General features: G+C 70.6%; 50 protein-coding genes, 1 tRNA gene, 1 pseudogene and 1 riboswitch (1 of these 53 running past the window's edge). Of the genes and pseudogenes, 30 read left to right on the top strand and 22 right to left on the bottom strand.

Annotated elements, in window-relative coordinates:
* Both gatA and gatB read left to right on the top strand, forming a co-directional pair.
* Positions 1–369, top strand: partial view of an Asp-tRNA(Asn)/Glu-tRNA(Gln) amidotransferase subunit GatA gene (gene gatA, locus AB0K28_RS29660; protein ID WP_345389279.1) — the 3' portion only. The gene continues 1,125 nt to the left of window position 1, outside the view; 369 of the gene's 1,494 nt are visible here — the last part of the coding sequence; its start codon lies beyond the left edge, outside the window; it ends in the stop codon at positions 367–369.
* Between the two features lie 31 nt (positions 370–400).
* Entirely contained in the window at positions 401–1,906 is a 1,506-nt protein-coding gene (gatB, locus tag AB0K28_RS29655; RefSeq protein ID WP_364376499.1) for an Asp-tRNA(Asn)/Glu-tRNA(Gln) amidotransferase subunit GatB, read from the top strand.
* A gap of 135 nt (positions 1,907–2,041) precedes the next feature.
* Here gatB and AB0K28_RS29650 read toward each other — a convergent pair whose 3' ends face one another.
* Genes AB0K28_RS29650 through AB0K28_RS29640 form a run of 3 tightly spaced genes read right to left on the bottom strand, consistent with a single transcriptional unit; the run spans position 2,042 to position 4,999 of the window.
* A complete protein-coding gene (locus tag AB0K28_RS29650; protein ID WP_364376496.1) occupies positions 2,042–3,541 on the bottom strand; it encodes a tripartite tricarboxylate transporter permease in 1,500 nt (499 codons plus the stop codon).
* 1 nt (position 3,542) lies between these two features.
* Positions 3,543–4,028 carry a tripartite tricarboxylate transporter TctB family protein gene (locus AB0K28_RS29645; protein ID WP_364376493.1) on the bottom strand — a complete coding sequence of 162 codons (486 nt, stop codon included), beginning with the start codon at positions 4,026–4,028 and terminating at the stop codon, positions 3,543–3,545.
* A complete protein-coding gene (locus tag AB0K28_RS29640) occupies positions 4,028–4,999 on the bottom strand; it encodes a tripartite tricarboxylate transporter substrate binding protein (RefSeq protein ID WP_364376490.1) in 972 nt (323 codons plus the stop codon). Before AB0K28_RS29640 ends, AB0K28_RS29645 begins: the two co-directional genes overlap by 1 nt.
* A gap of 137 nt (positions 5,000–5,136) precedes the next feature.
* Here AB0K28_RS29640 and AB0K28_RS29635 point away from each other — a divergent pair, with 137 nt between their 5' ends.
* The 3 genes from AB0K28_RS29635 (at position 5,137) to AB0K28_RS29625 (ending at position 9,549) form a co-directional block, all read left to right on the top strand.
* Positions 5,137–6,711: a sensor histidine kinase gene (locus AB0K28_RS29635; RefSeq protein WP_364376487.1), complete on the top strand. Its 1,575-nt coding sequence runs from the start codon at positions 5,137–5,139 to the stop codon at positions 6,709–6,711.
* 88 nt (positions 6,712–6,799) lie between these two features.
* Positions 6,800–7,468 (top strand): response regulator, encoded by a 669-nt coding sequence (locus AB0K28_RS29630; RefSeq protein ID WP_345389273.1) that lies wholly within the window; start codon positions 6,800–6,802, stop codon positions 7,466–7,468.
* 92 nt (positions 7,469–7,560) lie between these two features.
* Positions 7,561–9,549 carry a VanW family protein gene (locus AB0K28_RS29625; protein WP_364376484.1) on the top strand — a complete coding sequence of 663 codons (1,989 nt, stop codon included), beginning with the start codon at positions 7,561–7,563 and terminating at the stop codon, positions 9,547–9,549.
* A gap of 444 nt (positions 9,550–9,993) precedes the next feature.
* On the opposite strand, the gene AB0K28_RS29620 is transcribed toward AB0K28_RS29625, so the two are convergent.
* Complete coding sequence (locus AB0K28_RS29620; protein ID WP_364376481.1) at positions 9,994–11,043, bottom strand: PQQ-dependent sugar dehydrogenase; 1,050 nt, start codon at positions 11,041–11,043, stop codon at positions 9,994–9,996.
* Between the two features lie 128 nt (positions 11,044–11,171).
* Between AB0K28_RS29620 and AB0K28_RS29615 the strand changes: the two genes are divergently transcribed.
* The 10 genes and pseudogenes from AB0K28_RS29615 to AB0K28_RS29570 all read left to right on the top strand — a co-directional run bounded on the left by AB0K28_RS29615 (position 11,172) and on the right by AB0K28_RS29570 (position 22,114).
* Positions 11,172–11,990 carry a 2-hydroxyacid dehydrogenase gene (locus AB0K28_RS29615; RefSeq protein ID WP_355414478.1) on the top strand — a complete coding sequence of 273 codons (819 nt, stop codon included), beginning with the start codon at positions 11,172–11,174 and terminating at the stop codon, positions 11,988–11,990.
* 237 nt (positions 11,991–12,227) lie between these two features.
* Positions 12,228–14,846, top strand: coding sequence for a GGDEF domain-containing protein (locus tag AB0K28_RS29610; RefSeq protein ID WP_364376478.1), 2,619 nt, complete (start codon positions 12,228–12,230; stop codon positions 14,844–14,846).
* 199 nt (positions 14,847–15,045) lie between these two features.
* A pseudogene (locus AB0K28_RS29605) lies at positions 15,046–16,791 on the top strand (acetolactate synthase large subunit); the annotation flags it as partial.
* Positions 16,792–16,839: 48 nt separating this feature from the next.
* Positions 16,840–17,364: an acetolactate synthase small subunit gene (gene ilvN / locus AB0K28_RS29600; RefSeq protein WP_345389261.1), complete on the top strand. Its 525-nt coding sequence runs from the start codon at positions 16,840–16,842 to the stop codon at positions 17,362–17,364.
* A 22-nt stretch (positions 17,365–17,386) separates the two neighbouring features.
* Entirely contained in the window at positions 17,387–18,370 is a 984-nt protein-coding gene (gene ilvC / locus AB0K28_RS29595) for a ketol-acid reductoisomerase (RefSeq protein ID WP_364376834.1), read from the top strand.
* Positions 18,371–18,513: 143 nt separating this feature from the next.
* Positions 18,514–19,488, top strand: a complete 975-nt coding sequence (locus tag AB0K28_RS29590; protein WP_364376475.1) for an NAD(P)-dependent alcohol dehydrogenase — start codon at positions 18,514–18,516, stop codon at positions 19,486–19,488.
* 44 nt (positions 19,489–19,532) lie between these two features.
* Positions 19,533–20,060, top strand: coding sequence for a PadR family transcriptional regulator (locus AB0K28_RS29585; protein ID WP_364376472.1), 528 nt, complete (start codon positions 19,533–19,535; stop codon positions 20,058–20,060).
* Entirely contained in the window at positions 20,057–20,773 is a 717-nt protein-coding gene (locus AB0K28_RS29580) for a siderophore-interacting protein (RefSeq protein ID WP_364376470.1), read from the top strand. The genes AB0K28_RS29585 and AB0K28_RS29580 overlap by 4 nt, the downstream gene beginning before the upstream one ends.
* 82 nt (positions 20,774–20,855) lie before the next feature.
* Positions 20,856–21,623 (top strand): type I methionyl aminopeptidase, encoded by a 768-nt coding sequence (gene map / locus AB0K28_RS29575; RefSeq protein ID WP_364376467.1) that lies wholly within the window; start codon positions 20,856–20,858, stop codon positions 21,621–21,623.
* A gap of 245 nt (positions 21,624–21,868) precedes the next feature.
* A complete protein-coding gene (locus AB0K28_RS29570; RefSeq protein ID WP_345389249.1) occupies positions 21,869–22,114 on the top strand; it encodes a hypothetical protein in 246 nt (81 codons plus the stop codon).
* A 64-nt stretch (positions 22,115–22,178) separates the two neighbouring features.
* Here the strand turns inward: AB0K28_RS29570 and AB0K28_RS29565 are convergent, their stop codons facing one another.
* A complete protein-coding gene (locus AB0K28_RS29565) occupies positions 22,179–23,105 on the bottom strand; it encodes an adenosine deaminase (RefSeq protein ID WP_364376464.1) in 927 nt (308 codons plus the stop codon).
* Positions 23,106–23,192: 87 nt separating this feature from the next.
* On the opposite strand from AB0K28_RS29565, the gene AB0K28_RS29560 reads away from it, so the two are divergent.
* A complete protein-coding gene (locus AB0K28_RS29560) occupies positions 23,193–24,350 on the top strand; it encodes a helix-turn-helix domain-containing protein (protein ID WP_364376461.1) in 1,158 nt (385 codons plus the stop codon).
* Here AB0K28_RS29560 and AB0K28_RS29555 read toward each other — a convergent pair.
* Positions 24,312–25,502: an amidohydrolase family protein gene (locus tag AB0K28_RS29555; protein WP_364376458.1), complete on the bottom strand. Its 1,191-nt coding sequence runs from the start codon at positions 25,500–25,502 to the stop codon at positions 24,312–24,314. The genes AB0K28_RS29560 and AB0K28_RS29555 overlap by 39 nt on opposite strands.
* A 217-nt stretch (positions 25,503–25,719) precedes the next feature.
* On the opposite strand from AB0K28_RS29555, the gene AB0K28_RS29550 reads away from it, so the two are divergent.
* Genes AB0K28_RS29550 through AB0K28_RS29535 form a run of 4 tightly spaced genes read left to right on the top strand, consistent with a single transcriptional unit; the run spans position 25,720 to position 29,052 of the window.
* Entirely contained in the window at positions 25,720–26,775 is a 1,056-nt protein-coding gene (locus AB0K28_RS29550; RefSeq protein WP_364376455.1) for an ABC transporter substrate-binding protein, read from the top strand.
* Positions 26,772–27,524, top strand: coding sequence for an ABC transporter ATP-binding protein (locus AB0K28_RS29545; RefSeq protein WP_364376452.1), 753 nt, complete (start codon positions 26,772–26,774; stop codon positions 27,522–27,524). The genes AB0K28_RS29550 and AB0K28_RS29545 overlap by 4 nt, the downstream gene beginning before the upstream one ends.
* Positions 27,521–28,273 (top strand): ABC transporter permease subunit, encoded by a 753-nt coding sequence (locus AB0K28_RS29540; RefSeq protein ID WP_345389237.1) that lies wholly within the window; start codon positions 27,521–27,523, stop codon positions 28,271–28,273. Before AB0K28_RS29545 ends, AB0K28_RS29540 begins: the two co-directional genes overlap by 4 nt.
* Positions 28,270–29,052, top strand: coding sequence for an ABC transporter permease subunit (locus AB0K28_RS29535; protein WP_364376449.1), 783 nt, complete (start codon positions 28,270–28,272; stop codon positions 29,050–29,052). The genes AB0K28_RS29540 and AB0K28_RS29535 overlap by 4 nt, the downstream gene beginning before the upstream one ends.
* Before the next feature lie 336 nt (positions 29,053–29,388).
* Here the strand turns inward: AB0K28_RS29535 and dacB are convergent, their stop codons facing one another.
* Entirely contained in the window at positions 29,389–30,933 is a 1,545-nt protein-coding gene (gene dacB, locus AB0K28_RS29530; protein ID WP_364376446.1) for a D-alanyl-D-alanine carboxypeptidase/D-alanyl-D-alanine-endopeptidase, read from the bottom strand.
* Positions 30,934–31,219: 286 nt separating this feature from the next.
* Positions 31,220–31,768: a DUF1707 and FHA domain-containing protein gene (locus AB0K28_RS29525; RefSeq protein ID WP_345389231.1), complete on the bottom strand. Its 549-nt coding sequence runs from the start codon at positions 31,766–31,768 to the stop codon at positions 31,220–31,222.
* Positions 31,769–31,856: 88 nt separating this feature from the next.
* Here AB0K28_RS29525 and AB0K28_RS29520 point away from each other — a divergent pair, with 88 nt between their 5' ends.
* The gene (locus AB0K28_RS29520) at positions 31,857–32,363 is read left to right on the top strand and encodes a PadR family transcriptional regulator (protein ID WP_364376443.1); all 507 of its coding nucleotides are present in this window, start codon (positions 31,857–31,859) and stop codon (positions 32,361–32,363) included.
* A gap of 6 nt (positions 32,364–32,369) precedes the next feature.
* On the opposite strand, the gene AB0K28_RS29515 is transcribed toward AB0K28_RS29520, so the two are convergent.
* Positions 32,370–33,731: an MFS transporter gene (locus AB0K28_RS29515; RefSeq protein WP_364376441.1), complete on the bottom strand. Its 1,362-nt coding sequence runs from the start codon at positions 33,729–33,731 to the stop codon at positions 32,370–32,372.
* 63 nt (positions 33,732–33,794) lie between these two features.
* A complete protein-coding gene (locus AB0K28_RS29510) occupies positions 33,795–34,649 on the bottom strand; it encodes a hypothetical protein (protein WP_364376439.1) in 855 nt (284 codons plus the stop codon).
* Positions 34,650–34,890: 241 nt separating this feature from the next.
* Between AB0K28_RS29510 and serA the strand changes: the two genes are divergently transcribed.
* Positions 34,891–36,480, top strand: a complete 1,590-nt coding sequence (serA, locus tag AB0K28_RS29505; RefSeq protein ID WP_364376437.1) for a phosphoglycerate dehydrogenase — start codon at positions 34,891–34,893, stop codon at positions 36,478–36,480.
* 491 nt (positions 36,481–36,971) lie between these two features.
* On the opposite strand, the gene AB0K28_RS29500 is transcribed toward serA, so the two are convergent.
* Positions 36,972–37,673, bottom strand: a complete 702-nt coding sequence (locus AB0K28_RS29500; RefSeq protein ID WP_364376434.1) for an NlpC/P60 family protein — start codon at positions 37,671–37,673, stop codon at positions 36,972–36,974.
* A 51-nt stretch (positions 37,674–37,724) separates the two neighbouring features.
* A riboswitch (cyclic di-AMP (ydaO/yuaA leader) is annotated at positions 37,725–37,866 on the bottom strand.
* 99 nt (positions 37,867–37,965) lie between these two features.
* Between AB0K28_RS29500 and AB0K28_RS29495 the strand changes: the two genes are divergently transcribed.
* Positions 37,966–39,012, top strand: a complete 1,047-nt coding sequence (locus tag AB0K28_RS29495; protein ID WP_345389221.1) for a 3-isopropylmalate dehydrogenase — start codon at positions 37,966–37,968, stop codon at positions 39,010–39,012.
* Positions 39,013–39,256: 244 nt separating this feature from the next.
* Complete coding sequence (locus AB0K28_RS29490) at positions 39,257–40,354, top strand: branched-chain amino acid aminotransferase (protein WP_364376431.1); 1,098 nt, start codon at positions 39,257–39,259, stop codon at positions 40,352–40,354.
* 57 nt (positions 40,355–40,411) lie between these two features.
* Here AB0K28_RS29490 and AB0K28_RS29485 read toward each other — a convergent pair whose 3' ends face one another.
* Positions 40,412–41,395, bottom strand: a complete 984-nt coding sequence (locus AB0K28_RS29485) for an aldo/keto reductase (protein WP_364376428.1) — start codon at positions 41,393–41,395, stop codon at positions 40,412–40,414.
* Positions 41,396–41,518: 123 nt separating this feature from the next.
* Here AB0K28_RS29485 and AB0K28_RS29480 point away from each other — a divergent pair, with 123 nt between their 5' ends.
* Together AB0K28_RS29480 and cimA are read left to right on the top strand one after the other, a co-directional pair.
* The gene (locus tag AB0K28_RS29480) at positions 41,519–42,163 is read left to right on the top strand and encodes a thioredoxin domain-containing protein (protein ID WP_345389219.1); all 645 of its coding nucleotides are present in this window, start codon (positions 41,519–41,521) and stop codon (positions 42,161–42,163) included.
* Positions 42,164–42,398: 235 nt separating this feature from the next.
* Entirely contained in the window at positions 42,399–43,973 is a 1,575-nt protein-coding gene (gene cimA, locus AB0K28_RS29475; RefSeq protein WP_364376425.1) for a citramalate synthase, read from the top strand.
* Positions 43,974–44,008: 35 nt separating this feature from the next.
* On the opposite strand, the gene AB0K28_RS29470 is transcribed toward cimA, so the two are convergent.
* Positions 44,009–45,601: a heparinase II/III family protein gene (locus AB0K28_RS29470; protein ID WP_364376422.1), complete on the bottom strand. Its 1,593-nt coding sequence runs from the start codon at positions 45,599–45,601 to the stop codon at positions 44,009–44,011.
* A gap of 161 nt (positions 45,602–45,762) precedes the next feature.
* Between AB0K28_RS29470 and AB0K28_RS29465 the strand changes: the two genes are divergently transcribed.
* The gene (locus AB0K28_RS29465) at positions 45,763–46,422 is read left to right on the top strand and encodes an HD domain-containing protein (protein WP_364376419.1); all 660 of its coding nucleotides are present in this window, start codon (positions 45,763–45,765) and stop codon (positions 46,420–46,422) included.
* Positions 46,423–46,487: 65 nt separating this feature from the next.
* Here AB0K28_RS29465 and AB0K28_RS29460 read toward each other — a convergent pair whose 3' ends face one another.
* Genes AB0K28_RS29460 through AB0K28_RS29430 form a run of 7 tightly spaced genes read right to left on the bottom strand, consistent with a single transcriptional unit; the run spans position 46,488 to position 49,813 of the window.
* Positions 46,488–46,883 carry an antibiotic biosynthesis monooxygenase gene (locus AB0K28_RS29460; protein WP_345389203.1) on the bottom strand — a complete coding sequence of 132 codons (396 nt, stop codon included), beginning with the start codon at positions 46,881–46,883 and terminating at the stop codon, positions 46,488–46,490.
* Positions 46,884–46,899: 16 nt separating this feature from the next.
* On the bottom strand, positions 46,900–47,487 hold the full coding sequence (locus AB0K28_RS29455; protein ID WP_345389201.1) for a hypothetical protein: 588 nt from the start codon (positions 47,485–47,487) through the stop codon (positions 46,900–46,902).
* Positions 47,484–48,182 (bottom strand): DUF6286 domain-containing protein, encoded by a 699-nt coding sequence (locus AB0K28_RS29450; RefSeq protein ID WP_364376414.1) that lies wholly within the window; start codon positions 48,180–48,182, stop codon positions 47,484–47,486. Before AB0K28_RS29450 ends, AB0K28_RS29455 begins: the two co-directional genes overlap by 4 nt.
* Positions 48,179–48,541 (bottom strand): Asp23/Gls24 family envelope stress response protein, encoded by a 363-nt coding sequence (locus AB0K28_RS29445; protein WP_345389197.1) that lies wholly within the window; start codon positions 48,539–48,541, stop codon positions 48,179–48,181. The genes AB0K28_RS29450 and AB0K28_RS29445 overlap by 4 nt, the downstream gene beginning before the upstream one ends.
* A complete protein-coding gene (locus AB0K28_RS29440; RefSeq protein ID WP_364376411.1) occupies positions 48,538–48,726 on the bottom strand; it encodes a hypothetical protein in 189 nt (62 codons plus the stop codon). Before AB0K28_RS29440 ends, AB0K28_RS29445 begins: the two co-directional genes overlap by 4 nt.
* Positions 48,723–49,292, bottom strand: coding sequence for a hypothetical protein (locus tag AB0K28_RS29435; RefSeq protein ID WP_364376408.1), 570 nt, complete (start codon positions 49,290–49,292; stop codon positions 48,723–48,725). Before AB0K28_RS29435 ends, AB0K28_RS29440 begins: the two co-directional genes overlap by 4 nt.
* Positions 49,289–49,813, bottom strand: coding sequence for an Asp23/Gls24 family envelope stress response protein (locus AB0K28_RS29430; RefSeq protein ID WP_364376405.1), 525 nt, complete (start codon positions 49,811–49,813; stop codon positions 49,289–49,291). Before AB0K28_RS29430 ends, AB0K28_RS29435 begins: the two co-directional genes overlap by 4 nt.
* Positions 49,814–49,988: 175 nt before the next feature.
* Here AB0K28_RS29430 and AB0K28_RS29425 point away from each other — a divergent pair, with 175 nt between their 5' ends.
* A complete protein-coding gene (locus tag AB0K28_RS29425) occupies positions 49,989–50,765 on the top strand; it encodes a fumarylacetoacetate hydrolase family protein (protein WP_355428339.1) in 777 nt (258 codons plus the stop codon).
* On the top strand, positions 50,758–52,131 hold the full coding sequence (gltX, locus tag AB0K28_RS29420; RefSeq protein ID WP_364376402.1) for a glutamate--tRNA ligase: 1,374 nt from the start codon (positions 50,758–50,760) through the stop codon (positions 52,129–52,131). The genes AB0K28_RS29425 and gltX overlap by 8 nt, the downstream gene beginning before the upstream one ends.
* A 132-nt stretch (positions 52,132–52,263) precedes the next feature.
* Here gltX and AB0K28_RS29415 read toward each other — a convergent pair whose 3' ends face one another.
* A complete protein-coding gene (locus AB0K28_RS29415) occupies positions 52,264–54,234 on the bottom strand; it encodes a M3 family metallopeptidase (protein ID WP_345389191.1) in 1,971 nt (656 codons plus the stop codon).
* Positions 54,235–54,400: 166 nt separating this feature from the next.
* Between AB0K28_RS29415 and AB0K28_RS29410 the strand changes: the two genes are divergently transcribed.
* Positions 54,401–54,472 (top strand) — tRNA-Gln (locus AB0K28_RS29410).
* Positions 54,473–54,512: 40 nt separating this feature from the next.
* Here AB0K28_RS29410 and AB0K28_RS29405 read toward each other — a convergent pair.
* Positions 54,513–55,436, bottom strand: coding sequence for an alpha/beta hydrolase (locus AB0K28_RS29405; RefSeq protein ID WP_364376399.1), 924 nt, complete (start codon positions 55,434–55,436; stop codon positions 54,513–54,515).
* Positions 55,437–55,670 lie beyond the last annotated feature (234 nt).

Genomic DNA, 55,670 nt, shown 5'->3' with positions numbered 1-55,670 from the left:
GCCTACTACGGCCAGGCCCAAAAGGTGCGCACGGTCATCGCGCGCGAGTTCGAGGCCGCCTACCAGCAGGTCGACGTCCTGGTCTCGCCCACCACGCCGACCACGGCCTTCCCGATCGGCGAGCGCGCCGACGACCCGATGGCGATGTACCTCGCCGACCTGTGCACCATCCCGTCCAACCTGGCGGGCAACGCGGCCATGTCCGTGCCGGTCGGCCTGGCCGACGAGGACGACCTGCCGGTGGGCCTGCAGATCATGGCGCCGGTCCTGGCCGACGACCGCTGCTACCGCGTCGGCGCGGCCGTGGAGCAGGCCCTGGAGAGCCGCTGGGGCGGCGGCCTGCTGGCGAAGGCGCCGGAGCTGGCGTGACACGCGACGATCTGAAACTGAGGACCTCACCATGACTGCCGGTACGCTCATGCCGTACGACGAAGCGCTCGAGCGCTTCGAGCCGGTGCTCGGCCTTGAGACGCATGTCGAGCTGGGCACCAGGTCGAAGATGTTCTGCGGCTGCAAGACGACCTTCGGCGCTCCGCCCAACACGCAGGTCTGCCCCACCTGCCTGGCGCTCCCCGGGGCGCTGCCGGTGGCCAACGCGCAGGCCATCGAGTCGACGATCCGCATCGGCCTGGCGCTGAACTGCTCGATCGCCGAGTGGTGCCGCTTCGCCCGGAAGAACTACTTCTATCCGGACATGCCGAAGAACTACCAGATCTCCCAGTACGACGAGCCGCTCTGCTTCGACGGCTACCTCGACGTCGAGGTCGACGGCCAGACGATCAGGATCGGCATCGAGCGGGTGCACCTGGAGGAGGACACCGGCAAGTCCACCCACGTGGGCGGTGCCACCGGACGCATCCACGGGGCCGACTACTCGATCGTCGACTACAACCGCGCCGGCATCCCGCTGGTCGAGATCGTCACCAAGCCCATCCCCGGCACCGACCGGCTCGCGCCCGAGGTCGCCAAGGCGTACGTCACCGAGCTGCGCGAGATCATGCGCTCGCTGGGCGTCTCCGACGTGCGCATGGAGGAGGGCTCGCTGCGCTGCGACGTCAACGTCTCGCTGATGCCGCGCGGTTCGTCCGAGTGGGGCACCCGTACGGAGACCAAGAACGTCAACTCGCTGCGCAGCGTCGAGCGGGCCGTGCGGAGTGAGATCGAGCGTCAGGCGGCCGTGCTGGCCGACGGCGGGACGATCATTCAGGAGACCCGCCACTTCCACGAGGACACCGGCACCACCACGTCCGGCCGGTCCAAGGAAGAGGCGCAGGACTACCGCTACTTCCCCGAGCCCGACCTGGTGCCGATCGCGCCCGACACGGCGTGGGTGGCCGAGCTCAAGGCCGCGCTGCCCGAGCTGCCGTCGGTCAAGCGCAAGCGGTTGCAGACCGAGTGGGGCCTGTCCGACCTCGACATGCAGGCCATGCACAACGCCGACGCGATCGAGCTGGTCGAGGCCACGGTCGCGGCCGGCGCGCCGGCGGCCGACGCGCGCAAGTGGTGGATGGGCGAGCTGGCGCGGCGGGCCAACGAGAACGCCGTCGCGCTCGCCGACCTGCCGATCACGCCCGAGCAGATCGCCCGGGTGACCGAGCTGGTCGCCTCCGGGGCGCTCAACGACAAGCTGGCGCGTGAGGTGCTCGAAGGCGTCATGGCCGGCGAGGGCGGGCCCGACGAGGTCGTCGAGCGGCGCGGGCTGCGCATCGTCAACGACGAGGGCGAGCTGTCCGCGATCATCGACCAGGTGATCGCCGACAACGCCGACGCGGCCGACAAGGTCCGCTCCGGGAAGGTCGCCGCCGCCGGTGCGCTGGTCGGTGGCGTCATGAAGGCCAGCAGGGGCAAGGCCGACGCGGCCAGGGCCCGGCAGCTCATCCTGGAGAAGCTCGGCGTCCAGGAGTGACCCCTGACAGGAAGGCGCCGCCACGTCGGCGGCGCCTTCCTGTCGTTCACGGTTTCCCGCCGTTTGTGGCTTGGCGCGCCTGGGTGGCGCGGGTGGCCGGGCCGGCATGGCCGCCGGCGGCGGCGCAGCCTTCCGTCAGGGGCGGTTGGTGCGGCGGGTGTACCAGGTTCTGAACAGTGGGGTCAGTAGGGCGAGTACGGATAGAAGCAGCAGGGCGACGGCGACCGGGCTGCGGATCAGGACGGTGACGTCGCCGGCGCCGATGGCCAGGGCGCGGCGGAGCTGGATCTCGGCCATCGGGCCCAGGATCATCCCGATCACCGCGGGCGCGACCGGCAGGCCGAAGCGGCGCATGGCGTAGCCGAGCAGGCCCAGGACGTACAGGACGAAGAGGTCCACGATCGTGGCGTTCAGGGCGTAGACGCCCAGCGCGGCGAACAGCACGATCCCGGCGTACAGGTACGGCCGAGGGATTCGCAGGATGCGCGCCCACAGCGGCGCCAGTGGCAGGTTGAGCACCAGCAGCATCACGTTGCCGACGAACAGCGACGCGATCATGCCCCACACCAGCGCCGGGTTGTGGTCGAAGAGCTGCGGTCCGGGCTGGAGGCCGTACTGCTGGAAGGCGGCCAGCATGATCGCGGCCGTGGCGGACGTCGGCAGGCCCAGCGTGAGCAGCGGGACCAGGGTGCCGGCCGCGGAGGCGTTGTTGGCCGCCTCGGGCCCGGCGACCCCCTCGATCGCGCCCTTGCCGTACTCCTCCTTGGCGACGCCCTTGGCCAGGCGCTTCTCTGCCGCGTACGACAGGAAGGTCGGGATCTCGGCACCACCGCCGGGCAGCGCGCCGAACGGGAAGCCCAGCGCGGTGCCGCGCAGCCACGGCAGCCACGAGCGCCGCCAGTCGGAGCGTCCCATCCAGGCCCGGCCGACCGGCACCACCTCGGGAGGGGCGTGCCGCAGGCGGGAGGCGACGTACAGGGCCTCGCCCAGGGCGAACAGGCCGACCGCGACGATCACCACGTCGATGCCGTCGAGCAGCTGCGGGATGCCGAGCGTGAGCCGCGCCTGCCCGGTCTGCTGGTCGATGCCGATCAGCCCGATCACCAGGCCGAGGCCGAGCGAGGCGAGGCCGCGCACGATCGAGCGGGACAGTACGGAGGACACGGCCGTGAAGGCGAGGATCGCCAGCGCGAAGTAGTCCTCGGGCCCGAAGGAGATCGCGAAGGCCACCACCGCGGGCGCCGCCACGACGAGCAGCGCCGTGGCGATCGTCCCCGCCACGAAGGAGCCGATGGCCGCGGTGGCGAGGGCCTGCGCCGCCCGCCCGCGCCTGGCCATCTTGTTGCCCTCCAGCGCCGTGATCATCGAGGAGGACTCGCCCGGCGTGTTGAGCAGGATGGAAGTGGTCGAGCCGCCGTACATGCCGCCGTAGTAGATGCCGGCGAACATGATGAACGCGCTGGTCGGCGGCACCGTGAAGGTGATCGGAAGCAGCAGCGCCACGGTCATCGCGGGCCCGATGCCGGGCAGCACGCCGACGAGGGTGCCGAGGGTGACGCCGATGAGCGCGTACAGGAGGTTGACGGGGGTGAGGGCGGCGGCGAAGCCGTCGAGCAGGAGCTGGAACGAGGTCACCTCAGATCAGCCCCTCCAGCGGCCCGCCCGGCAGCGACACGCCGAGCCCCTTGACGAACAGCAGGTACGTCGCCACCCCCATGACCACCGCGATCCCGGCCGCGCGCAGCTTGTGCTCGGCGCCGAGCGCCACGGACAGGCCGAAGAACAGCAGGCTCGCGCCGATGATCCAGCCGAGCACGTTCAGCAGTGCGGCGAAGGCCAGGAAGATGCCGCTGACCAGGCCGAGGCTGCGCCAGTCGGTGGGCGCGTCGGCGTCCACGTCCTCGCTCTCCTCGGGGTCGGCGCGGCCGCCGCGCAGCACGTCGGCCACGTAGAACAGGCCGATGAGCACCATCGCGCCGCCCACCAGCATGGGGAAGAAACGCGGCCCGATGCCGAGCTGGGAGGCCGCGGCCGACACGTCGAGCGTGCCGACCACGACGAGCACGCCCAGCACCAGCACCACGACCGCCAGCCCGAGCTCGGGCCGCCACCGGCGAGCCATCAGGAGACGAGCCCCATCTCGGCGATGATGGCCTTGACCCGGGTCTGCTCGGCGGCGAGGTAGTCGGCGAACTGCTGCCCGGTCTGGAAGGAGTCGATCCAGCCGTTCTTGGCCACCGCGTCCTTCCACGGTTGCGCGTCGTGCATCTTGGTGACCAGGTCGGTCAGGGCCTGCTTGTCGGCGTCGGAGAGCCCGGCGGGGGCCACGAAGCCGCGCCAGTTGGACAGCTCGACGTCCAGGCCGGCCTCCTTCAGCGTGGGGGCGTCCAGGTCGGGCAGCCGCTCGCCCGCGGTGACGCCCAGCGCCCGGAGCTTGCCGGACTTCACGTGCTCGGCGAACTCGCCCACGCCCGAGATGCCGGCGCTGACCTTGTTGCCGAGCAGCTCGTTCAGCGCCTCGCCGCCGCCGGAGTGCGCGATGTAGTTGACCTGCTTGGGATCGACGCCGGCGGCCTTGGCCATCAGGCCGGCCACGATGTGGTCGGTGCCGCCCGCCGAACCGCCCGAGATCGACACCTTCGCCGGGTCGGCCTTCCAGGCCGCGACCATGTCGGCCAGCGACTTGAACGGGGACTCGGCCGGGACGACGACGATCTCGTACTCCTCGGTCAGCTTGGCGATGGGCGTGGTCTCGGCCAGCGAGACCTTCGACTTGTTCTGCTCGATGGCGCCCACCATGACCAGGCCCATCGTCATCAGCAGGTTGCCGTTGCCCTTCTCACCGGCGAGCTGGGCCAGGCCGATCGTGCCGCCGGCGCCCGGCACGTTGTACACCTCGATCTTGCGCTGCGGGTCGGCGGCCTTGAGCGCCTGCTCGGCCACGCGGGAGGTCTGGTCCCAGCCTCCGCCCGGCGCGGCGGGGGCCATGATGCGCAGCGTGGCGTTCGCGGACGTGCCGCCGCCCGTGTCGCCGCAGGCCGTCAGCGCGCCGAGGGAGAGTGCCGCGAGGGCGGCGAATACGCGCAAGCGCATGATCACTCCAAGGGGGATCTCACAGTCGTCAGGACTGGCATGGTGAGGTCCGTTCCCCGTCCCCGTCGAGCCTTTGCGTGGTTGCCGTCGTAGTGGTCGTATTGGTCGCGACCCGGACGTGACCTCCGTTTGTTTCCATGTGCAGGGTGAGACGGGTTCGTGACGCCTCCCTCGGGACCCAGCTGTTCGCGCTCCAGATGGTGATCGTGCTGCTCGCCGTCGGGGGCACGGCAGGCGTGTGGGCGGAGCACACCCGCGACCAGCTCGACGCGCTGCACGAGCAGCGCGCCCTGGCGATCGCGCAGTCGGTGGCCGCGCTGCCGCAGGTACGCGAGGCGTTCGAGCTGGAGCACCCCGAGAGCGTGCTGCAGCCGCTGGCGATGAGCGTGCAGCAGGAGACCGGCGCCGACTACGTGGTGATCGCCAACACCGCCCAGCGGCGCTACGCCCATCCCAACGCCTCGCTGATCGGCAAGCGGTTGTCGACCGACGGCAGCACGGTCCTGCGTACCGGCAGGAGCTGGGTCGGCACCGAGACGGGCACGATCGGCACCACGGTCAGGGGCAAGACACCCATCAGGGACGAGTACGGCGAGATCATCGGCCTGGTCTCCGTCGGCGTGCTGGAGACCACGGTCCTCAGCCAGCTCTCCGACGCCCTGCCGCCGCTCATCTGGACCGCGCTGGCGGTGCTGCTCGCGGGGCTGGCGCTGGCGGCGTTCATCACGGCGCGGGTGCGCAGGCAGACGTTCGGGCTGGAGCCGCGCGAGATCGGCGCGCTGCTCGAGCAGCGCGAGGGCGTGCTGCACGGCGTCAAGGAGGGCGTGCTCGCCCTCGACATGGACGGGCGCGTCACGCTGGTCAACGACGCCGCCCGCGAGCTGCTCGGCGACGTCGGAGAGGACCTCACCAGGATGGCCGTCTCGGACCGCATGCGGGACGTGCTCGGCGGCGCCGACCCCGGCGCGGACCGTGTCGTGCTGCACGGCGAGCGGGTGCTCGTGCTCAACCGCACTCCCGTCTGGGTACGCGGCCGCCAGCTCGGCTGGGTGGTCACCCTGCGCGACCGTACGGAGCTGGTCCGCCTGGCCCGCGAGCTGGACGACACCAGCAGCGCCACGGAAGCGCTGCGGGCGCAGGCGCACGAGTTCGCCAACCGCATGCACACCGTGGTCGGCCTCCTCGAACTCGGCGAGCACGAGGCCGCAGTCGGTTTCATCACCCGCAGCACTCACCACACCAACGCCATCGACCTGCGCGAACGCGTCCAGGACCCGACGCTCGCGGCCCTGCTCATGGCCAAGTCGGCCGAGGCGGCCGAGCGCGGGGCCAGGCTCGTGCTCTCCGACGACTCCTCGGTGCCCGAGGGCGTGCTCGGCGACCCGCGCGACGCGGTCCTGGTGGTCGGCAACCTGGTCGCCAACGCCATCGACGCGCTCGACGGCGCGGAGGGCACGATCGAGGTCTCGGTGCGGGCCGAGGCGGACGGCTTGCACGTGCGGGTCGGCGACTCGGGGCCGGGCATCGCGCCCGAGCTGGTGGGGGAGGTCTTCAGGGAGGGCTTCACCACCAAGGCCGCCCACTCGGGGCCGCGCGGGCTGGGGCTGGCGCTCACCAGGCAGGCCTGCCTGCGCAGGGGCGGATGGGTGCGGGTACGCAACAGCGGCGGCGCGGTCTTCACCGCCCTGCTCCCTGCGAGGGCCGCCTCGTGAGCGGCTGCACGGGCGAGGGCCGCCTCGTGAGCGGCTGCACGCTGGTCACGGCGAGGGCCGCCGCGCTGCTTCCTGAGAGGGCCGTCTCATGACCGGCCGGGACCTCCGCGTCCTCGTGGTGGACGACGACTTCATGGTGGCCCGCATCCACAGCGGCTACGTGCGCCGGGTGCCCGGCTTCGACGTGGTCTCGGTCGCCCACAGCGGCGCCGACGCGCTCGCCGCCGCGAAGGAGCTGCGGCCCGACCTGGTGCTGCTCGACATCTACCTGCCCGACATGTCGGGCCTGGAGGTGCTCAAGGCGCTGCACGACGTGGACGTCCTCATGATCAGCGCGGCCCGTGACGTGCCGACGGTCAGGGAGGCCATGCGGGGCGGGGCGGTCAACTACCTCATCAAGCCGTTCACCGCCGCCGCACTGACCGAGCGCCTGCGTCAGTACGCCGCCACCCGCGAACGCCTGACCGCCATCGGCCCCGAGGCCCGCCAGGACGACGTGGACCGGCTCTTCGGCGTCCTGCCGTCCGCCGCCCCCATGCCGAAGGGGCTGTCGCCGGCCACTTGCGCGCTGGTCGCCGACACGCTGCGGGAGGCCGGCGGTGATCTGTCCGCGGCCGAGGCCGCCGAGCTCACGGGCCTGTCGCGGGTCAGCGCCCGGCGCTATCTGGAGCACCTGTGCGGGGTCGGCCAGGCCGAGTTGCGGCCCCGTTACGGCACCGCTGGACGGCCCGAACATCGCTACCGGTGGCTAGGTTGACACACTTCCGTAGCCATTTCCCGTGACATATGCGGATCTGCGTGCCTTACTGTTGCCTGAGACTTGGCTGCGGACCGGGAGGAGATTGAGGCGTGCGAAACGCCGGACCGATCGAATCACCGACCGACCCGTTCGCCTCGGTGCCCTTACCCACGTCGGGCGTCTCCAGGAAGCCGCGGATCGAAGGGCTGCCCCCCGGGGTCTCCCGCGACATCTTCGGCCCGCAGGAGCGTCAGGAGTCCCGACCGGCCCAAGGCCCGAGCGCCGCGGGCGGTACGCCGGGCAAGGGCGGGCTGCCACCGGCCGCTCCGCCGGCCCAGCCCTGGCCCATGGCCTCCGAGAAGGAGCCCGCGCAGCCCGCGCCAGTCTTCGGGACGCCGCAGCGCCCGTCGTCGTACGAGCCCGAGCCGCCCCGCCGCCGCCGGCTGCTGCCCGCGATCATCTCGCTGGTCGTGATCCTGGCCGCGCTCGCTTATGTGGTGCCGGCCGTGCTCATGTCCGGCTCCGTGCTGCGCGGCACCCGGGTGGCCGGGGTCGACATCGGCGGGCTGACGGTGACCAAGGCCGCCGACAAGCTGCGTGCCGAGCTGGCCAGCAAGCTCAGCAAACCCGTCATCGCCGACATCGGCGGGCAGAAGGAGACGATCCAGCCCGACGAGGCAGGGCTCGAACTCGACGTCGTCGGCACCATCGGGCAGGCGCCCAGCGGGTTCCCCACGCCTGAGGAGGTCTGGCGGGGGCTCACCGGCACCACCGACCTCCCGCCGAAGATCACCCTGGACGCCGCCCAGCTCACGCGGACCGTCGAAGGGCTCGCCGGGTCCGTCGACAAGCCCGCTCGCGAGGGGCGCATCACGTACTCGGGGCTGGAGCCCCAGGCGCGGACGCCGGCGAACGGGGTGCTGCTCGACCGCGAGGACGCCGTACGCAGGATCGGCGCCGCCTTCCTCAGCGGCGGCGGGTCCGTCGTGCTCACCGTCCGGCCGGCCAAGCCCGTCACCAGCTCGGGGGCCGTCGAAGAGGCGCTGACCAAGGCCAGGGCCGCCGTCGCGGCGCCGCTGACGCTCACGCTCGGGCCCAAGCAGGTGCAGATCCCGCCGGCCATGATCGCCGCCAACCTCACGTACGGCGTGGACGGCGAAGGGCGGCTCGTGCCCCGGTTCAACGCCAAGGCCGTGCTCGAACAGGTCGAGGGCAACCTGGTGGACGCGGCGCAGCAGCCGCGTGACGCCACGTACGAGATCGTCAACGGCAGGCCCGTCCTCGTGCCGTCGCGGCCCGGGCGGGGCGTCAACGACAAGCTGCTCGCCAGGGACGCGGAGAAGGTCTTCGACCAGGGCGGCAGCCGGGTCGTCGCGGTCCGGCTCGGCACCGTCGCGCCGACCGTCGAGACCTCCCGCATCGAAGGGCTCGGCATCAAGGAGATCGCGGCGTCGTTCACCACGACGTTCGACTGCTGCCAGCCGCGCGTCACGAACATCCAGCGCATGGCGCAGAAGCTCGACGGGTACGTGGTCAGGCCGGGCGAGACGTTCTCGCTCAACGACGCGCTCGGGGAGCGGACCGTCGAGGACGGGTACGTCCAGGCCGGGCAGGTCGTCGGCGGGCGCACGGTCAACGTCGTCGGCGGGGGCGGGGCGCAGTTCGCCACCACCATGTACAACGCGGCGTACTTCGCCGGGTTCGACGACGTCGAGCACCAGCCCCTGGACTACTTCTCCTCGCGCTTCCCCGCCGGCCGCGACGCGACCCTGCTCTACCCGGAGCCCGACCTGAAGTGGCGCAACGACTCGGAGAACGGGGTCCTCATCAAGACCGCGTCCACGCCGACGTCGGTGACCATCACGCTGTGGGGCGTCAAGCGCTACGACAAGATCGAGGCCGTGGAGTCGGAACAGCGTGCCTTCACCCCGTTCCGCCGCGAGGTGAGCTCCGCCCCGGACTGCGTCCCGACGACCGGCGAACAGGGCTTCACCATCGACGTGACCCGCGTCTTCCACAAGGACGGCAAAATCCTCAAGAAGGACAAGAAGGTCACCACCAAGTACCGCCCCCGCCCTCAAACCGTCTGCACCCGCTGACGGCGTGCGGGAGGACCTCAGCTCTCAAGGGGCTGAGGTCCTTCCGGCATGCGGGTGGGCTGCGGCACCCCTCGGTTCGCCGGCCCGTGGCGCGGGCTGAGCTCCTCTTGGGGTGGGATGCGCAGCACCTGGGCCAGCGGGCCATGACAGGGACCTGGGGTTCTCCGCGCGGAATCGGCCCTGCGCGGAGGTGGTGTGCGGCCGCTTGGGTGGAGGATTGCAACCCGCCTCGCGCTTGAAGACCTGGTGCCACGCCCATCAAAGGGACCTCGGCCCGCACATTGGTCCACACCTGACCTGTGAAGGACCTCGGCCCTTGCGATGGGGAGACAAGGATGGTCCCCCAGTGCGTGAAATGGGGGGATTGGCGGGTTCAGGGGGTGTTTGTGGGGGAAGGGGCGGGGACCGGCCGTTCCAAGGGTGTGGAGGTTAGGGGTGCTCGGGTCAGGTGGGGGGCAGGGTCATGAGCCGGTCGTCGCCGGGGTTCGGGGAGCCGCGGCCGTCCTTGTTGCTGGTGCCTATCCACAGGGTGCCGTCCGGGGCGGACGCTACCGCGCGGAGGCGGCCATAACGGTCGGTGAAGTGGGCGGTCGGGGTGCCGGCGGAGCCGTCCTGGCTCAAGGGGATCTGCCACAGACGCGCGCCGCGCAGGGCGCCGACCCACAGCGAGCCGTTCGCGTAGGCCATGCCAGAGGGGGAGGCGTCCGAGGTGGGCCAGGTCAGGATCGGGTTGATGTAGCGCTGGTCGGAGCCGCGGCCCTCGACCTCGGGCCAGCCGTAGTTGCCGCCTGGCCTGATCAGATTGACCTCGTCCCACGTGTTCGCGCCGAACTCCGAGGCGTAGAGCCGCCCGGACGGGTCCCAGGCGAGGCCCTGGACGTTGCGGTGGCCGTAGCTGTAGACGAGGGTGCCGAACGGGTTGCCGGGCGCGGGAGCCCCGTCCACGGTCATGCGCAGGATCTTGCCCCCGAGCGAGTCGCGCTGCTGCGCGAGGTCGTCGTCCCCGACCTCGCCGGTGGTGGCGTACAGGTGGCCGTCGGGTCCGAAGGCGAGCCGGCCGCCGTTGTGGATGCCGCCCTTCGGGATGTCGCGGACGAGCAGGTGCTCGTCGGTGAGCGCGTCGCCGGCGAGGCGGTAGCGCACGATGCGGTTGTCGGTCTCGGCGGTGTAGTACAGGAAGACCTGGTCGTCCTTGACGGCGACGCCCATCAGCCCGCCCTCGCCGTCGGGCCGCGCCTCCCGGACGGTGGCCAGCTCGGTGACCCGGCCGGCGGGCGTGACACGGAGCAGCCGGGCGGTGTCGCGCTCGGTGACGAGCGCGTCGCCACCCGGCAGGTACGCGATCCCCCACGGCACGGACAGCCCGGTCGCGACGTCCTTCGGCTCGCCGGGGGCGGCGGCAGCGGACACCGCGGCCGTGGGCAGCACCTCCCCGTCACCCGCGGAGCACGCGGTCAGGACGGCCAGCAGCATGATCGTCCAGAGCTTCCTCATGTGTTCCATCCTGCCCCCGGAGTCGTAAGGTTCTCGGCATGAAGACCTGGGTTCCGTCCGATTCGGTGGCAACTGCGCTTTCCGACCTTCCCGGCGTCGAATGCGCCGTTTATAACAGCAAAGTCCCGATGCCGGATGGCGTGGAGGACGTCGAGGTGTGGGTGCCGCCCCTGGTGACCGTGCCCGACGTGCCGGGGACGCTGGCGAGGATGACGTCGTTGCGGCTGGTGCAGACGGTGACGGCGGGCGTGGAGCCGTACCGTCCGCACATGCCGGAGGGCGCGGTGCTGTGCAACGCGCGCGGCGTGCACGACGCGGGCACCGCCGAGTGGGCGGTGGGCGCGATGATCGCGGTGCTCAGGGAGTTTCCCGGTTTCGTGGACGCGCAGCGCAGGGGCGAGTGGACTTATCACCACACCGGCGTGCTGGCCGACTCGCGCGTGCTGATCGTCGGCTACGGCTCGATCGGGTCGGCGCTGGAGCGGCGACTGGAGGGGTTCGAGGTGGAGGTCGTCAGGGTGGCGAGGAGGGCGCGCGACGGCGTGCACGCCATGGACGAGCTGCCCGCCCTGCTGCCCGAGGCGGACGTGGTGGTGCTGCTGGTGCCGGCCACCCCCGACACCGCCGGCATGGTCGACTCCTCGTTCCTCGCACGCATGAAGGACGGCGCAGTGCTGGTCAACGCGGCCAGGGGCGGGATCGTCGACACCGACGCCCTCCTCGCGGAGCTGAAGACGGGCCGGCTGCGCGCCGCGCTCGACGTGACCGCGCCCGAGCCGCTGCCCGAGGGTCACCCCCTCTGGAGCGCGCCCGGCGTGTTGATCACGCCGCACGTCGCGGGCAGCACCCCCGCGTCCGAGCGGCGGACACTGCGTCTCATCCGGGCTCAGCTGGAGCGCTACCTCGCCGGCGAAGACCTGGTCAACGTCATAACCGACGCGTACTGAGAGGATCCCGGAACGTGGCTGGTCCGTGACCTTCGGTGCGTACGGTTACGTTTGCAGGGAGTTCCTGACTCACTGTCAAGGAACTCTTGGCGGCAATTGGTCTGTCTGGTTATCAGATCGGTGACGACATCGGCGTTGTCACCACCCGCGCACCTTCGACCGCACACACTGGCAAAGGTGATCGGCCGGGCTTCGGCGGTCGCGGGTGCAGAGTTCGAGACGGGATGGGCAACGACTGTGATCCGCTGGCGTGATCCACGGGTGCCGCCGGCCGCCGCGGCGGTGGCAGGCGCGGTGGCGTTCGCCGCCGTCCTCCTGGCGCAGACCCCTGCCACGATCACCGGCGCGATCGCCGGTGGGCTCGCGGCGCTGATCGCCGCCGCCTCCCTGCTGATCGCCTCGGTACGACAGGCCGCCACGCACCGCCCCTCGGCGGCGGGCGCCCGCTGGATGGGCGGCGGCGCGGTCATCTGGGCCGCGGGCGTCATCCTGCGGCCGTTCACCGACGGCTTCGTCGTCAACTTCGCGGACCTGTTCGTCCTGCTCGGCACCGTGATCACGGCCGGTGGCGCGCTGATCGCCGCCGACCGCAGGTTCCCGGCCAGGACGGCTTTACGGCAGCTCACGGACTCCTACCTGTGCGCCGTCGCGCTCTTCCTCATCGGCTGGGTGATGGCGCTGCGGCACGTCTACGCCGACTCCGCCGACCCCGTCGGGTTCACCCTGGCCCTGCTGCCCCCGATGATCGCGCTGCTGGTGACCTGCTCCATGATCCCGTCGGTGGTCACCAGCAAGTCGCCGTCCTGGCTGCTCGGCCTGGCGGGGCTGGGCGTGCTGGCCACCATGACGGTGGCGGGGGTGGGCTCCGCCGTGGGCCGGCTGCTCGAAGGCGAGCCGCAACTGTGGAGCGTCATGCTCGCGCCGGTCGCGTTCCTGCTGCTCGCCGCGGTGCCGTGGGGCCCGAAGGGCAGGGCGGCGACCCGGCCGGCCATCGGCCACGCGGTCAGCCTGGCGCCGCTCGCGCTGGTCGCGGTGGCGGTCTTCACGATGCTGATCCACCAGATGGGCAGCCGTCCGGAGCCGCCGGTCGCGGGCGTCGCGGCGCTTGAGGCGTCGGTCGTGCTGCTCCTGCTGGTCCGCCTGTTCGTGCTCGCGGCCACCAACGTACGCCTGCGCGGCCAGGTCAAGCTGGGCCGCCGCCAGCTCATGGACCTCGCGGAGAGCACCGGCGACGTGGTGTTCACCTGCGACTACGAGGGCGTCGTCCGCGAGATCGGCGCCGGCGTCGAGGTGACGTACGGCTACGCGCCCGCCGACGTCGTGGGCGGCTCGATCTTCGACTACATCCACCCGGAGGACGTGCCGGGCATCCAGGTCGCCATGCGCGCCCTGACCCTCGACGACGAGCCGGCGGCGCCGGGCGCCTGCCTGATCGCCTGCCGTGTCCGCGCGGCCGACGGCACCTGGCGGCCCACCGAGTCGGTGGCCACCCGTCAGGTCGGCGGCGACGACCTGCTGCTGGTCACCACGCGCGACGTGAGCGACGAGGAGGCGCTGCGCAACCAGGTGGCCCACCTGACCTTCCACGACGGCGTGACGGGGCTGCCCAACCGCGCCTACTTCGAGGAGCGCACCAGAGAGGTGCTGTCGGGGCGCACGTCGGGCAACGTCGCGGTGATCTTCCTCGATCTCGACGGGTTCACCTCGGTCAACGACTCGGTCGGGCACGCCAGCGGCGACTACCTGCTCGGCCAGGCGGCCAGGCGGCTGCGCGGCGCCGTACGCGCGGACGACACGCTGGCCCGGTGGGGCGGCGACGAGTTCGCGGTGCTGGTGGAGACCGGGGGAGACGCGCAGGTGGCGGTCGATCTGGCCGAGCGGCTGGTCGGGGCGGTCTCGCAGGAGCCGTTCCGCGTCGCCGACCGCGACGTGGCGCTGACGGCGAGCGTCGGGGTGGCCTTCACCGAGGACGGCATGCCGGCCGGCGACCTGATGCGCAACGCGGATGTGGCCATGGCGCGCTCCAAAGAGCTGGGCGGTCGCCGGGTCGAGGTGTTCGCCGCGCAGATGCACGCCGACGTCGTACGCCGCCTCGAGCTGGCGGCCGACCTGCAGCGGGCGCTGATCGAGCAGCAGTTCGCCATCGAGTACCAGCCGGTGGTCGATCTGGCCACGTCGCGGGTGACCGCGGTGGAGGCCCTGGTGCGGTGGTGGCGCGGCTCGGTGTTCGTGCCGCCGGAGCAGTTCCTGGGCCCGGCCGAGGACACCGGGCTGATCGTGCCGCTGAGCGAGTGGATCCTGCGCGAGTCGTGCAGGGAGGTGGCGGCCTGGCGGGCCTCGTCGTGGGACATCGGGCTGTCGCTGAACCTGTCGGCCCGGCAGATCATGGCGCCCAGGTTCGTCGAGACGGTGGAGGAGGCGCTGCGCGAGAGCGGGCTGCCCGCCTCGTCGCTCACGCTCGAAGTCATCGAGGAGATGCTGGTCGAGGACGCCGAGGAGACGATCAAGCGATTGTCGGAGCTGCGCTCGCTGGGCGTGCGGCTGGCCATCGACGACTTCGGCACCGGCTACGCCTCGCTGGCCTTCCTGCGCCAGCTCCCCGTCGACATGATCAAGATCGACCCGTCGTTCGTGTCGGGGCTCGGCAAGGACGACACGCTGACGCTGCTCACCCGCACGATCGTGCGGCTGGGGCACGACCTGGGGCTTATCGTGGTGGCCGAGGGGATCGAGCGTCCTGAGCAGCTCGAGCTGCTGAAGCAGATGGGCTGCACGCGGGGACAGGGCTTCCTGGTGGCCCGGCCGATGGCGGCGCGCGGGGTCGACTCGCTGATGCGGACGAGTCTCACGGTTTGAGACATGTGTCCACCAAGTTGACACTGGGGCGTTCGGAGCGGCTATGGTGTAAGCCATGCTTCGCAGTGAGATTCTCGTAGTACTTCGCCGGCGCGCAGGCCGATAGCGAAGCACGACGACCTGCGCGCCGCCCCAGACCCGCCGTTCCGGCGGAGAGGGGCATTTTTTATGTCCTTAAGCGAGTAGCCACGCAAGGAACGAGCCGATGACCGAACGGATGACAGGTGCACAGGCCCTGGTCAGGGCGCTGGAGCACGTCGGAGTCGACACAGTGTTCGGGATCCCGGGCGGTGCCATTCTTCCGGCCTACGATCCTCTCTACGACTCGACCAAGGTCCGGCACGTGCTCGTACGCCACGAGCAGGGTGCGGGTCATGCGGCCGAGGGCTACGCGCAGGCCACCGGCAGGGTCGGGGTGTGCATGGCGACCAGCGGTCCTGGCGCAACGAACCTGGTGACACCGATCGCCGACGCGTTCATGGACTCGGTGCCGATCGTGGCGATCACCGGACAGGTGGCCGCGCCGATGATCGGCACCGACGCCTTTCAGGAAGCCGACATCTCCGGCATCACCATGCCGATCACGAAGCACAACTTCCTGATCACCGATCCCGCGGACATCGCCCGTACGATCATGGAGGCCTTCCACATCGCCTCGACGGGGCGGCCCGGCCCGGTGCTGGTGGACATCTCGAAGGACGCGCTGCAGGCCGAGACCACGTTCAGCTGGCCGCCCACCATGCAGCTGCCCGGCTACCGCCCGGTCACCAGGCCCCACTCCAAGCAGATCCGCGAGGCCGCCAAGCTCATCGCGGAGGCCCGCAGGCCCGTCCTGTACGTCGGCGGCGGCGTCCACAAGGCCGGCGCGGCGGCCGAGCTGCGTCAGCTCGCCGAGCTGACGCACATCCCGGTCATCACCACCCTGATGGCCCGCGGCACGTTCCCCGACAGCCACCCGCAGCACATGGGCATGCCCGGCATGCACGGCAGCGTCGCGGCGGTCGGCGCGCTGCAGAAGTCCGACCTGATCATCGGCCTGGGCGTGCGGTTCGACGACCGGGTCACCGGCAACCTGTCGTCGTTCGCGCCGCACGCGAAGGTCGTGCACGCCGACATCGACCCGGCGGAGATCTCGAAGAACCGCCACGCCGACGTGCCGATCGTGGGCGACTGCAAGGAGGTCATCAGCGACCTCGTCTCGGTGATCCAGGCGTCCGGCCAGCAGGGCGACTACGACGAGTGGTGGACGCTGCTCAACGGCTACAAGGAGACCTACCCGCTGGGTTACGAGCAGTTCGAGGACGGCTCGCTGGCCCCGCAGTACGTCATGGAGCGCCTGAGCGCCATCGCGGGCCCCGACACCTACTACATCGCCGGCGTCGGCCAGCACCAGATGTGGGCCTCGCAGTTCATCCACTACGAGAACCCCGGCACGTTCATCAACTCCGGCGGCCTCGGCACGATGGGCTTCGCCGTCCCGGCGGCGATGGGCGCGAAGATGGGCCGCCCCGACGCCACGGTGTGGGCCATCGACGGCGACGGCTGCTTCCAGATGACGAACCAGGAGCTGGCCACCTGCGCCCTGGAGGGTGTGCCGATCAAGATCGCGGTCATCAACAACGGTAATCTCGGCATGGTTCGTCAGTGGCAGACCCTGTTCTACGACGAGCGCTACTCCAACACCGACCTGCAGACGGTCCGGCGGATCCCGGACTTCGTCAAGCTGGCCGAGGCCTATGGCTGTGTGGGCCTGCGATGCGAGCGTCCCGAAGACGTGGACGCCGTGATCAAGAAGGCCATGGAGATCAACGACGTGCCCGTCGTGGTCGACTTCGTCGTCCACCAGGACGCCATGGTCTGGCCCATGGTGGCCGCGGGCACGAGCAACGACGACATCAAGATCGCCCGTGACATGGCGCCGAAGTGGGAGAACGAGGATGACTAGGAGCGCGACGCGGTGCCCGCGCGGCGCACGAAGGAGAGGGAGCGAGCGATGAGCCGTCACACGCTGTCCGTGCTGGTCGAGAACCGGCCGGGTGTCCTCGCGCGCGTCTCCGCGCTGTTCAGCCGCAGGGGGTTCAACATCGACTCCCTCGCCGTCGGGCCGACCGAGCACGACGACATCTCCCGCATCACGATCGTGGTGAGCGTCGAGGAGCTGCCCCTTGAGCAGGTCACGAAGCAGCTCAACAAGCTGGTGAACGTGCTCAAGATCGTCGAGCTGGATCCGTCGCAGTCCGTGCAGCGCGAGCTGATGCTGATCAAGGTCAAGGCCGACGCGGAGAACCGCTCCCACGTGCTGGAGCTCGTCCAGCTCTTCAGGGCCCGCTGCGTGGACGTGGCGGCCGACGCCGTGACCATCGAGGTCACCGGCACCCCCGACAAGCTCGAGGCGTTCGTGAAGGTCCTCGAGCCGTTCGGGATCAAAGAACTCGTCCAATCGGGCATGGTGGCCATCGGCCGCGGCGCCCGCTCCATCACCGACCGGTCCCTCAGGGCACTGGACCGTACCGCCTGAAAGGTTTTAGCAAGTGACCGAGATCTACTACGACGACCAGGCCGACCTCTCGATCATCCAGGGACGTCACGTGGCCGTGCTGGGGTACGGCAGCCAGGGCCACGCCCACGCGCTCTCCCTGCGTGACTCGGGTGTCGACGTGCGCGTCGGCCTGCCCGAGGGCTCCAAGAGCCGCGAGAAGGCGGAGAACGACGGCCTGCGGGTGCTCACCCCGTCCGAGGCGGTCGAAGAGGCCAACCTCACGATGATCCTCGCGCCCGACCACATCCAGCGCGACCTCTACACCCAGCACGTCGCCCCCAACCTGGTGGAGGGCGACGCGCTGTTCTTCGGCCACGGCCTGAACATCCGCTACGGCCTCATCGAGGCGCCCGAGGGCGTCGACGTCTGCATGGTGGCCCCCAAGGGCCCCGGTCACCTCGTGCGCCGCCAGTTCGAGGCCGGGCGCGGTGTCCCGGTGCTCGTGGCCGTCGAGAAGGACGCCTCGGGCAAGGCGCTCGACCTCGCGCTGTCGTACGCCAAGGGCATCGGCGGCACCCGCGCCGGCGCGCTGCGCACGACGTTCAAGGAGGAGACCGAGACCGACCTGTTCGGCGAGCAGGCCGTGCTGTGCGGCGGCGTCTCCGAGCTGATCAAGGCCGGCTTCGACACCCTCATCGAGGCGGGCTACCAGCCCGAGGTCGCCTACTTCGAGTGCCTGCACGAGATGAAGCTGATCGTCGACCTCATGTACGAGGGCGGCATCTCCAAGATGTACTGGTCGGTCTCCGACACGGCCGAGTACGGCGGCTACACCCGCGGCCCGCGCGTGATCAACGACGAGACCCGGCAGGAGATGCGCCGCATCCTGGGCGAGATCCAGGACGGCACCTTCGCCCAGCAGCTCGTCAACGAGTTCGACAGCGGCCAGAAGGAGTTCAAGCGCTACCGCGAGGAGCTCTCCGAGGACGCCATCGAGAAGACCGGCGCCACGCTGCGCCCGATGATGAGCTGGCTCAAGGGCTGAGCCGGGCCGCGTCCGGCTGAGCGCGGCGGGCGAGGGGGAGCACCCCTCGCCCGCCGCGCTTTTTCGTGCCCGCCCACAGGAGGCCATGGAGAGGTAAAGTCGTCATGTGTCAGAAATTCCTTTCAGGTGTAAGAGAGGGCGCTATGACGATGCAAGCCATCCGTTACCGGGCTTACGGCCCGCCTGAGGTCGTCGAGCTGCACGAGGTGCCCGCGCCGGTGCCGGGCGAGGGCGAGGTGCTGGTCAGGGTGCGGGCCGCCGCGGTCAACCCGGGCGACTGGCACTTCATGCGCGGCAGCCCGTACGCCTTCCGCGCCGTCGCGGGGCTCACCCGGCCGAAGGCCCCCGAGCTGGGCAACGACTTCGCGGGGGACGTAGAGGCCGTGGGCAAGGGGGCCGGCGGGTTCCAGCCGGGCGACCGGGTCTACGGCTGCCGCAGGGGAGCGTTCGCCGAGTACGTCACCGTGCCCTCCGACGGGCCCCTGAGCGCCATGCCGGGCGGGCTGGCGTACGAGGAGGCGGCGGCCATCCCCACGTCGGGCCTGACGGCCTTACAGGCGCTGCGCGACAAGGGCGGCGTGCGGGAGGGGCACCGGGTGCTGGTCAACGGGGCGTCGGGCGGGATCGGCACGTTCGCCGTACGGCTGGCGAAGGCGTACGGGGCCGAGGTGACCGGGGTGTGCAGCACCCGCAACGTCGAGCTGGTCCGCTCGCTGGGCGCCGACCACGTCATCGACTACACCCGGCAGGACTTCACCACGTCAGGCCGGCGCTACGACCTCGTCCTCGACAACGTCGGCAACCACTCCCTGCGCGCATTGCGGCGCGTGCTGGCCCCGGGCGGGACGCTGGTCCCCAACAGCGGCGACGGCGACCGCTGGTTCGGCCCGATAGGCCGCCTGATCGTCGGACATCTCACGTCGCGGTTCGCGGGCCACCGCTTCGCCACGTTCCTCACCAGCGAGAACGCCGCCGACCTCGCCACCCTGCGCGAGCTGGCCGAGTCGGGCGCGCTCACCCCGGTCATCGGCCGCACGTACCCGCTGAGGGAGGCCGCCGCCGCGATCGCCCACCTGGAGGGCGGGCACGCGAGGGGCAAGATCGTCCTCCTCCTCTGAGACGGTATGCGCGCCGATATATCGTTCGATATAGCATCCGAGCCATGATGAACGCACGCCGCACCCCGGGCGGGCTCGGCCCGACAGGCCGTTTCTTCGGGCCGGGCGAGCTCCGCCTGGCCGTGCTCGCCCTGATCGCCGAGCAGCCCGGCCACGGCTACCAGCTCATGACCCGCCTCGCCGACCGTTTCAACGGCACCTACGAGCCCAGCGCCGGCTCCATCTACCCCACGCTCCAGCTCCTGGAGGACGAGGGCCTCGTCCGCGCCGAGCCCGCCGAGGGCGGGCGCAAGGTGCACCACGCCACCGAGGACGGCCTGCGGCTGGTCGAGGAGCAGTGGGAGGAGATCGAGCGGCTGTGGGGCCGCGCCGCCAGCAGGAGCCAGTGGGGGATGTTCGGCGAGCCTGAGGCCGCCGAGATCGTCGGCCCGGCCCTGCGCCTGGTCAAGGCGGCGGTGAAGACGCTCGCCCACGCCCACGGCGACCCGCGCGTGGCCGAGGGCGTGCTGGAGGTCTTCGTGGACGCCCGCCGCCGCATCGAGCGGATCGACGCCGAGCGGAGGTCGTCGTGAGCAGGCCGTTGGCACGCAGGCTGATCGACCGGTGGCTGGTCACCGGGCAGGTGGCCGAGACCGAGCAGGTCACGCCGCGCATGCGGCGGATCAGGATCGCGGTCGCGGCCGAGCTGAGCTGGACGCCGGGCCAGCACGTACGGCTGCTCGTCGGCCAAGGGGGCCCGCTGGGCGGCGTGCTGCGGACGTACTCGATCTGGGCGCACGACCCCGACCAGCGGTCGATCGATCTGATCGGCTACGACCACGGCGGCGACGCGCCGGGGACCGCCTGGATCAGGAACGCGGAGCCGGGGTGGGAGATCTCCTTCATGCGTCCCGAGGGGAGCTTCGTGCTGCGTCCCGAGGCGCCCTACCACCTGTTCGCGGGGGAGGAGACGGCCTCGGTGGCGTTCGGGGCGATGCTGCGGGCGCTGCCCGGGGAGGCCACGGCGTACGGCGTGGTGGAGGCCGAGAGCCCGGGCGACCATCTCCGGCTGCCCCGCGACCTGGCCGAGGTGTGCAGGAACGGCGCACCGGCGGCCTCGTCCCCGACCCTGCTGGAGGCGGTCAGCAAGCTGGACCTGCCGGACGAGCCCGGCGTCGCCTACCTCGCGGGGGAGGCCCGCACGATCCAGGCCGTCCGCGCCCACCTGGTGAACGAGCGCGGCTGGCAGCGCAGGGACGTGCGGACGAAACCCTTCTGGACGCCCGGCAGGAAGGGGCTGGACTGATCGGCACGTGACTTCTCCCCGGTGTCGCCATGCCCATGAGGCGTGATAATAATACCGGTATAGTTATCGCTTAGGAGGAGTCGTGATCGAGCTCAAGTCAGCCGGGGAGATCGCCGCCATGCGTGCGGCGGGCCGGGTCGTGGCCGCCGTGCACGCCGCCACGCGGGCGGAGGCCGGCATCGGGGTGACGCTGAAACACCTCGACGACGTGGCGCGGACCGTCATCGAGGAGGCGAAGGCGGGGGCGTCGTTCCTCGGCTACCACCCGTCCTTCGGCGCCACCCCCTACCCGGGCGTCATCTGCACCTCCGTCAACGGGGTGATGCTGCACGGGCTGCCGACGCAGTACCGGCTGCGCGACGGCGACCTCATCAGCGTGGACTGCGCGGCGTACGTGGACGGCTGGCACGCCGACGGCACGGTCAGCTTCACCGTCGGCACGCCGCGCGCCGAGGACCTCAAGCTGATCAAGGTCGCCGAGGAGACGCTCGGCGCGGGCATCGAGGCGGCGCGGCCGGGCGGCAAGATGGGCGACATCGGCCACGCGATGTCCACGGTCGGCCGGGGCGCCGGCTACGGCATGCAGAACGACTTCGGCGGCCACGGCATCGGCCGGGCCATGCACGAGTCGCCGTGGGTGCCCAACGAGGCCCGTCCCGGGCGCGGCCTGCGGCTGCGGCCAGGGCTGGTGATCGCGATCGAGCCCAGCCTGATGGCCGGGGGTGGCAACGACTACTACATGGCGGACGACGGCTGGTCGGTCTGTTCGGGCGACGGCAGCAGGAGCGTGCACGTCGAGCACACGGTCGCCATCACCGAGGACGGGCCGGTCGTTCTGACATGTCCGTGAAAGCCCGCTTGTACGATCTCCGCGGCCCCCGCCGCGCGGTCACGAATCGGCAAGCGTGAAGGCCGCTCGGGTTCATCGGGGCACACCTGCTCGTCAAGTGAGGTGATCTCCGGTATTCGTTCGGCCAGACGCCGTATTCGTCCTGGTCAACAGCGAAAATATGGGTGTTTGTCGAACTTGGGCGAGGGGCAGATCTTCCTCCGATAGCTACGGAGAGTAGTCGAGAGGTATCAGGGGGAAACACTATGTATCGCAAGGGACTCGTCCTGGCCGGGCTCGTCGGCGGGATGGTCATGTTCGGAGGTACCGCGCTCGCCGCGTCGCCCGTCGTCACGGCCGAGTCTTCTCAGACTCGCATCCTTCCTGGCCCGAACCACGGCAAGGACGATGCCAAGTGGGACTTCGGCGAGTGGAACAACTTCGGTGAGGACAACGACATCCTCGACCTGGACCTCCTGAACCAGCTCCTCTCCCGCGTGCTGAGCGGCTGACGGGACACGTACGAGGGGGCTCGCCCACTGAGGGCGGGCCCCTTCGCCATGCTCAGCCCCATGCTCACCCTTCGTACACGAAGGAAGCCTCGAACGAGTTGCGGGCGATCCTGTCGAGTTGGTCGTCGCTCATCCCCAGCTCCCTGCTCAGCGCCGCGTAGTTGTCCTCCACATAGCCGCCGAAGTAGGCGGGGTCGTCGGAGTTGACGGTGACGAGCAGGCCCTCGTCCAGCATCGCGGGCAGGATGTGGTCACGCAGCGACGGCACCACCCGCAGCCGCACGTTCGACAGCGGGCACACCGTCAGCGGGATGCGCTCGGCCCGGAGCCTGGCCACGAGCTGCGGATCCTCCATCGCCCTGATGCCGTGGTCGACCCGCTCGACGCGCAGCACGTCCAGCGCCTCCCACACGTAGTCGGGCCCGCCCTCCTCGCCCGCGTGCGCCACCCGGTGCAGCCCCTCGGCGGCGGCGATCTCGAACACCTTGCGAAACAACGACGGCGGATGGCCCACCTCCGCCGAGTCCAGCCCCACCCCGATGAACCGCTCACGGAACGGCAGCGCCGCCCGCAGCACCCGCTCGGCCTCCTCCGGCCCCCGATCGCGGAGGAAGCACAGGATGAGCGCGGCCGGCACGCCGCCGTCCTTCAGCGCCGCCGACAGCCCGCCGAACACCACCTCAAACGGCACGCCCCTGCTCAGATGCGCCTGCGGGTCGAAGAAGATCTCCGCGTGCCGCACCCCCTGAGCCGCCGCCCTGCGCAGGTAGGCGGCGGCCAGGTCGTAGAAGTCCTGCTCCGTGCGGAGCACGGCCAGGTTCTCGTAGTACACGTCCAGGAACGACTGCAGGCTCGTGAAGGAGTACCGCGCGCGGATGGCCGCCACGTCGTACGTCGGCAGCTCGATCCGGTTACGCCTGGCCAGCTCGACGACGAGATCGGGTTCGAGGGTGCCCTCGATGTGCAGGTGGAGTTCCGCTTTGGGACGCATGACACGAGTAAACCGGACCCGTCGGAGCGGAGGTATCGTGCGAACCTCTGAACTCTCACCCCTTGAGCTGGCATAACATCAGATTTCATGAGGCTGAGGGATCTGCTGGCACGCGAGGACCTCAGGCTGACGCTGGTGACCGGTGCCGACGCCCTCGACAGAGAGATCCTGCGCGCCTACCCGACCGACCTGCCCGATCCCCGCCGCTACCTGCGTACCGGCGACCTCGTCCTGACCAGCGGCGTCTGGTACGCCGAGCCGTCCGACTGCGAGCGCTTCGCCGACGCGCTGTGGGCGAGCGACGCCGCCGGCCTGGTCGTCGGCCTGATCGTGCTGGGCGAGCTGCCTGCCGAGCTGGTCAAGGCATGCGAGCTGCGCCGTCTGCCGCTCCTGCTGGCCGCGCCCGACCAGGCGTTCGGCGCGATCACGGAGGTGGTGACCGCCGAGGGGTTCGCCGCCGAGCAGCGCAGGGCCGAGCGGGTCAGGGCGCAGACCCTGCTCGACGTGCTCGGCCGCATCCCGCCCGGCGAGGTCTCCGCCCACCTGCGGCTGCTCGGCGCCGACCCGGGCCTGCCCACGGCGGCCATGGCGGTCACCCTGACCGGCGGGCCCGAGCTGGACCTGCCCGAGCTGCTGCACGAAGGGCTGGCCAGGAAGGGCCGTCACCTCGTCGTCGGCGGCACCCCGCACGAGGCGGTGGTGCTGGTCAACGGCCGGGCGTCACGCAAGAGCCTGGCCGACGAGCTGCGCGCCCTCATCGCCGCCCGTCCCGGCACCAGCATCGCGGCCGGCATCAGCGAGATGGCGGCCAGCGTCTCGCAGCTCGGCGAGGCGCTGGAGACGGCCAGGCGCGGCATGGAGTCGGCACGCAGCGGCCCAGGACCGGTCTCGATCATGTCGCTGGCCGACATCGACAGCTTCGACCTGCTGCTGGCCGCGCTGCCGGCGACCACCCGCCGCTCGTTCCGCGACCACCTGCTCGGCCCCGTCGAGGAGTACGACGCCCGGCACGGCTCGGAGCTGCTGCGCACGCTGGACACGTTCCTGGAGACGTGCGGCTCCTGGCAGCGCACCGCGGACGAGCTGTACGTGCACGTCAACACCCTGCGCTACCGGATGCAGCGCATCGAGGAGCTGACCGGGCGGCGCATGTCGTCGATGCGCGACCGTACGGACCTGTACCTGGCCCTGCGTTCAGGGCAGGGCTCAGGAGGGCAGGCGGCCCGCGACGACGCGGCCCCGTGACACGACGGCCACGATGTTCTCCGTGGCGAGGTCCTCGATGGTCTCCCAGGGCCGCCCGCGCAGCACGACCAGGTCGGCGCCCAGGCCCTCCTTGATCCGGCCCACCGGCATGCCGAGCGCGTCGGCCGCGTCGGAGGTGGCCGCGCGCAGCGCCGACTCCGCGTCCATGCCGAGGATGCGCGTCATGTGTACGACCTCGGCGAGCTGGTCGCCGAACTGCACGTGGTGGCCGTTGGCGTCGGTGCCGAGCACGAACCGCACGCCCAGCGCGGCGGCCTGGGCCAGCAGCACGTCGCGGGTGGCGACCAGCTCGGCGGCCTTGGCCCTGGCCTCCGGCGTCACCGGGACGCGGCCCTCGGCGATGGCCTCGTTGATCAGCAGCGTCGGCGCCACGGGAGTGCCCCTGGCGGCCAGCGTCTCGGCCAGGTCGCGGCTGAGCAGCGTGCCGTGCTCGATCGAGTCGACGCCCTCCTCGACCGCGACGCGGATGCCCTCCTCGGAGTGGGCGTGCGAGGCGACCGGCATGCCGAGCGCGTGGGCCTCGTCCACGACCGCCCTGATCTCGGCACGGGTGTAGTTGCGCCAGGCGTTCTTGTCGCCCATGGACAGCACGCCGCCGCTGGTCGTGAGCTTGATGCCGTCCATGCCCGCCCTGGCCCAGGTGCGGACGAGCTTGCGGCACTCGTCGGGGCCGTCGGCGACCGGCTTCCTCAGCGGCGACGGCACGGCCGGCGGCACGAACAGGTCGTTGTGCCCGGCGGTCATCCCCACCACGCCGTGCACCTGGATGCGCGGCCCCGGCAGCACCCCTGCGTCGAAGACCCGCCGCAGCGCGATCTGCGCCTCGTCGCCGGCCAGGTCGCGCAGCGTCGTGACGCCGTGGCGCATGGCCCGCTGGGCGTGCGCGACGCCGTGCAGCACCTGCTCGTCGCGGGTGGTGGTGAGCGGCCACGTCGCGAAGTCGGGCGGCGTGCCGTCGCCGGCGTAGCCGACGAGGTGGACGTGCGTGTCGACCAGGCCGGGCAGCACGCACAGGTCGGTATGCCCGCCCTGGGCGGGGCCGACGCCGGTGATCCGGTCGGGCTCCCACGTCAGGTCGACAGGGCCGCGGTATTCGGTACCGTCCCAAAGGGGGATTCCGTCGAGTCTCATCTCCCGCTCGACGCTACCGGAGCCGCCGGGCGGCTGGAGGGATCTACGGTCCTCACCGGGCGCTCTCGTAGGGACCTACAGGGGCCGCCAGCGGTTTTCCCACCTTGCGGGTACGCGGCCCGCGCTTCCGTCCGCTGTCCGAAATGACCGTCACACGATGGTAATAATCGATGGATACCGTCCTGACCTGCTGGTTCACCGCCGTTCAAGGAGAATTATGGCTACCCTCGACCGTCGCGCGTTCCTGCGGACGACAGGTCTGGCCGGTCTTGCGCTCGGTCTGGCCGCCTGCGGCGACAACGGCACCGCCACGTCCGGCTCCTCCTCCGGCGGCGACGGCTTCGGGGCGGTCAAGCTGCAGCTCTCCTGGAAGAAGAACGTCGAGTTCGCCGGCGAGTACTTCGCCGACACCAACGGCTACTACAAGGCGGCCGGGTTCACGCAGGTCGAGCTGCTGTCCGGCGGCGGCTCCGGCACCTCCGTCGAGTCGGGCCTGGCCACCGGCCGCTGCTGGGCGGGCCTGTCGGCGCCCACGATCACCGCACCCGCCATCCTCCAGGGCGCCCCGCTGAAGATCGTCGGCGCGACCTTCCAGAAGAACCCGTTCGCGATCATCTCGCTGAGCAAGAACCCGATCAAGGACGCCAAGGACCTCGCCGGCAAGCGGATCGGCGTCCAGGACTCCAACGAGCTGGTCTGGAACGCGCTGCTCAAGGCCAACGGCCTCGACGACTCCAGTGTCACCAGGGTGCCGTTCCAGTCGGACCCGTCGATGCTCACCTCGGGCCAGCTCGACGGCTACGTCGGCTTCGTCACCAGCGGCCCGGTGAACCTGCGCCTGCAGGGCCACGACCCCGAGTACCTGCTGCTCGCCGACGCGGGCCTGCCCCTGGTCGCCGAGACGTTCACGGTCACCCAGGAGACCATCGACAACGAGCGCGACAAGCTCAAGGCGTTCCTGACCGCCGAGATCAAGGGCTGGAAGGACGCCGTCGCCGACCCGGCCAAGTCCGCCGAGCTGGCCGCCACCGTCTACGGCAAGGACCAGAACCTCGACGTCAAGGAGCAGACGGAGGAGGCCAAGATGCAGAACGACCTGGTCGTGACCCCCGACGCCAGGAAGAACGGCCTGTTCACGATGACGCCCGAGCTGATCGAGGAGAACATCTCCTCACTGGCCAAGGCGGGCCTCACCATCAAGGCCGAGCAGCTCTTCGACCTGTCGATCCTCGACGAGGTCTACCAGGCGGACCCGAGCCTGAAGCTGTCATGAGCGGCATCAGCATCACCGGGCTGAGCAAGACGTTCGGCAAGGGGCTGACCGCCGTCCAGGACGTCGATCTCCAGACGCCGAAGGGCTCGTTCCTGTCGTTGCTCGGCCCGTCCGGCTGCGGCAAGTCCACGGTGCTGCGCATCCTCGCCGGCCTGGAGGAGCCCACCACGGGCGAGATCCTGGTGAACGGCGAGACACCGCAGCAGCTGCGCAAGGGCCACCACCTCGGCATCGCCTTCCAGGACTCCGCGCTGCTGGCCTGGCGCAGCGTCGCCGCCAACATCCGGTTGCCGATCGAGGTCGCGGGCCTCAAGCCCGAGCCGGGCGTGATCGAGGACCTCATCAAGCTCGTCGGCCTGGAGGGCTTCGAGAAGGCGCGGCCGTCGGAGCTGTCCGGCGGCATGCGCCAGCGGGTCTCCATCGCCCGCGCGCTGGTGGTCAAGCCCAGCGTGCTGCTGCTCGACGAGCCGTTCGGCGCCTTGGACGACATGACCCGCCAGCGCCTCAACCTGGAGCTGCTGCGCATCTGGACGGAGAAGCCCGCCACCACGCTCATGGTCACCCACGGCATCGGCGAGGCCGTCTTCCTGTCGGACGTGGTCGCCGTCATGAGCCCGCGTCCCGGCCGGGTCATCGAGCTGGTGGAGATCGACCTGCCCCGCCCGCGCACGCCCGAGATGATGCGCACACCCGAGTTCCACGCCCTGCACGACCACCTCAGCGACCTGCTGTTCGGGCACGGCTCATGAGGCGGGTCCAGGGCCTGATCGGCGTCGTCCTCCTGGTGGCGCTGTGGTGGCTGCTGGCCGCCACCGTCTTCGCCGACGGCGGCGCGGTGCCCACCCCGCCCGCGGTGCTGGCCTCCATGGCCGGCGACGGCTGGTCCTTCTACGGCCCCAACGCCACCGCCACCCTCTCGGCCGCCTTCCAGGGCTTCCTGTGGGGCAACGGGCTGGCCATCGCCGTGGCCCTGCTGGTGCTGCTCGTGCCCCGGCTTGAGGCCGTCGCCACGCAGCTCGCGGTGATCAGCTACTGCATCCCGCTGCTCGCCATCGGGCCGATCGTGCTCGTCGTCTTCGGCGGCGACGCGACCGTGGTGTTCCTCGCCGCCATCTCCGTCTTCTTCACCACGCTCATCGGCGCGCTGCTCGGGCTGCGCTCGGCCGACCGGGCGAGCCTCGACCTCGTCACCGTGTACGGCGGCGGCCGGCTGGCCAGGCTGCGCTACGTCCAGATCATCGCGGCGCTGCCCAGCACGTTCGCCGGGCTGAAGATCTCGGCGCCGTCCGCGCTGCTCGGCGCCATCATCGGCGAGTACCTCGGCAGCAACGACCAGGGGCTCGGCGTCTCCCTGATGATCTCGCAGCAGCAGTTCCAGGTGCCGCGCACGTGGGGGCTCGCGCTGGTCGCCGGCCTCATCGCGGGCCTCGGCTACGCGATCGTCGCGCTGGTCGCCAGGGTCGTCACGCCGTGGTCGCGAGGGGAGGCCGCCCAGTGATCGGGCGTACCGTGCTGCGCATCGTGGGCCCGCTCACGCCCTCGGTCGTCATCGTCGTGGCCGGGTGGTGGCTGGCGCTGGAGGCGTTCGGCATCAGCCCGCTGGTGGGCAAGCGGCCGCCGCAGGTCTGGGAGTACCTGACCTCCGCGCAGGAGCACCGGGACGCGGTGTTCGGCGCGCTGGGCATCACGGTCAGGGACGCCGCCGTCGGCTTCGTCTCCGGCATGGTCGCCGCGACCGTGGTGGCCGTGCTGTTCGTGCTGTTCAGGACCGTCGAGCAGACGTTCATGCCGGTCGCGATGCTGCTGCGCTCGGTGCCGCTGGTCGTGATGACGCCGCTGATCACGCTGATCTTCGGGCGCGAGCTGCTCGGGGTGGCGGTCATCGGCGGCATCGTGGTGTTCTTCCCCGCGCTGGTGAACATCGCCTTCGGCCTGCGCTCCGCCTCGCCGCAGGCGACCGACCTGATCATGGCGTACGGCGGCACGCGGATGACCGTGCTGCGCAAGGTGGCGGTGCCGACCGCGATGCCCTCGGTCTTCGCCTCGGCCCGGATCTCCGTGCCCGCCTCGATCATCGGCGCCCTCATCGCCGAGTGGCTGGCCACCGGCGAGGGCATCGGGGCCGAGATCCTGCGGGCGATCGGCGGGTTCCGCTACGACGAGGTGTGGGCGGACATCGTCGTGGTCACGGGGGTGTCGATCGTGGCGTACGCGGTGGTCGGCGTCGTCGAGTCGCTGGTCCTCGCCCGCTTCTCCGACCGTCCGCAAGGGTCATGAGCCTGGCTCGTGTTATGCGGACCCGGCCGCGGTCCTGTGTGCGGGGGGAGGCGCGGCCGGGTCCGCCCGAAGGGGAGCGCGTGGGCGTGCGGTGGGATACCGGCTCGGGGTGGGGCCGGTGAAAGCCCGTTCGCTCCCATGGTCTGCGTGAGCGTCGGCGGGCGGGCCAGAAGGATGCTCAATGTCGAATTCTGTCCTGCCTGGGCCGCGTTTGTAGGGAAATGGCCGACTAACCTGGAGCTCCAAGTAGCCGAATCGTGATGACAGCCGTCCTCACCTCGGTAAACCCCGGCGGCCTGCCGCGCGTCCGCGGTCGGCCGCCGGGGTTCTCTCCGGTCAGCAGGAGGCCGGCTTCATCCAGGAGCACTCGAGGTCGCCCGCCGGGGCGCCCTCCGTCGCACGGAGCCGCGTGGTGTCGGCGACCGCCGCCGTCCGCGAGAACTGGGCCAGCCGGACCGCGATCTTGTCCTCGATGTCCTTCGGCGAGCCCGACAGGTACTGGTTCAGCATGATCGAGAAGATCAGCGGCTCGCCGTCCGCGCTCGTCACGTAACCGGACAGCGCGGTGACCCCGGTCAGCGAGCCGGTCTTGGCGTGCACGTTGTTCGCCGCGGGCGTGCCCTGCATGCGGCTGCGCAGCGTGCCGCCGGTGAACCTGTCGCTGTTGCCGGCGATGGGCAGCGACTCGTACCAGGTGGAGAACCAGGGCTTGCCGCGTACGGACGACAGGAGCTGCACGATCGAGGCCGGCGAGAAGCCGTCACGCCGCGACAGCCCAGAGCCGTCCCGCATGTTGAGCAGCTCGACGCCGTTCGCCTTGGCGAAGTCGGTGGTGACCTTGAGGCCCGCCGACCACGTGCCCTGGTCCGACACCTCGCGGCCCATCGCCTTGGTGAGGATCTCGGCGTGGATGTTGTTGCTCAGCTTCATGAACGGCACCAGCAGCTCGCCCAGCGGCATCGACTCGTGCTCGGCCAGCTTCTTCGCGCTCGCCGGCGCCGCGCCCGCCTCGGTCGGGCCGAGCACCTTGACGCCGTGCTTGCTCAGGCCCTTGCGAAAGAGCGAGGCGGCGTAGGCGGTGGGGTCGTCGACCGCCACCCACTCCTGGTACGAGCCCGCGACCGTGCCGGTGATGACCACCGTACGGGTGCCGTGCTGCCGCTCGATGAGCACGTTCGTCTGGTCGCCGACCGTGGCCTTGTTGACGATCTTCAGGTAGTCGGTCTCCGGCGTGGTGGTCACCTTCACCTTGCCGCCGCTCGCCGAGACCGACACGACCACCGAGCCCGCGTCGTAGTCGCGGTCGGGGGAGGCGGTCAGCGCCGAGATCGGGGCGGCGTAGTAGGCGGTCTCGTCGTCCCACGCCCAGTCGTTGCCGAGCCGCTGACCGTCGAACCACGTGTCGTCGGCCACCAGCTTGCCGGTGACGACCTTGACGCCCGCCTTCGCGACCTGGGCGGCCAGCGCCTCGTAGTCCTCGGCCAGCATGGTCGGGTCGCCGGTGCCGCGCAGCACCAGGTCACCGGTCAGCACGGCGCCCGCCTTGCGGCCGGTGCTCAGCACGGTGGTGGGGAAGCGGTAGTCGAGTCCGAGCGTCTCCGCGGCGGCGGCCGAGGTGAACAGCTTGGTGTTGGACGCGGGGATGAGGAGCTTGCCCGCGTCGGTGGCGTACAGCTCCTCGCCGGTCTCGGCGCTCTTGACCACGACGCCCGCGCGGGCGATCGTCAGCCGGGAGTCGCTGAGGATCTGGTTGATGTCCTGGGTGAGGTCCGCCACGCCCACGGAGGGGTCGAGCGCGACGGCGGGGGATGAGGGGCCTGACGCCCACGCGAGGGCCGCGACGAGCGCGCCCGCGACGAGGGATGCTGAGGTGCGCCGCATGGGGTCTCCAAGTGACTGGGGGATCGCAGAAGAGCATGATTCAGCGCAGGCGGCCTGTAATCCGCAAATATCCGTATTTATCCGCAACCCCACCGTTGTGAGACCCGCCGACCCCCACCCGCCCGGCCCGCCCACTCGCCCGACGCGCCCATTCGCCCGGCCCGCCCATTCGCCCGGCCTGCCTCCCCAGCCGGCTTGCGGCCGAACGGTGTGCGCCGGGGTGGTGAGACCCGGTGTCCCTCGCCCGGCCCGTGCCCGGTCGGCCGGCGGGCGGCTGCGTGGCGCGTCAGGTGGGTTGCTGGGCGGTGATGAGGAAGCCGCAGTCGCCGAAGGCGACCTCGTCGCCTGACTTCACGCGTGCGGGCCCCACGAGGCGCCAGCCGTTGAGCCGGGTGCCGTTGAGCGAGCCGAGGTCGACCAGCATCCACTCGCCGTCCTCCTCGCGCCGCAGCTCGGCGTGTACGCGGGAGACGGTCAGATCGGAAAGGACGAGGTCGCACGCGGACCCGCGCCCGACCACGTACCGCAGCCGGTCGTCGTCGGGCAGCGCGAGCCGGGGCAGCCTGGGCCGCCGCCAGGCGGCCTGGAGGCGGGTGGTGAACTCCGAAACGGACGCGACGGCGTCGGTCAGCCGCTGCCGGAGGGTGGGCCGCCGGGGCAGGTCGGCCACGAGCTCGTCGAGCTCGTGCCTGCTGCGCGCCCGCAGCGCCTGGTCGACCCGGCCCACGAAGGTGTCATGGGAGATGCGGCCCTCGACGGCGCGGTCTCTGAGCTCATCGATCGCACGGTCACGTTCCCCATCTGAGGCGCGAGAGGGCGGATGAGTGGAGCTCATAGAGCGAGTATCGGCCTGAACCTCGGTCGCTGTCCAGAATACGGGGATCAGTTGCGATAAGCATACTCAGTATGCATAGTCAGTATCCATGTCGATCAGGCACGGACTGCTCGCCCTGCTCAGTGGCGGCCCCCGCTACGGCTACCAGCTCAGGGTGGAGTTCGAGGCGTCCACAGGAGGCACGTGGCCGCTCAACATCGGCCAGGTCTACACGACGCTGGCCCGGCTGGAGCGCGACGGGCTGGTCGCCCCCGGCGGCTCCGACGAGCAGGGCCGCGCGATCTACACGATCACCGAGCCGGGCCGGCGCGAGCTGGAGCACTGGTACGGCACCCCGGTCGCCCCGACCGACCGCCCCAGGGACGAGCTGACCATCAAGATCGCCATGGCGGTGGCAGGCGGCGTGGACGTCGCCGCCGTCCTCCAGACCCAGCGGGAGGCCACCATGCGCGCCCTGCAGGAGCACACGAGGGCCAAGCACAGGGCGGGCGAGGGCCTCGCGCAGCGCCTGGTCCTCGACTCGCTGATCTTCAAGGCCGAGGCGGAGCTGCGCTGGCTCGACCACTGCGAGGCCATGGCGAAGGGGAGGACCTGACGGCGGTCACTCGGCGCCGGCAGGGGCCGGCGCGGCGGGCGCCTTGAGCCGGTACTTCATGACCATCAGCACCGAGGAGAAGATGATCAGCGCGGGGATCACGGTCTGCCCGATGAGGACGGCGGTCACCGCGCTCTCCGGCTGCTCGACCGGCCGGCTCGGCTCCGACTCGATGAACCCGCCGATCGACAGCACCACGCCGAAGATCAGCGCGCCGAACGCGCTCACCCCGCTCTCGATGGCCGTCCACAACCCGGTCAGCACACCGGCCCGCCGCTTGCCGGTCTCCGCCGCGTCGGCCGCGATGACGTCCGCCAGCATCGAGAACTGCAGGAGCTGCACACCGGCGTAGCCGACGCCGACCAGCAGGATCCACAGGTGCGCCCACACCGAGCCGAACAGCGGCGTGGCGATCGCGGCCGTGGTGCCACCGCCGAACATCACCGTGGCCAGCACCATCGCGCCGCGCTTGTCGAGGCGCCTGGCCAGCCGCACCCACAGCGGCATGGTCAGCAGGATCGGCCCGACGAGGGCGGCGAAGAGCGTCTGGGTGGCCCCCGCCGAGCCGAGCGTGTACGTCGCGAAGTAGGGCGCGGCGGCCAGCATCATGCTGACGGCCAGCATCTGCGTGCAGGCCAGCACGGTCAGCCAGATGAACGCCGGGTTTCCCTTGATCGCCGCGAACTGCTCGCGCCACCCGCCGCGGTCCGGCTCCGGCGCTCCCGTCATGGGGGCGCGGGCGGTGCCGAGGAACGAGGCGAGCATGGCGACGAGCAGGATGACGGCGATCGTCAGGCCCATCGTCCGGTAGCTGCTCAGCGTGCCGTGCGCGCCGTCGCCGGTGGCGATGGCCGGCGCCAGCACGCCGCTGATCGCGGTGGCCGCGCCGATGAAGACCATCCGCCACTGCAGCAGCGCCGTGCGCTCGTGGTAATCGTGCGTCATCTCACTGGGCATCGCCTTGTACGGCACCTCGAACAGCGCGTACGCGGTCGCCGTGGCCATGAAGCAGGCGCCGACGTACAGCGCGGCGGGCACCCCGGTCAGCGGCGGCCCGGCGAACACCAGGAAGAAGGCGACCGGCAGCGTGCACGCCCCGGCGAGCAGCCAGGGCCGGCGCGGCCCCCAGCGCGAGACCGTCCGGTCAGACCAGCGCCCGACCAGCGGGTTGATGATCAGGTCCCAGATCTTGGGCGCGGTCACCACCACACCGGCCAGCCACGCGGGGACGGCGAGGAAGTTCGTCATGTAGAACAGCAGCAGCAGGCCGGGCACCGCGTTGACGGTCGAGGTGCAGAACGACCCGATCCCATAGCCGAACCGCACGCCTTTCGGGACGGTGGCCGTGCCCACCCCCGGTGTGATCATTACCTCATTGAAACCGAGTGAGGGCTCGTTGGGGAGGGCCCACTTTCGCGGGCCCTCCGCCGGTCAGTCGTTCACGCTGGCGCAGACCACGTGCGCGCCGATCTCGATCATCCGGCGCTCGCTGCGCGCGTCGGCGACCCTGGCCATCAGGATCGGCGCCCCTGAGGCGGCGAACTGCGGCAGCCGGGCGCGTACGAGGCGGTGCAGGTCGCGTACGACGTCCTCGGCCGCGGACATGTGCACCTTGACGTGCAGCATGATCCCGGGGGCACCGGACGCCGTGCGCGCCTCGCTGATCCAGACGTGGTGCACGAGCGGGAAGTCCATCAGCAGGTACGCGATGGCCTGCCGCAGCGCGGGCAGGATCGGATGCGTGCACCGCCGGTAGCCGGGGTCCACCTGCTGCATCGGCCCCGACAGGTGCGGCCGCGGCGCGGGCACCCACGGCAGCGCGGGGGCCTCGGGCGACGGGGGAGCCACCTGCGCGAGCGCGGCGCCGCGTGACACGGTGGCCATCGCGCCCGTGGCGTAGGCGGCGGGCGCCGCCCCCGACAGCACGGGTGTGGGCCCCGTGCGCGTCGTGGTGAGGAAGCGTTGGAGATCGTCGATGGGCACGGCCGCGGCGGCCGGGCCTGCCGCGTCGATCACGATCTCGCGTACTCCGGTGACGCGCTGGATGTCCAGGATGGTGTCGGCGTCGCAGGCCGACAGCGAATGGCTTCCGCGGTGCCGGGCGTAGGTGGCGGCGCTGGTGTAGCCCAGCAGCACCCGGTCACCTACTTGAGTGGTCCCGAGGACCACGGAACGATCTGGTCGCACTGCCACCAGGACTCCACCGTCGGCAAGAGCGCCCAGCAGGCGGTGCGGAGTGCCATGCTGGGCGAGCACGTCGGCAAGCGCAGGATTCCCGATGCTCATATGACGAACCATAGGTAGTCGGCCACGGCTTATCAGGCTAATGGCGAATAAATCTCCCGATCAAGACAAAGATGGGAGCGGCGTGGATGACTTTCCACTCTGCTGGGTACAGGGCCTCCCGTCTCACATCGTGAGTCCCTCGTGAACGCGTTCACAAGCGCCCGATAGACTCTGTGGGACCGCCGGGGGGATCCGTGGACGTGTCCCTCCCAAGCCCGCCCTGCCTTAAGGATCCACACCAGTGAACAAGCCCGTCGTTCTGGTCGCAGAGGAGCTGTCCGAGGCCGGTCTCGCCGTACTCGGCGCTGATTTCGAGGTCCGCCACACCGACGGCGCCGACCGTTCCCAGCTGCTGCCCGCCCTCGCCGACGTTGACGCGCTCATCGTCCGCTCCGCCACGCAGGTCGACGCCGAGGCCATCGCCGCCGCGCCCAAGCTGCGGGTGGTCGCCCGCGCGGGGGTCGGCCTCGACAACGTCGACGTCGAGGCGGCCACCAAGGCCGGCGTCATGGTCGTCAACGCTCCGACCTCCAACATCACCAGCGCCGCCGAGCAGACCATCGCGCTCATCCTGGCCAGCGCGCGCAACACGGCCCAGGCCCACGCCGCGCTGAAGAACGGTGAGTGGAAGCGCTCGAAGTACACCGGTGTCGAGCTCGACGAGAAGGTCGTCGGCATCCTCGGCCTCGGCAAGATCGGCCAGCTCGTGGCCCAGCGGCTGGCGCCGTTCGGGGTCGAGCTGATCGCCTACGACCCCTACCTGCCGCCGGCCCGCGCCGCGCAGATGGGCGTCCGGCTGGTCAGCCTCGACGAGGTGCTCAAGCAGGCCGACTTCATCACCGTCCACCTGCCCAAGTCCAAGGAGACGGTCGGGCTCATCGGCGACCGCGAGCTGCACCAGGTCAAGCCCAACGTGCGGATCGTCAACGTCGCGCGCGGCGGCATCGTCGACGAGGGCGCCCTCTACGCGGCGATCAAGGAGGGCCGGGTCGCGGGAGCCGGCCTGGACGTCTTCGCCAAGGAGCCGTGCACCGACAGCCCGCTGTTCGAGCTCGACCAGGTCGTCGTCACGCCCCACCTCGGCGCCTCCACCCACGAGGCCCAGGAGAAGGCCGGCACCCAGGTCGCGCGCAGCGTGAAGCTGGCCCTCGCGGGCGAGTTCGTGCCCGACGCGGTCAACGTCCAGGGCGGCGCCGTGGCCGAGGACGTCAAGCCGGGCCTGCCGCTGGCCGAGAAGCTGGGCCGGGTCTTCACCGCGCTGGCCGGCGAGGTGGCCACCAAGCTCGACGTCGAGGTGCGCGGCGAGATCGCCGCCCAGGACGTGCGGGTGATCGAGCTGGCCGCGCTCAAGGGCGTCTTCGCCGACGTGGTCGAGGAGCAGGTCACCTACGTCAACGCGCCGCTGCTGGCCAAGGACCGCGGCATCGCGGTCGAGCTGGTCACCAGCTCCGAGAGCCCCGACTGGCGCAACCTGGTGACCGTGCGCGGCGTGCTGGCCGACGGCCGCACGGTCTCGGTGTCGGGCACGCTGTCCGGGCCGCGCCAGATCACCAAGATCGTCGAGGTCAACGGCTTCGAGATGGAGATCGAGCCGACGGCCCACCTGTGCTTCTACACCTACACCGACCGCCCCGGCGTCGTCGGCGTGGTCGGCCGGCTGCTCGGCGAGCACGGCATCAACATCGCCTCGATGCAGGTGGCCCGTGACGTCAAGGGCGGCAAGGCGCTCATCGCGCTGACCGTCGACTCGGCGATCCCGGCCGAGGTGGTCGAGCAGATCGGCGCCGAGATCGGCGCCGAGAGCGGCCGCTCGGTCGACCTGGAGGACTGACCCTCTGACCTGCGCAGGGCCGTCACCCGTTCGGGTGGCGGCCCTTTTGCGTCTCAGGATGCGAGATAGTAGGACATCCAAGCACTGTCCTCGGGTACTGTAGCCGGTGATGCGCCAGGTTCTCGTACTCATTACCTGCCGCGGCGGGGCCTGTTAGGGCAGGTCGACGACCCGCCGCGGTGCGCGGCGTATACGTCGGCCGTCAAGTCCCTTCGTCCGGTCCGTGACCCGGACCACGAGATTCAGGCCCGGTCGGGCTCGCGACCGGAGTCCGGCTTCCCCCCTTTCTCAGGAACACGTCCGCGAAGCGAGATGAGCCACATGTACGAGATGTATGCCTACAACCGTGCCGAGGACCAAGAGGACGAGGCGGCCGAGGCCGTCCAGATGGCCCTCGACCGGCGTGACAACGGCGGAGCCCCCCAGAGCAGGTGAGCCCAGAACGGCCCCGCGCTCGTTCGCACGGGGCCGCTCGTCCGGGTGGTGCAAGGTCAGAGGGTCGCGGTCAGCATCGACGGAGCGGGGTCATCGCGCCGTTTCTGCAGCTCGCGCCACTGACGGACGCCCTCGCGGTCGGGCCTGACCGCTCCGACGAACGCCTGCCGGCGCCAGTCGGAGAGCTTCTCCTCCTTCACCACGTCGCCCGAGTGCGGCGCGTGCACCATGTAGCCGGGCTTGGAGATCATGCCCACGTGACCGAGTCCGCTGAAGAAGACCAGGTCACCGGGCTTGAGATGGTTCCAGCTGATTTTCCGGGAGAACGCGTTGTACTGCTCGGCGGCGGTGCGCGGCAGGTGGATCCCCGCCTTCTGGTACGCCCTGAGCATGAGCCCGGAGCAGTCGTACCCGCTGCGGCTCGTGCCGCCCCACACGTACGGGATGCCGCGCTGGTGCATCGCGAACCTGAGGGCGGTCTTCCAGGCCGGCTTGGGCGCGCGCTGCTGCTGGATGCGCTTGACCTCGGGGCCGGTCAGAGTGATCGAGCCGGCCGCGTTCGTACCGGAGCCGGATTTCGTGCCGGGGCCGGATTTCGTGCCGGGGCCGGATTTCGTGCCGGGGCCGGATTTCGTGCCGGGGCCGGATTTCGTGCCGGGGCCGGATTTCGTGTCGGGGTCGGAGTTCGTGTCGGGGGAGTGACGGCTTTCACCGGGGCCGGCGGGCGTCGGCGCGGCGGAGGCCGGAGGGGGGCACACGATGAGCCCGGCGGCGACACCCGCCAGGGCGATGGCAATGCGAGACAGGGGTCTGTCCTTCCATGCGGCCGGCCGGGTTAGCTGACGGGCTCGGGCCTGGAAGACAGCCCTACGGCGAAGCCGATTCGCCCCTGGGGGAGAGGTGGGTCCCCGGCTCCACGCACCTGCTGCGTGGATTAGGCCTGACGGACTCTAACGAATCGGTCAAAAGGTCGCAATGCATGCAAAATCGGACGTCCGGAAAATGAGATGATGTGTTCGTCAGTCGAGACGAGCCGGTAAGCTACCGCCCATGGAGTCGCGTAACATCCGCCTGGCTGTCATCCCCGGTGACGGCATCGGCACCGAGGTCGTCGCAGAAGGGCTCAAGGTCCTGGATGCCGTGGGCACCAAGATCGAGCCCACCCACTACGACCTGGGCGCCGCGCGCTATCACCGCACCGGCGAGACGTTGCCCGACTCGGTGCTCCACGAGCTGCGCGGCTACGACGCCATCCTGCTCGGCGCCGTCGGAGACCCCAGCGTGCCGCCCGGCGTCCTGGAGCGCGACCTGCTGCTGCGGCTGCGGTTCGAGTTCGACCACTACGTCAACCTGCGCCCGGTCAAGCTGTTCCCCGGCGTGCGCACCCCGCTGGCCGACACCCCGCCCGAGAAGATCGACATGATCGTCGTCCGCGAGGGCACCGAGGGCCTCTACGCCGGCACCGGCGGCGCCATGCGGCGCGGCACCCCGCACGAGATCGCCACGCAGGAGTCGCTCAACACCGCACACGGCGTCGAGCGCGTGGTCCGCTACGCCTTCGAGAAAGCTCAGTCGCGCCCGCGCAAGAAGCTCACGCTCGTCCACAAGACGAACGTCCTCACCTTCGCGGGCGACCTGTGGCAGCGCACCGTCAACCGGGTCGCCGCCGACTACCCCGAGATCGCCGTCGACTACTCCCACATCGACGCGGCCTCGATGTTCTTCGTCACCCAGCCCGAGCGCTTCGACGTGGTGGTCACCGACAACCTCTTCGGCGACATCATCACCGACCTCGGCGCCGCCATCGCGGGCGGCATCGGCCTGGCCGCCAGCGGCAACATCAACCCCGACGGCGCCGCGCCCAGCATGTTCGAGCCGGTCCACGGCAGCGCGCCCGACATCGCGGGCCAGGGCAAGGCCGACCCGACCGCGACCATCCTCTCCGTCGCCATGCTCCTCGACCACCTCGGCCTGAGCGCCGAGGCGGCCAGGGTGGAGCAGGCCGTCGCCGACGACATCGCGGCGCGCGTCGCGGGGTCCGCCCCGCGCGGCACGCAGCAGATCGGCGACGACATCACCGCGCGAGTATCCGGCTAGGACCGCCTAGCCCGATCACGAGCGCCCGGCGGCCCTGAGGGGACTGCCGGGCGCTTTTTCGTGTCCCTGTACGGAGAAATGGGGGCTATATCCCCCATTGACCCCTTGCCATCCCATATAGCGAGACAATAGGAAGTACGGACTGCCTCCCGGCGCGGCCGCCTCTCGCGGCCGTCGCAGAAACCGCAGACAGCGGGCAGCTTCCGGTAGGTTTCGGTAGATCGCAGAGAGAAGGACCGACGTCATGACCATCGCTCAGAAGCTCAGCTTCGACGTGCAGCTCTCCGACCATGCTCGCACCGCGGCCGAGCGGGAGCAGGTACTGGCGAACCCGGGGTGGGGGCAGGTCTTCACCGACCACATGGTCTCGATCGACTTCACCGAGGGTAAGGGCTGGCACGACGCGCGCCTCGAGGCGTACGGGCCGCTCGTTCTCGACCCGGCCACCGCGGTCTTCCACTACGCCCAGGAGCTGTTCGAGGGGCTGAAGGCGTACCGGCAGGCCAACGGCTCGATCGTGATGTTCCGCCCGTACGCCAACGCCACCCGCTTCAACCGCTCGGCCCAGCGCATGGCGATGCCCGAGCTGCCCGAGGAGACGTTCGTCGAGTCGCTGGACCTGCTCGTCAGCACCGACAAGGAGTGGGTGCCCACCGCCGAGGGGCACAGCCTCTACCTGCGGCCCTTCATGATCGCCACGCAGCCGGCGCTCGGGGTCAACTACCCGTCGAAGACGTACCGGTACATGGTGATCGCCTCCCCGGCGGCCTCCTACTTCACCGGCGGCATCAAGCCCGTCTCCGTCTGGCTGTCCACCGAGTACACGCGGGCCGCGCCCGGCGGCACCGGGTTCGCCAAGTGCGGCGGCAACTACGCCGCGGCCTTCGTCGCGCAGCGGCAGGCCGTCGAGAACGGCTGCGACCAGGTCGTCTGGCTCGACGCGCACGAGCACCGCTACGTCGAGGAGATGGGCGGGATGAACCTGTTCTTCGTCATCGGCGGCAAGCTCGTCACCCCCGCGCTCACCGGCACGCTGCTGCCCGGCATCACCCGCGACTCGATCCTGGAGCTGGCCGGCGACCTCGGCCTGGAGACCGAGGAGCGGCTGGTCAGCGTGGAGGAGTGGCAGGCCGGCTGCGAGAGCGGCGAGCTGACCGAGGTGTTCGCGTGCGGCACCGCGGCCGTGGTGACGCCGGTCGGCACGGTCAAGGGCGCCGACCGCTCATGGACGATCGGCGACGGCACGCCCGGCCCGATCACCATGCGGGTGCGCGAGGAACTGGTCGGCATCCAGTACGGCGCCCGCCCCGACACCCACAACTGGGTCCACAAGATCGCCTGACGCCCGCATCCCAGGGGGCGCGGGGCCGCCTGAGCCCGCCCCGGCCCCCGTGCCCGCTCAGGTGTCGAGGTTGGCCAGGTAGGCGGCGTTGCCGCGCTCGCCGGCCACCGCGCCGGGCGGCACCAGCGCCTCGAGCCGCCGTACCGTCTCCTCGTCGAGGGTGACGTCGGCGGCCGCGGCGTTGGCCCGCGTGTTCTCGGCCCGGCGCGTCCCCGGGATCGGCACGGCGCCGCGGTGCACGAGCCAGGCCAGCGCGAGCTGCGCCACCGGCAGCCCCACCTCGCCGGCCAGGCCCGCCACGGCGTCGGCCAGCTCCACGTTGCGGTCCAGGTTGCCCTCCTGGAAGCGCGGGTTGCCCCGGCGCCAGTCGCCCTCCTCCAGCGACCCCCTGCCCCTGATCGTGCCGCCGAGCAGGCCGCGCCCGAGCGGGCTGTAGGCCACGAACCCGACGCCCAGCTCGTCGCAGGCCGGGCGCACGTCCTGCTCGGGGTAGCGGTGGAACAGCGAGTACTCGGTCTGCAGGGCGGTCACCGGGTGGACCGCGCAGGCCCGCCGCAGCGTCGCCGCCGACACCTCCGACAGGCCGACATACCGGATGTCCCCGGCCTGGACCAGCTCGGCCAGCGCGCCCATCGTCTCCTCGACGGGCGTCGTGGGGTCGAGCCTGTGCAGGTAGTAGAGGTCCACCCGGTCCGTACGCAGGCGGTCGAGGCTGGCCTCCAGAGCCCTGCGGACGTACTCGGGCCGGCCCATGCCCGGCACCAGCCTGCCCTGATCGTCGGAGTTCCCGCCGAACTTCGTGGCCAGCACCACCTCGTCCCTGTGGCCCCGCAGCACCCGCCCGATCAGGGTCTCGCTGTGCCCGGCGCCGTAGATGTCGGCGGTGTCGACGAACGTGACGCCCGCGTCCAGCGCCGCCAGGAGCGCCTGCGTCGCCTCCGGTTCGCTCACGTCGCCGTACACCCTGGGCGCCAGCGTCATCGCGCCGAACCCCAGGGCCGAGACCGTCGGGCCCTCGCGACCCAGTGTCACGTATCGCATGGCTGATCCCCCTTCATCCCCCGCAGACGAACCTGCCCGGCGCGCCGGGGCCGTACGCGCGTGATGGCCGTTGTCCGCGCTTCCGATAGGGTCTGCGCGATCGACAAAGGTGAGAGTGGGCTCATGAAGAAGCGGTTGATGGCGGTCGTGGCGGCCTTCGCGGCGATCACCGTACTCGGGGTGCTGGCGTTCTCCCAGCCCGGCGCGTCGTCCGACGGGGTGCAGCTGAGCAGGCAGGCGGACGGGTCGATGATCCTGGCCGACCTGGGCAGCGACGCTCCGGTGCTCGACGTGTTCGAGGACTTCGACTGTCCGGTGTGCAAGGACATGCACACCAAGGTCGATGCGACGATCCAGCGCCTGGCCAAGGAGGGCAAGGTGAAGGTCGTCTTCCACACCGTCACGATCTTCCGGGACGAGCCCATGCGCTCCAACTCCGTCCGCGCCGCCGCGGCCGCGCGCTGCGTACCGGAGGAGAACTGGCTGGCCTTCAGGGACGCCGTGTACGCCATGCAGCCCGCCCCGCACGGCGTGGCCTCGGGCTTCACGGTCGAGGAGCTGTCGGCGGCGGCCAGGAAGGCCGGCGCGTCGGTGGACGACTGCGTGAAGTCGCAGACGTACGCGGAGGCGCACCTGGCGCAGACGGCCAGGGTCCCGCTGGAGGGCACGCCGACCGTGCTGCTCGACGGCCAGATGCTGGGCGGCGAGGTGTTCGACGCCGCCGCGATCGAGCGCCTGATCACCGGAGGCATCGGCGTCCAGGTGTGACCGCCCCCACCGTGCCGTGTCCCAGGGAGTGAGACCGGTGTGCCAGATGGTGAATCCGTGTGGCAGACTGGGCGGCACCATGTTCTACGGTCTGCTCATTATCGGCAGGCGCGCTGGCTGATACCGGGACACCGCCAGCGCGCAGACCTCTCACGTCCGTGAGGGGTCTTTTTGTTTTCCCGGGTTTTCCCGAGAACGTCCTTCGCAGAGAAGCTTCCGCAGAGAAGAGAGACTCATGGCCGACGACCGCTTCCACGTCTACGACACGACGCTACGCGACGGCGCGCAACAGGAGGGGCTCAACCTCACCGTCGCCGACAAGCTCGCCGTCGCTCGTCACCTGGACGGCCTGGGCGTCGGCTTCATCGAGGGGGGCTGGCCCGGCGCCAACCCCAAGGACACCGAGTTCTTCAGGCTGGCCCGAACAGAGCTCGACCTGAAGCACGCGCAACTCGCCGCGTTCGGCGCGACCCGCCGGGCAGGTGTGCAGGCCGCCGACGACCCCCTGGTGGCCGCCTTGCGCGAATCCGGCGCGCCGGTCGTGACCCTTGTCGCCAAGAGTCACGACCGGCACGTGGAGCTGGCTCTCCGCACGACGCTCCAGGAGAACCTCGCGATGATCCGCGACACGGTCTCCCACCTGCGTGCGGAGGGCCAGCGCGTCTTCCTCGACGCCGAGCACTTCTTCGACGGCTACCGGTCCAACCCGGCGTACGCGCTGGAGGTCGTCAGGACCGCCGCCGAGGCGGGGGCCGACGTCATCGCCCTGTGCGACACCAACGGCGGCATGCTGCCCGACGAGCTGGCCGAGATCGTCCAGGAGGCCGTCCGTACGAGCGCCCGCGTCGGCATCCACTGCCACGACGACACCGGCTGCGCCGTCGCCAACACCCTGGCCGCGGTCAAGGCCGGCGCCACCCATGTGCAGGGCTGCGCCAACGGCTACGGCGAGCGCTCGGGCAACGCCAACCTCTTCACCGTCGTCGCCAACCTCCAGCTCAAGCGCGGCTTCGACCTCGTGCCCGAGCAGTCGCTGGCCGACATGACGCGCATCGCGCACGCGATCACCGAGGTCACCAACGTCACCCCCAACTCCCACGCCCCCTACGTCGGCGCCTCCGCCTTCGCCCACAAGGCCGGCCTGCACGCCAGCGCCATCAAGGTCGACCCCAACCTCTACCAGCACATCGACCCCGCCCAGGTCGGCAACGACATGCGCATGCTCGTCTCCGACATGGCCGGCCGCGCCTCCGTCGAGCTCAAGGGCCGCGAGCTGGGCTACGAGCTGACCCCCGAGCACACCAAGGCGCTCGTCGAGCGGGTCAAGGACCTCGAGTCGCAGGGCTTCACCTTCGAGGCCGCCGACGCCTCCTTCGAGCTGCTGCTGCGCGACACCGTCGAAGGCGAGCGCAAGCGCCACTTCGAGGTCGAGTCGTGGCGGGTCATCGTCGAACGCACCAAGGGCGGCGAGCTGGTCAGCGAGGCCACCGTCAAGCTGCACGCCAAGGGCGAGCGCATCGTCGCCACCGGCGAGGGCAACGGCCCCGTCAACGCCCTCGACAAGGCCGTCCGGCTCGCGCTGGAGCGGCTCTACCCCGAGCTGGCCAAGCTCGCCCTGGTCGACTACAAGGTCCGCATCCTGGAGGGCGCCCACGGCACCGACGCCGTCACCCGCGTGCTCATCACCTCCAGCGACGACACCGCCGACTGGGCCACGGTCGGGGTGGCGGAGAACATCATCGACGCCTCCTGGCAGGCGCTTGAGCAGGCGGTCACGTACGGCCTGCTGCGGGCCGGCCACGACTGCTGACGGAGGCCCGGGCCCCTGCGGAAGGGGCCCGACGCTCAGAGCACCTTGGCCGCGAACGACACCCCGTTCACCTTGACCTTGCCGCCCGAGCACGACACCTTCGGCGAGTCGGTGCCCGGCACGATCACCGTCAGCAGCGACTTCGCGGCCGGCGAGACGACGACGTTGGTCCGCTGCTTCGACAGGTACGCCGGCGACACCCAGCCGAGCTTGCCGCCCCGCTCGACCTTCTGCCCCCCGACCCGGGAGCACGACGAGTCGAGCTGCAGCAGCGTCACCCTGAACTTGCCGTCACCCAGCACCACCTTGCCGCCGCCCTTCGAGATGAGCTTGAGCGAGGGCGCGAAGCGCCAGATGTTGCGCACCTTCTTGCCGCCCGAGGCCGCGTCGTACACCGCCATCAGGTCGTCCCCGTGGTCGACCAGCACCGACCTGGTACGGCTCACCCCGTACGCCTTGTCGGTCAGCCGGAACGCCTGGCGGTCCTTGCCGTACGACGTCTTGGCGAGTTTGCTGGCCGTGCGCGGCCGGAAGCGGGCGCCCACCACCGTCGGGACGTTGTGCGCCTCGGGGGAGAGCGTCCAATAGCGGTAGGAGCTCTTCTCGTAGGAGTGGAAGCCGCCGTCCATGAGGATGTCGCGGCCCTGCGCGTAATAGGTGACGCCCAGGTGGTCCTCGTGGCCGTGGAACTTCATGCCGGGGCCGAACCTGATCGAGTAGTACGCCGACTCGGGGTCGTCCCACTTCGTGCGGCCGAAGACGTACCCGGCCCTGTAGGTCTTGACCTCCTGCTTCGGCGTGCCCGTCTCCATCTTGGGCTCGGTCTCCGCGCTGCCGTCGCCGAGCGGGGCCATGTAGCCGTTGGGCATCGTGGCGTGGGCGATGAAGTCCTTCAGCGCCTCGGTCCGCCGGGAGATCTCGCCCGGCACCTTGCGCTTGCACGCCTTCATGTTCGTCATCGCGACCTGGAGGCGGCCGTAGACGTAGACGGCGTAGCGCGGCGCCTGCTCCATCAGCGCGCCCTGCGCGTCCACGTCGAGCTTCACGGTGCCGGTCAGGCGCTTGGCGGCCAGGTTCGCCCAGTCCTTGCGGCCGAAGCGGCAGCCGATGCCCATGAGCGCGATGTCCTGGTCGATGCCGTGGTTGTGGCCCTTCTTGTACAGCCGCGGGTTCGCCAGGAGCTTGGCGTGCACGGCCAGGCTGTCCTTGAGCCACTTCTCGTTCACGTGCCGGCTCAGGCAGAGCAGCGGCTGGGTGCGCAGCGAGACCGGGTGGTCCTTCCACACGTACGAGGGGGTGCCGCGGGCGCCGTACTTGTTGTGTGCCACCCAGTCCTTGGTGATCTCGACGGCGCGGTCGAGGTAGCGCTGCTCGCCGGTGTTCTCGTACTGGACGACGAGGGAACCCATCCAGCGCAGCGACTGGAAGACGTACTCCCATGAGCGGTTGCGGTACGGGCTCGCCGTCCACTTGATCTTCTTGCCCAGCTGGTACGCCGGCAGGCCGACCAGCGAGATCTCGCCCTTCATGACGTCCTCGGCGGTCGGCGTGGCGGGCAGCCAGTCGCCCTGGCACTCGGCCGTCCGAGTCACCTTGTCCTTCACGGTGTCCTTCACGGTGTCCTTCACCGTGTCCTTCACCGTCTCGGCGGCTTGGGCAGGGCCCGCCGAGGCTCCTAATGCGAGCGTGAGGGCAAGGGGTATCGCGAGCCGGCGCACGCCAGTTCCTTCCGGACAAAACGATGAGGGCGGGACATGCTTTCGAACCCACGATCATAGGGTCAAGCCGAATGCCCCATTTGTTAGCCGCCCGATGCTCCACCGGCATCGCCCGGCACGGCATGCTGGTGCATGTGAAACTCGACGACCTGGTGATACCCGACACGCCCGCCTGCCGGGGCGCGCTCGAAGTGGCCACCCGCTACCACTCGCCCTCTCTGCTCAACCACTCCATCCGGGCCTACCTGTGGGCGGCGGCGTACGCGCAGGACAACGGCATCGCCTTCGACGCGGAGCTGCTGTACGTGGCCGCCATGCTGCACGACATCGGCCTGGTCGCCGAGTACGACAGCCACACCGTCCCGTACGAGGAGGCCGGCGGCCACGTGGCCTGGGCGTTCTGCGCGGGGGCCGGCTGGTCGCCCGAGCGGCGCGACCGGGCCGCCGAGGTGATCGTCCGGCACATGTGGGACGAGGTACCCGTGGAGGAGGACCCTGAGGGGCACCTGCTCGAACTGTCCACCGGCATGGACATCTCGGGTCGCAACACCTCCGACATCCCCGCCCTCGTGCGGCAGGAGGTGCTGGAGCGCTATCCGCGGCTGGAGATCGCCAAGGAGTTCAGCGTGTGCGTCGCCGACCAGGGCGCCCGCAAGCCGTCCAGCTTCGCGGCCCGCTTCGTCCGCAACGGCATCGTCGACCGCATCATCCACAACCCGTTGGACGGCTGACCGCCCAGGCCCGCGCCACACGGAGCGGGCCTTCCCGCGGGGGTCTTCGTGAGGTGGCGCGGGCGCTAAGCCTTGGGGCCGGCGCTTTCGGCCACCTCGAAGGTCCACACCTCGGAGCCGGTCGCGGCCGGGCCGCCGTGGCCGTGCCCATGACCGTGGCCCTGTGCCTGGGCGGACGCCTGGGCGGACGCCTGGGCGGCGGGGCCGGTGGGGCGTTCGCCGGCGGCCTGGGCGTGGCCGCGCTGGAACGCCTCACCCTGCTGCCACTTCTCGAAGTCCTCCTCGCTGCGCCAGCGGGTGTAGACCAGGTAGCGCTCGGTCCCGTCCACAGGACGCAGCAGCTCGAACCACTCGAACCCGTCGGCAGCCTCCACCATCCCGGCGCGGCCGGCGAAGCGGCGTTCGAGCTCCTCGCGCATCTCGGCCGGCACGGTCAGCACGTTGATCTTCACGATGGACATCGCAGGACCCCTCTCGTCAGCGCACGTCACGGTGTGGCGCGGGTGAGGGCTCCAGGCTAACGCGGGCCACCGCCGGCACCCGGTCTCGGTCCAGCGCGTCGCGCATGTGCGGCAGCGCCACGGCCGACAGGTGCCGGCTCAGCTCGGCGATCGGCACCGACTCGTCGGCGACGACCCGCAGGCGTACCTCGGGCCTGGCGGGCGGGCCCACCAGGTTCGCGTCGGCGCTCAGCACGGCGGGGCTGGACGCCACGTCCGCCGCCACCGCCTGCGCCATCCCGCCCGCCGAGATCTCGGTGACGCCGCTGGGGCCGTCCTCGATGCGCAGCGTACGGTGGGTCTGCCTGCGACCCTGTACGAGCAGCCAGCGCACCGCCAGCACCGCCACGACCAGCGACGCCAGCGCGGCCAGCCACCACAGCGCCGGGCCGCCACGGGCGAAGAACCCCGTCACGTAGCCGTCCACGATCGGGGTCCGCGCCGGGGCCCAGTCCTGCGGGAACATGCCCAGCCCACGGGCCAGCGCCGCGCCGCCGAGCAGCGTCAGCACCAGCCCCACCAGGCCGAGGCCGAGCCGGTTGCCGCGCCGGGTCCGCGCGTTCATCGTCGCCCCCTGACCGCGACCCGGTAGGGATGAACCAGGTCGTATCCGGCGAGCCTGCTCAGCACGGCGCCGCGTACGTCCTGATCGACGTTCCCGCCGTACGTGGTGGGCGTGACCGCGAACGTCTGCCCGCGCAGCTTCCCCCGCGCCGACCGCACCCCAGGCACCTGCTCAGCCGCATGCGCCAGAGCCCGGGCCACGCTCCTGGGCCGCAGCCCGATGATCAGATCAGGGTCACCGCTGCGCACCGGCACCATCCGAGGCCGCCCCGGCACCAGCGCCAACAGCAGCAGCGCGACGCCGATCAACGTCACGACCGCCGCACCGAGCAGAGCCAGCGGATCCGACCAAGAGGTGGTGGACGCCCAGGCCAGCATCCTGTCGTACGGAATCCACCGCAACGGCCTGCCGACCAGCCCAGAGACGATCTCCAGCAACGCGAGCAGGCTGAGCACCGCGAGCAGCACCGCCACCACAATGGCGGGAACCCTCCGAGCCGGCCGGAACGCCCGCACCGCCGCCCGATCAGCGGCCTTCGACGGCGGCACCTCGACCCCCGCCCGATGCGCCCCCGCCGGCACGGCGCTTGACTCCCCATCGCCAAGGTGTCCCTGCTCGCTGGGCTGTCCGGAAATGTTGCCCTTTCCGGGTGGGTCGGGTGGGATGGCGCAGATCTCCGGGTCTGAGCCGCTCATGGCAGGTCACCGCCCAGGTCGGTCATCGTGATGTCGAGGCGGGTGACGTTCAGGCCGGTCTGGGCGGCGACGCGGCGGGTCACGTGCTCCCTGAGCCGGGCCGCCACCGCGTGCAGCGGCGCCGGGTAGGCGACGCTGACCGAGAGCCGCAGCGTGGTCTGTCCCTTGTGCACCTCGCCGCCGGACGGGCGCGCCCACGGCAGGGTACGGAGCTGCACGTCACGCACCTCGGGCACCTCCCTAGCCGCCAGGCAGGCGATCTTGGTGACCACCCGGTCGGAGATCTCCGTGCGCCCGCGCAGCTCGGGAGCCGGCGGGGGAGCGGGACGCTGCGCGGGAACGGTGGACAGTACGGTCATTTCCGCTTCACCGTCAGACCCGACAGGTTGATCTCGCCGGTCTCGATGATCCGGCCGACCAGGAACCCGATCGCGCCGAGCACCAGGACGAGCAGGAACGCGCCCAGCCCCCCGAACGCCCCCGCGAACCCGAGCGCGATGCCGACCGCCATGCCGACGAGCGGCGTCAACTGACTGTTGTTCATGTTCCCTCCACGACGATGTCGTCCACCCGCACGTGCACGGGACGGTCACCGGCCAGGTCCGCGACGGCCCGCCGCACCTCGTCGGCGGTCTCGGGCAGCGGTCTGCCGAGCGTGGCGACGATGGCGACCTCGACCGCCCGATCCCGCACCGACACGCCGACGAGCCGCTCGCCCGGCAGATACGTCGCCACCGTCCCGAACGACCCCCCGGACAACCGGACCACCCCGTCACAGGCACGAACCCGCTCCGCGAGGTCCCGCGCGACCTCCTCCTCACCGGCCCCAGGCGCCGCCCCCGCAGCCGCAGCGCCAGACGGGGAGGGAAGGTTCGTCCCGCCACTCCCCGCCGTCCCCACGGCACCGGAGGCCCCGGCCGGGTCCGGCGTGGAGCCGGCCGCGCCCGTAGGACCGGCCGTTCCCGCCGAGCCGGACGCGGGGTCGGCCGCGCCCGTGGAACCGGCCGTCCCGGCCGAGCCGGACGCGGGGTCGGCCGCGGGGTCGGCCGCGCCTGTGGGATCGGCCGTCCCTGGCGGGTCCGATGCCGAGCCGGGTGGGGACGGGGTCATCGGACGCGGGGTTCCTGGTCCGCGTCGCTGCCACGGTCCTGGGAGCGGTCGGTGTCTCTGCCTCGGTCCTGGTCGGGAAGGTGGACGTCGTCCACCCTGATGTTCACCTCCGTCACCTCGAGGCCGCACATCCGCTCGACGGCCCCGATCACGTTCTTGCGGACGGCCGCCGCCAGCTCGGGGATCGCGGTCCCGTACTCGGCGACCAGATCGAGGTCGACGGCCGCCTGGCGCTCGCCCACCTCGACCGACACGCCCTGGGAGACGTTCGGGTCCCCGCCGACCATCCCCCGTACGCTGCCGAACGCCCGTGCCGCGCCCGCACCCATGGCGTGCACGCCCGACACCTCCCGGGCGGCGAGCCCGGCGATCTTGGCGACGACCCCGTCGTCGATGCTCGTGGTGCCCTTCTCCGTGACCAGCGAGGTCGCGCCGCCCGGCACGCTCTCCTGCGTCCTGGCCCGCGGAACCGTCGCCGCGCCGCCGGCCGTACCCGGCCGGCCGGACATCGTGTCAGACACGATCCGTCACCCCCCACACAAGGTGTTATCTCTCATAAGGCGACATAACCCCCTCTGTACGACCGAAGCCTGATAAGACGGACTTGGGGCCTATAAATGGACAGTTCGTGACCCGTCGTGGGCAGCCGATCCCGAGGTGGGCGGACCCCGCCGGCGGCGGCGATAGCCTTGACGGGTGCGTATAGCGAGGTTCTCCACAGGCGAAGGCGTCTCGTTCGGCGTGGTCGAGGGCGGTCCCGGCGAGGAGTTCGTCTCCGCGATCTCCGGTCACCCGTTCGGTCAGGTGCAGTTCACCGGCGAGCGGTTCCCGCTGTCCCAGGTGAAACTGCTGGCCCCGATGCTGCCGAGCAAGGTGGTCGCCATCGGCAGAAACTACGCCGAGCACGCGGCCGAGCTGGGCAACGAGGTGCCGGAAGAGCCGCTCATCTTCATCAAGCCGTCCACCACGGTCATCGGCCACGGCGAGAACATCGCCTACCCCACGTCGCTGTCCGACCGCGTCGACTACGAAGGCGAGCTGGCCGTCGTCATCGGCCGCCTCTGCCGCGAGGTCCCGGTCGAGCGGGTCAAGGACGTCATCTTCGGCTACACCTGCGCCAACGACGTCACCGCCCGCGACCTGCAGAAGAAGGACGTGCAGTTCACCCGGGCCAAGGGGTTCGACACGTTCTGCCCGCTCGGGCCGTGGATCCAGACCGATCTCGACGCGAGCGACCTGGCGCTGACCACCACGGTCAACGGCGAGATCCGGCAGAGCGGCCGTACGAGCCAGCTCATCAACGACATCCCGGCGCTGGTCGCCTACGTCAGCGCGGTCATGACGCTGATCCCCGGCGACGTCATCCTGACCGGCACCCCGGCGGGCGTCGGCCCCCTCGAGATCGGCGACGAGGTCAGCGTCGGCATCGAAGGCATCGGCACACTCACGAACAAGGTGGTCTCCCGTGACTGAAGTACGGGTGCGGTTCGCCCCGTCCCCAACCGGCATGTTTCACGTGGGCGGCGCCCGCACCGCGCTGTTCAACTGGGCGCTGGCCGTGCAGTCGGGCGGCCGTTTCGTGCTGCGCATCGAGGACACCGACGCGTCGAGGAACCGCCCCGAGTGGACCGAGGGCATCATCTCCGCCCTCGACTGGATCGGCATCAACGGCACCAACCCCGTCTTCGAAGGCCCCTACTTCCAGTCGGCCTACGAGCCGCAGCACCGCGAGGCGGTGGCCAAGCTGCTGGCCGACGGCCGGGCCTACTACTGCGACTGCACCCGCGAGACGCTGGTCGCCCGCACCGGCTCCGAGCACCGCGGCTACGACGGCTTCTGCCGTGAGCGCGGCCTGACGCAGGGCGCCGTCCGCTTCCGCACGCCCGACGAGGGTGTCACGGTGGTGGCCGACCGCATCCGCGGCAACGTCGAGTTCCCCAACGAGGCGCAGGAAGACTTCGTCATCGCCCGCACCGACGGCTCGCCCCTCTACGTGCTGGCCAACGCGGTCGACGACATCACCCAGAACATCACCCACGTCGTACGCGGCGAGGAGCACCTCGGCAACGCCGCCAAGCAGATGCTGCTCTGGCCCGCCCTGGGCGCCAACCCGCCGGTCTGGGCCCACCTGCCGGTCATCGTCAACGAGCAGCGGAAAAAGCTGTCCAAGCGCCGCGACAAGGTCGCCCTGGAGAGCTACCGCGACGAGGGCTACCTCGCCGAGGCGATGGTCAACTACCTCATGCTGCTCGGCTGGGGCCCCGGCGAAGACCGCGAGATCATGCCGTGGTCGGAGATGGCCCCGCTGTTCCGGCTGGAGGACGTCAACTCCGCCAGCGCGTTCTTCGACGAGAAGAAGCTGCGCGCGTTCAACGGCGAGTACATCCGGGCGCTGCCGCTGGAGACGTTCGAGGAGCGCTGCGCCCCCTACCTCGACCCGTCGTGGGACCGCGAGCTGTTCAGCAAGGTCGCCGGGCTGGCCCAGACCCGCATCGCGGTGCTGTCGGAGATCCGGCAGAACGTCGACTTCCTCTTCCTCGACGAGCCCGTCTTCGACCAGGCGTCGTGGGACAAGGCGATGAAGAACGCCCCTGAAGAGATCCTCACCGGCTACCTCGACCGCCTCGAGAGCGTGAGCTGGGACCCCGAGTCGCTCAAGCAGGCGCTCGAAGAGGTCGGCACGGCCCACGGGCTCAAGCTGGGCAAGGCGCAGGCCCCGGTCCGGGTGGCCGTCACCGGCCGTACGGTCGGACTTCCGCTGTTCGAGTCGATCGAGGTGCTGGGCCGCGAGCGCACGCAGGAGCGCCTGCGCGCCGCCCTGGCCCGCCTGCGCGGCTGAGGGCTTTGAGCGCAGGCCGCTCACGCGGCTGAACGTCACCGCCGCCCGGGTCGAAGCGACCCGGGCGGCGGTTTCGCATGCGCGACGTCGGACGAGGCCGTGTCAGACGAGGCCGTGTCAGACGAGGCCGTGTCAGACGAGGCCGCGGCGGGCCAGCAGCGGCCCGATGCCGGCCTCGCGCCCCCTGAAGTTCCTGAACGCCGTCAGCGGGTCGATGCTGCCGCCCCGCGACAGCAGCTCACGGCGGAAGTGGTCACCGTTCGCCCTGGTGAGCCCGCCGTTCTCCTTGAACCACTCCACGCTCTCCGCGTCCAGCACCTCGCTCCAGATGTAGGAGTAATAGCCGGCCGCGTAGCCGCCCGAGAAGATGTGCGCGAAGTAGTTGGTCCGGTAACGCGGCCGGACCAGCGGGAACGCGATCCCCGCCGCCTCCAGCGCGGCGGCCTCGAACGCCTCAGGGTCGTCCACGGTCTCGCCGGGCGCCAGCTTGTGCCAGGCCCAGTCGAGCAGCGTGGCGGCCAGATATTCGACGGTCTGGAAGCCCTGGTTGAACTTCTCGGCCGCCTCCAGCTTCGCCACCAGCTCCGCCGGCATCGGCTCGCCCGTCTCGTAGTGCTTGGCGTAGTTGGCCAGCACCTCGGGCCAGGTCACCCACATCTCGTTGACCTGCGACGGATACTCCACGAAGTCACGCGGCACACTCGTGCCCGACACGCGGGGAAAGCGCACCTGCGAGAACAACCCGTGCAGCGCGTGGCCGAACTCGTGGAAGGCGGTGCTGACCTCGTCGTACGTCAGCAGCGTCGGCCCAGAGGCCGGCTTGGTGACGTTGAGGTTGTTGATGACGACCGGCTTCAGCCCGAACAGGAACGACTGGTCGACCAGGTTGTTCATCCACGCGCCGCCACGCTTGTTCGGCCGCGCGTACGGGTCGAGCACGAACAGCCCGAGCGGGCCGCCGTCCTCGTCCGACACCTCGAACACGCTCACGTCCTCGTGGTAGCCGCCCAGGTCGGGCCGCTCGGCGAAGGTGATGCCGTACAGCTTGGTCGCCGCGAAGAACACGCCGTCGCGGTAGACCCTGTTGAGCTCGAAGTACGGCCGCATGGCCGCGCCGTCGAACTCGTAGCGCGCCTGGCGCACCTTCTCGGAGTAGTAGGGCCAGTCCCACGGCTCGATCGGGAAGCCGGCCTGCTCCGCCAGCGCCTCGGCCTCCTTCTTCGCGTTGCGCACGGCGGGGCCGACGAGCTGGCCGAGCATCTCCTCGACCGCCTCGACGGTCTTGGCGGTCTGGTCGGCCACCGTGTACGCGGCGTGCGTCGGGAACCCGAGCAGCTGCGCCCGCTCCGCCCGCAGTGCCGCCATCCTGGCCGCCAGCTTGAAGTTGCCGGGGGCGCGGCCGACGCTCAGCTCGTACAGGCGGCGGCGCACGTCACGGTCGGTCAGCTGGGACAGGCTCGGCTGGGCGGTGAAGTTCAGCAGCGGCAGGACGTACGTGCCGTCGTCCTGGCGCAGCGACGCGATCTTGGCCTCGTCGAACCCGTCGAGCTCCTTCGGGTCCGTCACGACCAGCGCCGACTCCGTGGTCGCCTTGAGCAGGCTCTGCGCGAACTCGGTGGACAGCCGCGACAGCTCCTCGTTGAGCGCGCGCAGGCGCTCCTGCTCGGGCTCGGACAGGTCGGCGCCGGCCCTGATGAAGTCTTGGCGGTATTTCTCCAGCAGCCACGACTCCTCGGGGTCCTCCGTGGCGACCTGCTTGATGCGGGCCCACAGCGGCCGGTTCAGCCGGATGGCGTCACTGTGCCGGGTCAGTTGCGGGGAGATCTGCTTCTCGATCTCCATGATGCCGTCCGTGGTGTTGGACGCGGCGACGCTGAAGAAGACCGTGGCCGAACGGTCGAGGATCCTGCCCGACCGTTCGAGAGCGGCGATCGTGTTGTCGAACGTCGGCGGCTCGCTGCTGCCGGCGATGGCTTCGACCTCCGCGAGCTGCTCGGCCATGCCGCGCTCGAACGCGGGCAGGTAGTGCTCTTCCCGGATCGCGGCGAAGGGCGGCAGCTCGTACGGCAGATCGCTAGGGGCGAAGAACGGATTCTCGGCCAACGCTTGGGCTCCTCCACGTGGTGTTTTGTCCCCTTCAGCTTGGCACGGACGGGGACCCGGTGGGAGCAGTGGAGGAGGGCCGGGACATTCGTTTTGGTCTTAGCCCCGGAGCTGGGCTATTCTTTCGGACGTCGCCAAAGCGCGCTCCGCGAGGAGATCGCAGCGGTGGGGTATGGTGTAATTGGCAGCACGACTGATTCTGGTTCAGTTAGTCTAGGTTCGAGTCCTGGTACCCCAGCATATGAACGGATGTCTCCCTGGTGAGGCGTCCGTTTTTTTCATTTCGCCAGCCGATGCAGAATTTCCGAGATCTCCTTGTACGCCCGAGCCGTCGGCGCGTGCGCGGCGGCCACCGAGAAAACCTCGAACCGGTTGCCCGGCGTGGCCGCGTCCGCCTCCCTGATCATCCGGTCCTGCAGCGCGAGCGGGATCATCCGGTCCTTCGTGTGCCTGATGTACACCCGGCGCACCCTGCCCCACCGCTCCTTGCGGCCCCGGGCGTCGGCGGACGACACCTGCATGCTCTCGTCCGGCAGCAGGGCGTTCAGCAGGGCCAGGAACTCGCCCTCGGTGCCGTCCGCCATGAACGTCTTCCTGGCCGCGGCCAGGAACTCCGGGTCGTTGGTGCGCCAGTTGACGCGCAGCGCCCCGATCACCGCGGGGTCGGCCACGATGCCGCTCACCAGGCTGCCCGCCAGGCTGGTCTTCCCCTCAGGGGTGGCGACGTAGTCGTTGGGGGAGCGCAGGCGGGTGCAGCAGTACGCGGCGTCGTACACGAGGGTGTCGATCAGGTGCGGCACCGCGTCGGCCACCTTCGTGATCGTCGCGCCGCCCAGGCTGCCGCCCACCAGGATCACCGGCCCGTGCTCCGCCACCTGGCGCACCACCTTGACCGTCGCCTCCACGTAGTCGTCGAGCGTCACCCCGGCGACCGGCGACTTGAGCGTGGCCAGCGCCGCCAGGTCCTGCGGCGCCTGGTAGGCGCGGACGAACTGCTCCTCGGGGCCGTGCCCCGGCAGCCCCACCCCGATGGAGCGGTGCCCGCGCAACGTCAGCTCGGGGTCGGCCGTGGCCACCCCGTTCGAGCCGGAGACGAAGACGTACGTGGTGACGTCCTTCCTGGGTTTGACCACCGCCGTGGAGGCGAGGGCGCCGGCACCGGCGGCGGCGAGCTGAAGAGCGGTTCTGCGGGTCGTGTTCATGCCTTCGATGCTCGCGCCGGCGCCGGTGTCCCCACATCGCCCACCCGGCCCGAGAACCGGTGGACGCCGGCCATCAACCGATCGGTCGATGCCATGCCAAGCTCAACCCCTTGACCTCCTCCCCCTCGTGAACGAGGGAGATTCCCACGGTCGCCCGTGAGGCTTCCTGCTTCACCGCCGGTCGCCCGCCCGAGAAAGGAACTCTCGTTGAGGTCTTACACCAGCTCCACAGGC

This window comes from Nonomuraea sp. NPDC049504, assembly GCF_040676845.1.
Classification (GTDB): domain Bacteria; phylum Actinomycetota; class Actinomycetes; order Streptosporangiales; family Streptosporangiaceae; genus Nonomuraea; species Nonomuraea salmonea.
This window is presented reverse-complemented; position numbering and strand designations above follow the sequence as displayed.

What these genes read in the sequence shown, in the direction of transcription:
- AB0K28_RS29545 (WP_364376452.1), top strand. Translation starts at nt 26,772, where the DNA reads ATGAGCGGCATCAGCATCACCGGGCTGAGCAAGACGTTCGGCAAGGGG.
- AB0K28_RS29450 (WP_364376414.1), bottom strand. Translation starts at nt 48,182, where the DNA reads ATGAGCGGCTCAGACCCGGAGATCTGCGCCATCCCACCCGACCCACCC.
- AB0K28_RS29460 (WP_345389203.1), bottom strand. Translation starts at nt 46,883, where the DNA reads ATGTCCATCGTGAAGATCAACGTGCTGACCGTGCCGGCCGAGATGCGC.
- AB0K28_RS29560 (WP_364376461.1), top strand. Translation starts at nt 23,193, where the DNA reads ATGAGGCTGAGGGATCTGCTGGCACGCGAGGACCTCAGGCTGACGCTG.
- AB0K28_RS29615 (WP_355414478.1), top strand. Translation starts at nt 11,172, where the DNA reads ATGCCGGATGGCGTGGAGGACGTCGAGGTGTGGGTGCCGCCCCTGGTG.
- AB0K28_RS29445 (WP_345389197.1), bottom strand. Translation starts at nt 48,541, where the DNA reads ATGACCGTACTGTCCACCGTTCCCGCGCAGCGTCCCGCTCCCCCGCCG.
- AB0K28_RS29520 (WP_364376443.1), top strand. Translation starts at nt 31,857, where the DNA reads ATGTCGATCAGGCACGGACTGCTCGCCCTGCTCAGTGGCGGCCCCCGC.
- AB0K28_RS29585 (WP_364376472.1), top strand. Translation starts at nt 19,533, where the DNA reads ATGATGAACGCACGCCGCACCCCGGGCGGGCTCGGCCCGACAGGCCGT.
- AB0K28_RS29565 (WP_364376464.1), bottom strand. Translation starts at nt 23,105, where the DNA reads ATGCGTCCCAAAGCGGAACTCCACCTGCACATCGAGGGCACCCTCGAA.
- AB0K28_RS29495 (WP_345389221.1), top strand. Translation starts at nt 37,966, where the DNA reads ATGGAGTCGCGTAACATCCGCCTGGCTGTCATCCCCGGTGACGGCATC.
- AB0K28_RS29485 (WP_364376428.1), bottom strand. Translation starts at nt 41,395, where the DNA reads ATGCGATACGTGACACTGGGTCGCGAGGGCCCGACGGTCTCGGCCCTG.
- AB0K28_RS29550 (WP_364376455.1), top strand. Translation starts at nt 25,720, where the DNA reads ATGGCTACCCTCGACCGTCGCGCGTTCCTGCGGACGACAGGTCTGGCC.
- AB0K28_RS29640 (WP_364376490.1), bottom strand. Translation starts at nt 4,999, where the DNA reads ATGCGCTTGCGCGTATTCGCCGCCCTCGCGGCACTCTCCCTCGGCGCG.
- AB0K28_RS29645 (WP_364376493.1), bottom strand. Translation starts at nt 4,028, where the DNA reads ATGGCTCGCCGGTGGCGGCCCGAGCTCGGGCTGGCGGTCGTGGTGCTG.
- AB0K28_RS29590 (WP_364376475.1), top strand. Translation starts at nt 18,514, where the DNA reads ATGACGATGCAAGCCATCCGTTACCGGGCTTACGGCCCGCCTGAGGTC.
- AB0K28_RS29405 (WP_364376399.1), bottom strand. Translation starts at nt 55,436, where the DNA reads ATGAACACGACCCGCAGAACCGCTCTTCAGCTCGCCGCCGCCGGTGCC.
- AB0K28_RS29465 (WP_364376419.1), top strand. Translation starts at nt 45,763, where the DNA reads ATGCCCCATTTGTTAGCCGCCCGATGCTCCACCGGCATCGCCCGGCAC.
- ilvN (WP_345389261.1), top strand. Translation starts at nt 16,840, where the DNA reads ATGAGCCGTCACACGCTGTCCGTGCTGGTCGAGAACCGGCCGGGTGTC.
- dacB (WP_364376446.1), bottom strand. Translation starts at nt 30,933, where the DNA reads ATGCGGCGCACCTCAGCATCCCTCGTCGCGGGCGCGCTCGTCGCGGCC.
- AB0K28_RS29620 (WP_364376481.1), bottom strand. Translation starts at nt 11,043, where the DNA reads ATGAGGAAGCTCTGGACGATCATGCTGCTGGCCGTCCTGACCGCGTGC.
- AB0K28_RS29490 (WP_364376431.1), top strand. Translation starts at nt 39,257, where the DNA reads ATGACCATCGCTCAGAAGCTCAGCTTCGACGTGCAGCTCTCCGACCAT.
- cimA (WP_364376425.1), top strand. Translation starts at nt 42,399, where the DNA reads ATGGCCGACGACCGCTTCCACGTCTACGACACGACGCTACGCGACGGC.
- AB0K28_RS29440 (WP_364376411.1), bottom strand. Translation starts at nt 48,726, where the DNA reads ATGAACAACAGTCAGTTGACGCCGCTCGTCGGCATGGCGGTCGGCATC.
- AB0K28_RS29525 (WP_345389231.1), bottom strand. Translation starts at nt 31,768, where the DNA reads ATGAGCTCCACTCATCCGCCCTCTCGCGCCTCAGATGGGGAACGTGAC.
- gatB (WP_364376499.1), top strand. Translation starts at nt 401, where the DNA reads ATGACTGCCGGTACGCTCATGCCGTACGACGAAGCGCTCGAGCGCTTC.
- AB0K28_RS29435 (WP_364376408.1), bottom strand. Translation starts at nt 49,292, where the DNA reads ATGACCCCGTCCCCACCCGGCTCGGCATCGGACCCGCCAGGGACGGCC.
- AB0K28_RS29480 (WP_345389219.1), top strand. Translation starts at nt 41,519, where the DNA reads ATGAAGAAGCGGTTGATGGCGGTCGTGGCGGCCTTCGCGGCGATCACC.
- AB0K28_RS29570 (WP_345389249.1), top strand. Translation starts at nt 21,869, where the DNA reads ATGTATCGCAAGGGACTCGTCCTGGCCGGGCTCGTCGGCGGGATGGTC.
- AB0K28_RS29455 (WP_345389201.1), bottom strand. Translation starts at nt 47,487, where the DNA reads ATGAACGCGCGGACCCGGCGCGGCAACCGGCTCGGCCTCGGCCTGGTG.
- AB0K28_RS29515 (WP_364376441.1), bottom strand. Translation starts at nt 33,731, where the DNA reads ATGATCACACCGGGGGTGGGCACGGCCACCGTCCCGAAAGGCGTGCGG.
- AB0K28_RS29555 (WP_364376458.1), bottom strand. Translation starts at nt 25,502, where the DNA reads ATGAGACTCGACGGAATCCCCCTTTGGGACGGTACCGAATACCGCGGC.
- AB0K28_RS29510 (WP_364376439.1), bottom strand. Translation starts at nt 34,649, where the DNA reads ATGAGCATCGGGAATCCTGCGCTTGCCGACGTGCTCGCCCAGCATGGC.
- AB0K28_RS29540 (WP_345389237.1), top strand. Translation starts at nt 27,521, where the DNA reads ATGAGGCGGGTCCAGGGCCTGATCGGCGTCGTCCTCCTGGTGGCGCTG.
- AB0K28_RS29630 (WP_345389273.1), top strand. Translation starts at nt 6,800, where the DNA reads ATGACCGGCCGGGACCTCCGCGTCCTCGTGGTGGACGACGACTTCATG.
- AB0K28_RS29635 (WP_364376487.1), top strand. Translation starts at nt 5,137, where the DNA reads ATGTGCAGGGTGAGACGGGTTCGTGACGCCTCCCTCGGGACCCAGCTG.